A 57,671-nucleotide genomic window follows, 5' to 3' on the forward strand; every position below is an offset into this window, starting at 1 on the left:
CGTAATATTATCAATTAACTTACAAATAAGATTAATGTTTATATTTCGATCAACAGCAGTATATATGCTATCATAGGTAACTTTAATTTGTTTATTAAGCATCAATTCAATCAATTTTTCATTTTCTGTCTCTACAACTGACGTCAGTAAGTCAATATTTTTCATTTTAGGATTTATCAGAATTGAGTCAATATTATTAATAATAAACTTTAAGATATTATTAGGCTGATTATAAATTATTCTTTGTAAAAAAGATTTGTATTTTCCTCCATCAAATATAAATTCATTATCCACAGAATATAATTCTAAAAAACTTTTGTAATCATCATTATTAATAATATTATTTATATGTCTGATTTTTTCAATATCCATTCTTAACTCCCCCATTTATGCGCAATACTACCATATTTATTAAGCACCATTTGTATTTCATTCCTTGAACCACCTTCTAAATAAACTCTCTCCAATTCATCAACAATCTTTTCAAGATTTTCAGCAGTATGCAATCCTTTTACATTCGGTGCCCATACTAAATTTTCTGGTCCTTTTATTGGATCAATTCCATAATGCCTTAATATCTCCTGTCCTCTTTTTGATAACCTTCTTTGTTTTAAACCCAGACCACGTTTGTATATAATATGGTGCGCATGTGGTCTTACCATCCATTCTGGTGGATCTCCGACATAACTACGTAGTAAAGCACCATAATCAAATCTCATCTCCGCATCTGTACAATCATTATGCAACAGCACACTTACATTCCCAACGAAATAAGTATGATAATCCTCTACTTCAAAGTTATATACTGCCGTGGTCTTCTCTTTTGTTTCAATTTTTCTAATTCTTATCAACTGATTTTGACACAACAGTGTATCACCATCAGTTAATACTTCTGCCACGATGAATCCTCTATTCGTTGTATAGTATAAATGTTGCGGTGTAGATTTGATTGTTTCACCACTTACGAGAGTAATTGTCGTGATGACGTCTGTTTGCTTATGGAATATATCTGTGACTTTCTTATATGTAACCCTTCCAGTTTCCATGCATCGAGATAAAACTTCATCTCTGACTTGAATCGTTTCAATTGGTTTTAAACCAAACTTAGTTTGTATCAAAGTCCCCGCCACGAAACAGTTCTTAATAAGATTCAACTCACACAACTTAGCTTTGGCATCTGTCATCTTACTTCTTAGTATAATCTCTAATTCCTCTCGTGTTAAACGAAACACAGGCTTATCAAACATCTTCACATGCAGATGATTACCGACAAGTTTACTATATTCTAAGTTATTAAACGCGCGTTTCGTCCCACTACTCACATTATCAATAAACTGATTGAATGCTGGTTCGTAGTGCTTTCTAAACTGTTCTACAGGCCTTGCGATTGTTTTCTTCACGTGTGAGATATCGTGTATCACGCGATCTTTCACAACACGATATGGAATTACTTTCTGACTTAGCACAGATGGTAGACGTTGTATGTTTGTATTTTTAACGATTTGGTTTAATACATGATCACCAGACAGTTTTGGTTTGATTAAACTATCTAATCCAAAACTTTTCTCAAATGTATTATTAACACCATTTTTGATATACTGTGTACTCCGTGAAACCCACTCACTCGATTTCTCCAGCACTTCTTTTCCATGTAACCGTTCCATTAAACGCTGTGCATTATCCTTGCTCAACTTATCTGCAAACGATGACTTTAACACCTTTAAATGATCAGGCATCTTAATGTGCTTTGAAACCCCCGACTTCAATACTTTCGCAGACGCCTTCACACCCGACTTCTCCAGTACTTTCATCAGTAATTTCTTACCCGCGCCTTTCAAAAATGGCGGTACTGGTATTAACGACGCACCTTCAATCCCACGTTCAATGTTCGATAATTTTCTTCCTGAGATTAAGTTTCTTCCTGTTACCACATTCCCTGCTGAATAAGCTGTATAAGCTCCAGCTGCAATAGCACCGGCAACTGGATTTATTATTGTCAGTCCAATTATCCCTGCTGTAGCAACGACATCAAAAACCATTTCCTTACGTTCTTGCGCTTCTCTTTCGAGCTCCGCCTTTCTTTCGGCCTCGAGTCGCTTCGCTTCTTCATCATAACTTTCATAATCAAAACTATTTCCTTTAAGGTACATATCTACAAATTCTGCTTTCTTTAAATCTTTATTTTCTTTATCTTTTTTTATTTGGTTATAGTTCTGATCAATTATTTTCTGAATATTTTTATCTGATTTTAGCAGTTCTTCAAGTGAGTATACATTACTTTTTTCTGCTTCTTTTGCGTCACCTTTAATTAGTCGAGTTGTTGATTGATATGTTTGATGGTGTCCTGTACTTTCTTTTTTTACTAGAATCTCTTCAATTTTGACGTTTGAAAATTTCTCCATTACAGTATCTAAATTATTTGTAAATGGCGTACCTATTTTATCTTTCAGACGTGCGTCTATTTTTGAAGCATAATCGAGCATTTCGTACTGATAGAAGTCCATGACTTTCTTTCCTTTAGTTCCTATCTCACGCGCATCAATGTGACAGACACCATCCTCATCATAAGCATGAATGGCGTATATAGAAAAAACCAGCAGAAATATCTGCTGGTTTTTTCTATATTTATTATACACTTTAATTCAACTCAAAATGAAAACTCATTGATGACAATGCATAAAGCGGTGCCGTCTCTGCTCTTAATATACGAGGTCCGAGCCCTATTACTTTACTACCAAACTGAGCCACTTCCGCTTCACTCAGTCCACCTTCCGGACCAAAGATTACACAAACTTTCTCACCTTGCTTCACATTTTTCAATGCTTCTGTAAAGCTCTTCATCTCACCAGACTTCGCTGTCTCTTCATACGCAATCAGCACATGATCAAATGCTTCAAGCTTTTGTACGAGTGCTTTTCCACTTTGAGCAAAGTCAATCGTAGGAACAATTTGTCTGTAACTCTGCTCAGCTGCTTCTTTAACGATCTTAGAAAATCTTTCTAATTTCTTCTGAAACTTCTTTTCGTCCACTTTAACGATTGTTCGCTCACTTACAAACGGGATAAACGCACTTGCGCCAAGTTCTGTCGCTTTCTGTATCATCCATTCATACTTATCGTTTTTAAGTAACCCACTCGCAATCGTTACAGATATAGGCATTTCCGTCTGTATATCGATGTGTTCAATCGGTTTTACTGTAATTTCAGATTGTATATCAATAATCTCACAGATCATCGTATCATTCGTAAAGTTAATAATCACTTTATCGCCAATTTGCTGTCGCATGACGTTCTTTATATGATGCACATCATCTTTACTACTGATCTGATATGTTTGATTGAATGCACTCACTTCATCAAGAAAATAACGCTGCATATTACGCCTCTTTTCTTGCTGCAATCGCAACCCATCCACTATCACGCATCACTTCGATAATCGTATACCCGACACGTTTTAAGTGGTCGATAATCATGTCTTCTTTTTCTTCGATAATACCTGATGTGATCAACAGTCCATTATCATTTAATAATGCATAACTATCATCAATCATCATATCCACGATATGCGCTAATATATTCGCAAATATTACGTCGCGTTTTTCTGTCTCACCTTTAAGCAAGTTCCCAGGTTCTGCTTGTATCGCATCAAGGCAGTCGTTTTTCTCGAAGTTATCTTCTGCTACTTTCACTGCAACTGAATCTAAATCAAGTGCTTTAATTGGCTCAGCGCCTAATTTATGTGCTGCAATACTTAATATTCCTGAACCTGTACCGACGTCAATTACTGATTGACCTTGTTTTACATACTTCTCGATTAATTTCAGACACATCGAAGTTGTCGCATGATCTCCCGTTCCAAATGCCATACCAGGATCCAGGTGTATCGCATGTTCATCGTCCTGCAGACCGTCATAGCTTTCCCAGCTCGGTACGATAACGAACTTGTCTGACACTTTAAAGGCATGGAAATGATTTTTCCATTCATTTGCCCAGTCTTCCTCCTGTACCGTATCCGTACTGAATTCAAGACGTGTAACTTCAACATCATTTAATGCGTGTACTTTTTCTTTAATTTGTTCAATGACAGACGCATTATAATCCAGCTCACTAAAGTAAACTTTAACGCGTACATCTTCTTCCGGGAAATCATCCGGATTTAATTCATAAATTTCTCCGAATGTTTCAATACGACCCTTTATAAGTTCCAGACTATCTTCAATCACGACACCATTCGCACCTACTTCATTTAGTATATCTGCAATAAACGGCTCAAGTTCATGATTGATCATCATCGTTATCTCTACGTAGTTCATCTTTATTCTCCTTTAAAGAAGCGTTTCGTTTTGTCGAAGAAGTTTGACGGTTGCTCCGTTATATCATGTCCGTCGATTTCTGCAAATTCTCTTAATAACTCGGCTTGTCTATTCGTCATCTTCACTGGTGTCACGACTTTAACCGTTACATATTCATCACCACGGCCGTAACCGTGCACGTTCTGAATTCCTTTTTCTTTCAGGCGGAATCGCTTACCTGTTTGTGTTCCAGCTGGTATCGTCAGTTTCACTTTTCCTTCAAGTGTTGGTACTTCTATTTCATCACCAAGTGCAGCTTGCGCAATTGAAAGTTCAAGCGTATAGAAGATATCTTCTCCAGAACGGTCAAAGTAGGCATGGTCCTGTACATTAAATACAACATATAAGTCACCAGCCGGTCCACCATTGATACCTGGTTCACCTTGCCCTGATAATCGAATTTGCTGACCTGTATCAACACCTGCCGGTACTTTTACATTGATCTTAACCGTTTTAATCATTCTGCCGGTACCACCACAATCTGAACATTTCTCTTCAAACTGCTTACCTGTACCGCCACAGTCCGGACATGTACGTTCTGTTCTCACGCGGCCGAATGGTGTATTCTGTTCAATATGAACGTTACCTCTTCCGCCACACGTTGAACATGTGTGTACTTTCGTTCCTGGTTTTGCACCATTCCCATCACATGTATCACATTCGACTTCTTTTTTCACTGAAATTTCTTTCTCAGCACCGAAGACCGCTTCTTCAAACGTTACATTCATCTGATACTGCAGATCATTTCCCTGACGTGGTGCATTCGGATCACGGCGTGCACCGCCACCAAAGAATGAGCTGAATATATCTTCAAATCCACCGAAGCCACCAAAGTCCTGTCCACCGAAACCGGCACCTTGACCCATACCTGCATGACCAAACTGATCATATTGCGCTTTTTTCTGATCATCACTTAATACTTCATATGCTTCAGCAATTTCTTTAAATTTATCTTCTGCGTCTGCTTCTTTATTAATATCAGGGTGATACTTCTTTGATAATTTCTTATATGCTCTTTTTATTTCGTCTTTAGAAGCACCTTTAGATAATCCAAGTACTTCATAATAATCCCTTTTCGCCACGTTTCATTCTCCCTTTCTTACTTCTTTATTACTATATCAATGTCTCGTACATTTTAAAAGAAAAAGCCAAAGCCAATAAATTGACTTTGACTTTAAAAGATTGCTTATTTATTATCGTCGTCTTTCACTTCTGTAAACTCAGCATCTACAACATCATCTTGTGCTGCAGCACCTTCTGCACCTTCTGCACCTTGTTGTGCTTGTGCCATTTGCTCATAAAGTTTCATTGATAAACCTTGAACGATTTCATTTAAAGCGTCTTTTTTCGTTTTAATATCTTCAAGATCGTTACCTTCTAGAGCTTTCTTCAGGTCTTCTTTCGCAGCTTCTGCTTTTTCTTTGTCTGCAGCTTCTACTTTATCTTCTAAATCTTTAATCGCTTTATCTGTAGCAAAGATTAACTGATCTGCTTCGTTACGTAAATCTACTTCTTCACGGCGTTTTTTATCAGCTTCAGCATTTGCTTCAGCGTCTTTAACCATACGATCGATTTCTTCGTCGCTTAATGATGAAGAAGATTGAATTGTAATCTTCTGTTCTTTTTGTGTGCCCAGGTCTTTCGCTGTAACGTTAACGATACCGTTCTTATCGATATCAAATGTTACTTCGATTTGAGGCATACCACGTGGTGCTGGTGGAATGTCAGTTAACTGGAAACGACCTAATGTTTTGTTGTCTGCTGCCATTTGACGCTCACCTTGTAATACGTGAATGTCTACTGCCGGTTGATTATCCGCTGCAGTTGAGAATACTTGTGATTTAGATGTTGGAATTGTCGTGTTACGCTCGATTAATACTGTTGACACGCCACCCATTGTTTCGATACCAAGTGATAATGGTGTTACGTCTAATAGTACAACGTCTTTCACATCACCAGTGATAACGCCACCTTGAATTGCAGCACCCATCGCTACAACTTCATCCGGGTTAACACCTTTGTTTGGTTCTTTGCCTAATTCTTTCTTAATTGCTTCCTGTACAGCAGGAATACGTGTAGATCCACCAACAAGGATGACTTCATCGATATCTGCATTAGATAATCCAGCATCTTTCATCGCTTGACGTGTAGGAATCATTGTACGATCTACTAATGAATGAGATAATTCTTCAAATTTCGCACGTGATAACGTTAATTCTAAGTGTAATGGGCCTGCTTCACCTGCAGAGATGAATGGTAATGAAATTTGTGTTGAAGATACACCTGATAAGTCTTTTTTCGCTTTTTCAGCGGCATCTTTTAATCGTTGCATTGCCATTTTATCCTGAGATAAATCTAAGCCGTTTTCTTTTTTGAATTCTTCTACTAAGTAGTCGATGATTACTTGGTCAAAGTCATCTCCACCTAATTTGTTGTCACCTGAAGTTGATAATACTTCAAATACACCATCACCAAGTTCAAGGATAGATACGTCGAACGTACCGCCACCTAAGTCGAATACTAATACTTTTTGTTCTTTATCTGTTTTATCTAAACCATAAGCAAGTGCAGCTGCAGTAGGCTCGTTAATAATACGCTCTACTTCAAGTCCAGCAATTTTACCAGCATCTTTAGTTGCCTGACGTTCTGCGTCGTTGAAATAAGCAGGCACTGTAATTACCGCTTTCGTTACTTTTTCACCTAAGTAGCTTTCAGCTGTTGCCTTTAAGTTTTGAAGGATCATCGCTGAAATTTCTTGTGGTGAGTATGCTTTACCTTCGATGTTTTCTTTGTAGTCTGTACCCATATGACGTTTAATCGAAATGATTGTATTAGGGTTTGTGATTGCCTGACGCTTCGCAACTTCACCAACTTGTGTTTCACCATTTTTGAATGCTACTACTGAAGGTGTTGTACGGTTACCTTCTGGGTTCGCGATTACTTTCGGTTCTCCACCTTCTAATACAGATACACATGAATTTGTAGTTCCTAAGTCAATACCAATTACTTTACTCATTATATAATTCCTCCATTAATTTAAAATTTAATAATGTATAAACGTTAAATATTATTCGTTTACTTTAACCATTGATGGTCTCAGTACACGTTCCTTTAACTTATACCCCTTCTGTAATTCTTCAAGTACGATACCTGAATCTTTACTTGAATCACTATCCTGCATCACAGCCTGATGTAAATTCGGGTCAAATGGCGCGTCTAGTGCTTCAATTACTTCTAAGCCATTTTCTTTAAGTGAATGTAATAGACTCTCATAAATCATCTCCACACCTTTGTGTAACGATTTAAACTCATCTGATTCACCTTGCTGTGCTAATGCACGTTCAATATTATCAATTGCCGGTAATATATCACGTAATACGCTCTGTGCACGGTATGTTCTTTCAGTATCTAATTCCTGACGCGTGCGCTTCTTATAGTTCTCAAACTCTGCATACAGTCTTAAATATTTCTCTTCTGACTGTTCAAGCTTAGCTTCAAGCTCAGCAACAGGATCATTTTCATCTTCTACTGGCGCTTCGCTTACAACTGATTCATCTGTAGACTCAGTCGTAGTTTCAGTTGACTCATCTACATTTGTTTCAGTCGTTTCATTATTTTCTGTTTCTGTGATGTTCTCGTCTTTCATTACATCCTGCTTGTTCTCTTCTGACAAATCTAGTCCTCCTTAAACATTCGATGTAAATTCGATAATTTATTAAATATATCACGGTAACTCATTTGAGTTGGCCCGATGATTGAAATGTTACCATTCATATTATGCATATGAATCGGTGTCGTTACAATTGATATCCCTTGTAAATTCTGATTAATTTCCTGACCTAATATCACTTCAATCTGGTTGGATTGTTTTCTTTCGATTAAATCAGGCAATATATTAGAATCGATAAGTTTCAGCGTCTCCCTTACTGCATCTAAATTATCAGAGTCCATAATTTCATATAAATACTCACGACCTTCAAAAAATACTGCGTTCGTATTCGTCGTTGCTTTCTTAATTATCTCTGACTTTATATGTGATAAAGGAAGTTGCTTTATCGATGGATATCCTTCATGATGTAAATTGGACTTATTAATTGATGCCAAATTTGCATTCAAAAAATTATTCATCTTCTCAATTTCAAGTCTCGTTAAACGTACCTGCCATGAAATTTGCTGATGTTCAACATTTCCGTTTTCATATACAATAATTAACACGAGTTTTGTCGGTGTTAAATACGTTAAATGAATTTGGGAAATAGACTTCATATCGATTTGAGATGTTGTTGCAATAGACAAATGTCTCGTATCTCTTGCGATTTGTTGTGCAAGTCTTCTGAAGTCGAGCGCATCACTATTATTGATATCAAAATTCGGTTCATATGGGAATTCTTCCTGCAGTGCTTCAACATAAAATTTATAACCTGCTTCTGATGGAATTCGTCCTGAAGATGTATGCATCTTCTCTATTAAACCGAAATCTTCTAAACGTTTCATCTCTGCACGAATCGTTGCAGGACTCACATTAAAGTGATGATCGTCAATCAACTTCTTAGATCCTATAGGCGTTCCACTATCAACAAAATCCTCAACAATTACGTTCAACAAATGTAATTGTCTATCTGTTAGCATATTTCACCTCGTTAGCACTCTATCACCTCAAGTGCTAATACTAATTTATCAAATTGGTCAAAGTATGTCAACATTAACACTCACAAATATAAAAAAATAAGTTTCTACTTACTAAACAGTAAGCAGAAACTTCTCAAAAACATCATTCCCACGCATTCTACCGAGAGGTGACAATGAAACATGTTCTTCTGTTTCAATCAAATATCCTTCATTAACGAGCGATGTCGTTACATCCCCAAATACATCATGATATGACTTTCCGTATCGGCACAAAAATTCATGTTTACTTATTCCATCATTCATCCTTAAACCTAAAAACATAAACTCTTCCATCGATGCATCAAGTGACACGGGTATACGCTCTTTAACTGCACTTCCGCTATGCATCGCTTTAATATAATGTGGCACCGGTGCGATATTATAATATCTGACACCATCAATATAACCATGACTCCCTGCACCTGCTCCATAGTATTCTTTGTTCTGCCAGTACACTTTGTTATGAACCGATTCATGCTGTCCTTTTGCAAAGTTCGAAATTTCATACTGATGGAAGCCGTGTTTACTTAATGTCGTCATCGTGATGTTGTACATTTCAGCTGCCAATTGTTCATCCGGCAGCTGCAGCATTCCTTTTTTGTACATATTATAAAACTGCGTCTTCGGTTCTAATATTAAAGAATAGCTTGATATGTGCTGAATATTGAGTGACGTCGCAAGTTCTAAATCCCGTTTACATTGTTCGATCGTTTGTGTTGGTAAATGGTACATCAAGTCAATACTAATCGATTCAATCCCTAGTTCGTTTGCATCATTTACCGCGTTAAATATATCTTGTTGCTTATGCGTTCTACCGAGCGACTTTAAAAGTTCATTATCAAATGTCTGTACACCGAGTGATAGACGATTAACACCGTAGCGTTTCATCAATGCAATCTTTTCGCGTGTTAATTCGTCAGGGTTTGCTTCTACCGTAAATTCATCATGAATCGTAAACGTCTGCTCTATATAGTCCAGCAAGCGTTCTAGCTGCGTTTCATTCAGTGCTGTTGGCGTGCCCCCACCGATAAATACTGTTAACAATTTCTTATCTTTAATAAGTGATAGCTCTTTTATTAAACAATCAATATATTCATCTACAGGCTGATTTTTAATGAGGAACTTATTAAAATCACAATACGTGCATATACGATTACAAAACGGAATATGAATATATAAACTTCTCATTATGCCTCCTAACGAATAAAGACATGGTTGCCCATGTCTTTATTCTTCGTCCATCTTCAGTACCGCTAAAAATGCATCTTGCGGAATCTCTACAGATCCTACTGCTTTCATCTTCGCTTTACCCGCTTTTTGTTTTTCAAGTAATTTACGTTTACGGCTGATATCCCCACCGTAACACTTCGCTAGTACGTTTTTACCAATTGATTTAATGTTTGTACGCGCAATAATCTTCTGACCGATTGCTGCTTGTACCGGCACTTCGAACTGTTGTCTTGGAATTAACGTTTTTAATTTCTCAACGATTACTTTACCACGCTCATATGCAAAGTCTCTATGAACAATAAAGCTTAACGCATCGACTGTTTCGCCATTTAATAATATGTCCATCTTAACAAGTTTACTTTCCTGGTAACCGATAAGTTCATAATCAAATGAAGCATAACCTTTCGTACTCGATTTCAGCTGATCGAAGAAATCAAACACAACTTCTGAAAGCGGCACTTCATAAATAATATTTACACGAATATCATCTAAGTAGTCCATCGTCTGGAAGTTACCACGTTTTTTCTGACAAAGCTCCATTACAGCGCCAACATAATCATTCGGCACCATAATACTCGCTTTAACATATGGTTCATAAATTTTATCAATCTTTTGAGGATCCGGCATTTTAGACGGATTATCCACCACAACTTCGCTACCATCTGTCATTTCACATTTGTATATAACGCTTGGCGCAGTCGCAATTAATTCAATACCGAATTCACGTTCAATACGTTCCTGGATAATTTCCATGTGCAGTAATCCTAAGAAGCCGACACGGAAACCAAATCCTAACGCCTGAGACGTTTCAGGTTCGAATTCAAGCGATGCATCGTTTAACTGAAGTTTTTCAAGTGCTTCACGTAGGTCATTATATTTACCAGTATCTATCGGATAAACACCACAGAATACCATCGGATTCATCTTCTTATAACCTTGAAGTGGTTCTGGTGCAGGATTATTCGCATGCGTTATTGTATCCCCGACACGTGAGTCTCCTACATTTTTAATCGACGCAGTAATATAACCTACGTCACCAACCGTTAACTCTTCAATCGGCATTTGTTTCGGCGTATTAATACCGACTTCAACAACTTCAAATTCTTTCCCAGTAGCCATCATCTTAATTTTATCGCCGGCTTTAACTGTACCGTCAATAATTCTGATAGATGAAATAACACCGCGATAAGCGTCAAATGCACTATCAAAAATTAAAGCTTTAAGCGGTGCTTCAGGATCTCCCATTGGAGGCGGTACGAGTTCTACAATCTGCTCTAGTATATCTTCAATACCAATATTTGCTTTCGCACTTGCAAGAACCGCATCACTCGCATCTAAACCGATAACATCCTCAATCTCCTGACGTACACGCTCAGGTTCAGCTGCTGGTAAATCAATTTTATTGATGACTGGTAATAATTCTAATTCGTTATCTAACGCTAAATAAACGTTTGCAAGCGTTTGAGCTTCGATACCCTGCGCTGCATCAACGACAAGAATCGCACCTTCACAAGCTGCTAAACTACGTGATACTTCATAAGTGAAGTCGACGTGTCCCGGTGTGTCAATTAAATGAAAGATATATGTTTCGCCATCTTTCGCTGTATAATTCAATTGTACTGCATTTAATTTAATCGTAATGCCGCGCTCACGCTCAAGATCCATTGAATCAAGAAGCTGTGCTTTCATCTCACGCGTTGCAACAGATTTTGTATTCTCTAAAATTCTATCCGCCAAAGTCGACTTCCCATGGTCGATGTGGGCAATAATCGAAAAGTTTCTAATTCGTTCCTGACGCTTTAAACGTTGCTCATTATTCATAGTTATTGTCCAACTTTCTTAAATTGTTCGTATATTTGATTATAACAACTAAATGTAAGTGTATCAATTAGTTTTGAAAAAATAAGATTGCATATAACGGCTGTATTTGATAAAATATTTCTTGTTGCAATCAAATTTATAATTTAATGCAAGTGCAAGACATTTTTAGGAGGTGAAATTTATGCCAAACATCAAATCTGCAATTAAACGTGTTACTACAAGTAACAAAGCGCACGATGCTAACATTTCTCAAATGAATGATATGCGTACAGCTGTGAAAAACGCTAAAGCGGCAATTGAAAACAACGCTGACAATAAATCAGAATTAGTACAAGTAGCTGTTAAAAAGATTGATAAAGCTGCGAAAAGCAACTTAATTCATTCTAACAAAGCTGACCGTTTAAAATCACAAATCATGAAAAATAAATAAAAGGTCGTGACTCGAGCGTTTAGGTACGAGTAAAATCACGAAAAAGAATGCAGGAAATGGTTTTTATTTCTTGCATTCTTTTTGATTTTATTTGTAACTACCTCTTTTTATACTTTCAATATAAACAATTCCAGTATTAATACTTTATCCATATAAGATGATTTCAGTTCGTAATCCGCTTCTGCACATGCATCGATGACTTCTAATAAATGTTTCAGCGGAATTTGACGCACTTTACGCATAGAAAGTTTTACGCGATAAGGATGTACTTTTACTTCACGTGCTATCTGCTGTTCTGAATATCCTTTTTCAGCTAATATCTTCACTTGATAGTAAAGTCTGTACTGACTCGTAATCAATGCAAGCAGTTTAATCGGTTCTTCTTTCATATGAATTAAATCTTTCAGTAAATGTATCGCTTCTGTCTTCTTCCCTGTCGTTATATAGTCGGTTAACAAAAATACATTTTGCTCAAGACTCCGACTGACAACTTGAGATACATCACTTTTCGTAATTACTGGTGTATCACCGCTATAGAGTACGAGCTTATCCAGTTCTTTCATAACAGCGCTATAATCAATCCCCGTTAATCCGATCATTTCATTAAGCGCATCTTCTTTAATATCTTTGAAATTTTCATTTAATGTCGTCTTTATAACTTGTTTCATCCCTTGTTCGTCTAACGGTTCTATCTTTCTTACATCATGATTTGCTTTAATTTTTTTGACGATTTTTTTTCGTTCATCAAGTTTATCTGAATAAACAGTAAAAATAACGTAGTTCGGACCTTCAAAACCTTCAATAAACTTTAATATTTCATCGATATTAATATCAAAAGTCGTTTTTACTTTTTCTCCTGTAAACACAAATGCATTATGGATGACAATTGCTTTCGCATCGGAAAGAAACGGAATCGTCATCGCATCTTCTTTCATAGTTTCAAAAGGGATCTCTTTCATGTCATACTGACTGAAATTAAACTCATCCCGATTCCCGATTAATTTCGCTAACAATTTATCTGTTTCTGCTTCAACTAAAGGTTTCGTACTTCCATGTATTAAATAAATATAGCGCATTGTATACTCCTTAATATAAAAATCTCTATTTCATTATAGCTTTTTTTGTCTCGTTATCATATACTTAAATAGATACATTAGGAGGTTGAGAAATTATGAATCAATTCGAAAAAAATGTTCAATCAAAAAACAATGATGTTCAAGATTCTGGTTATGCATTCTTATTTGCATTCGGTGGATTTGCTACAATCTACATCATCGCTCAAATCTTTGACCTGATTGCAAAATAATGTACTTTCGTTATGTAATCATTACATAACTTGAACCCGAATGACAGTTATTCTGTCATTCGGGTTTTACTGTTTAATTAATTCATTGCGCATCGTTGTAATTTCTTCTCTATTTAATTTGACGGTGATTCTTCCAACTGACTGTGTATTATAAATTTGTTTACCGTATTGATGTAATCGTGTAATTGTATCACGATGTGGGTGTCCATATAAATTATTGCGTCCGGCAGAAATTAAGGCGGTTTTAAATTCACGCTTTAATAATGCATCGCTCGTACTCGTGTCAGATCCATGATGCCCTATCTTTACGACATCTATTCTCGATTTAATCTGTGATAAAATATTACTTTCCTGCGCCTTACTCAAGTCCCCTGTCAACAATACATTCAATTGCTTACCTTGCACAAATGTAACGATACTTTCATCGTTAATATCTTGTCCGTCACGTGCCGCAATAAAAGTCATGCCTTTAACCCGTACTTCTGATTCATCATATATATCAACGTTTTTCTTCTTTGCCAGTTGAATGATCGATGCATATTTCGGTAATGACATTTTTGTTTTATTAATAATGATGCGTTTTACAATATTTAATCTTATTAATTGCTCCACTTCTCCAATATGGTCCAGATCAGGATGTGTTAATATAAGTTCATCAATTTGAGTAATACCTCTATTATATAAAAAAGGTAAAATGACTTTCTCACTGATTGTTCGTGTTTCGTGCCGCTTCTCCCAGCCTTTATTAAAATCTACTTTTCCACCTGTATCAATCATCCTCACCTTTCCTTGCTGTTCTATAACGATTGCATCACCTTGACCGACATCCAGTACATGGAGCGCATCTTCATTTACAGTACGGCTTATGAGAAATAGTATAAGTAAAAAACTACAAGTAATAAATCGTATAGAAACTCTGGAATGAAAAATATATAACAGTGCCACCATCATCATTACATAATATATTAACGGCTGTGACTTAATAACGAGGGATAAAGGATTAAACATCATAAATATCGAAATGCAACTATCGTGTAGTTGAAATGCCCACGTCGTTAATATATTCATCAAAGTCGGTATGTGGTTAAAAAGCAAATAGAAAAGTAGCGTTAACGTACAGAGCGGAAATATAATCAATGAAAATAGCGGTATAAATAATAAGTTCGTTATAAGTCCGATAAAGTAGACGATATTGAAATGGTAATAAAGCATCGGTAATGTTGCAATTTGAGAAATAATATTTGTTAGTATAAATAGTTGAATTACTGATAATGTGAGGCGCTGTAAAATAAAAATAAATGAAAAGCAGATGACGTATGAGAGTTGGAATCCGATATCATAGATGGCGAATGGTGTTATCATTAAATTCACTATAAAAGTAATACATAGTGCATCAAGCATTGAAATTGATTTCGGCTTTATTAATAAGAACGCCATAAAAAGCGCTGCTCGAACAACAGCTGGCGCTTCTCCTGTTAATATAACGTATACTGGAAGTAATAGTAGTATGATGGCTTTGCATATATGTATCGGAATATATAAACGTTTCAGCAAATAGTATAACTGCACTGTAATCAGTGCGACATGACTGCCACTTATCGCATATAAATGGTAGATGCCTAATGTTTTTAAATCATTTAGCTTTTCATGTTCAATATATCGCGTGTCTCCAGTCGTAAGTGCTGTTATATAAGCTCCATATTTAAGTTGCTGCATCATTGTTTCACCGATCTGAAAGCGATACAGTCGAATGTATTCAATTAAATTCAGCGTTTTTTCACAACACGAATGAAAATTGATATTGTCGATTGTAAGCGTACCATTATATGCACCGTAATATAAAAATTCATCAAAATGAAAGCCTGATATATTAGTGTTCGGTAATGGCGACTGAAATTCACCATTAATATGACAACGCTGATAAACATGTTGGCCACGTTTAAACTGCCGTTGTTCTGACTCAGATTTAATTTTATAGATGAATTTGTATTGCGCGTTTTGGGCGACAATGTCACCCATCAATAAATTTCCATCAACTGAAAACTTCGGAGTAAAGTAACCTGTCGTATTGAGTTCTCTTATATCGTGATGATTAAAATCCGTTACAATACGTGTAAATGAATGATGTGCATAAAATAAATATACACTTAAAAATATTACACAATATATGTAAATAAAGCGGATTAGCCCTTTCTTATAGAGCACGGCAACTGCAATCAGTATGAGCAGCACACCACTTATTGTGTCGTGCTGACATAATACTGCACAAATAATAACGATAACCGCTATAAAACCCACATTGCCTCCGTTCTACATTTGTTCAAAATAACGAGCGACATGTTCTGGATTGAAGTCAATTTTCTCCGTTTCAATTCCGTTCTTCTGTAACAGTTCTATTGCATAAGGATGATTCTTATAATCTTCTGCATAGAAGATTTTCTTAATTCCTGCTTGAATGATTGACTTCGTACAATGTATACATGGAAAGTGTGTTACATAAATATGCGCACCTTCTGTTGATACACCCATCTTCGCACATTGTAATAATGCGTTCATCTCAGCGTGAATCGTTCGAATACAATGGCCACCTTCTACGTAGCATCCTGCATCGATACAATGTACTTCTCCTGAAACTGAACCGTTATATCCACCAGCGATAATACGGTTATCCTTTACAATCGTTGCACCGACACTTAGTCGCGTACATGTTGAGCGTAATGCTAACAGCTGACTTTGTGCCATAAAATACTCTTTCCATTGTATACGTTCCATAACATCCACTCCAAATCATTTTGATACAATTGTAATATGATATTTATTGTAAATCAATCAAACTTCTATATAATCCTTTAAACTTTCATATGTCTTCTCACCAACACCTCTAATTTCCTTTATTTCTTCGATAGATTTGAATCCTCCGTTATCTGTCCTGTACTTAATAATATCCTGTGCTTTTTTCGGGCCGATACCTGGAATTTCTTCGAGTTGTGATTGTTCTGCCTGATTAATGTTTACTTTCTCATGGGCATTATTTTGAACGCTACTTTGTACAGACGAAGTTGAACTTTGATAGAGCGTAAATTTATCTGTCTTTACTTCACCTTTGAAAGGAATATAGATTACGAGCGCATCTCTTATTTCCTGCGATAAATTAACAGCATCTAAATCCGCATTCGGTAAAACTTCAGCATGCTTTAACACATCCTGAATACGTTCACCTTGTTTCGCATCATACACGCCGCTATATTTAACCGCTCCTTTCACATCGACTTTAATTTGCTTTTGCCTTGCTTCTACTTGTGGCGACACTTCATTTTGTACTGGAAGTTCTTCAGATACTTTAGGCTTTGTGATTGTTTCGTTACTATGCGACATCGTTACAGATCTTATGAGTAAGATGACTACTGCTATGACCGTGACAACTGCTATACCGACTAATTGCTTATGTGCATTAAACTTATCAAGCATTGCACTTATATTTAAAAAATTGTTCAAAAAAACACCTCCTGATATGTTATATCAGGAAGTGTGTATCATCTTTTATTTGTAATAATTAAAAATTTATTTTTCTTCTTTTTGTTTTTTTACGACAAAAAATACGCGCTCACTTGTTTCAGTTGCTGTTGTCTGATGAATATCAAAATCAAAAAAGTGTTGTTCTATTTCAAAACCAGTCTGTTCAAGTGCTGATATATAAAATTCAATCGGGAAAGTACGTTGTTCATGCGATTCGTCAAACCTTTCATACACTGTTCCATCAGATACGAAAAATGTCATCTCGTGATAAACAGTTAACGGTGTATCTCCTTTTATTGCATGCCATATATAGACAATATCAGACAAGTCATCACTGTATGTCTCGTTATTAAAATACAGTTCAAATTTCTGAACGGTATGCACATCAAATATGAATGTACCTCCATCGTTTAAATGATGATATACATTCTGAAATGTTGTGATAACTTCGTCTTCGCTTTGTAAGTAATTTAAACTATCACATAAACACGTAATCGTATCAAATGTTTTATCAAGGTTTAATTGCGTCATATCCTGGACAATAAACTGTGCATTCATAACATTATGCTGTGCAACAGTGAGCATTTCTTCGCTTAAATCAACACCGACTTTATCACGTGCTGAGATGAGCTGCAGTAATTTACCAGTACCTGTTGCAATATCTAATACAGATCCATCTTCAGGAATATACGGCTGAACGATTTGTGCCCAGTTTTCATACGGCTGATCGTACATAAATCGATCATATATGTGCGCAAATTGGCCGTATTCCATTACAACATTTCCGATTCGTACGTAATAATTTCCTGATCTCTGAATAATTTTTCTAAATTATAGTAGTCGCGTTCTTCATGATGGAATACGTGAACAACGACATCTCCTAAATCTACGAGTATCCAGCGTGCTTCATTAAATCCTTCAAGACGGTTTACTTCAATACCGTTCTTTTGGGCTTCATCTTTCACTTCACGCGCAATTGCCTGAACTTGACGATCTGAGTTCCCTTCACAGATTACGAAATAATCTGTTACACCTGTTACATCTGCGACATTAATACCGATAATATCTTCTGCTCGTTTGTTATCACATGCATTAAATGCAAGTTCTAATAATGCTTTACTATTCATTAAATCCATCCTTTATCTTTGTAAATTATAATAATTAAGACATTCAATCGTTTTTGGATAAATCGTCTTATCATTTTCAACTAAATAGAGTGTCGTGCGCTTTGAAATTTCATAAATTGCTTTGTCCAGATTTTTCTCAATATATACGATGTCTCTAATATCATCTACACCAGGCTGCGTTCTTCTCGGTTCAATATAATCGCTGACAAAAATAATTTTTTCATTTAATCCCATTTGTTTACGGCCACATGTATGGTTATAAATTGCATCATAAATCTCTTCATCTTCAATATGATATTCATGCTTCATAATTTCAGCTGCAACTGGTCCGTGTAATATTTCTGAGTTGTATGCAAGCAATTCAGTATCAAGCTTGTAATGCGTCACAGCCTGATAAAGTAAACTTAAATCATCGTACTTTGCGAAGTCGTGTAAAATCCCAGCAATCTCTACAATATCCTTGTCACCGCCGAACATTTCAGCGAGTTTAACACCTGTTTTTGCAACACGTAATGAATGTTCAAAACGCTTCTTCGGTAATTTCTCTTCTACTAATTTAATCGCTTTTTTTCTCTTCATACAAGTGCTCCTCTCTTATATAATGTTCTACATCAGCTAATAGTAAACACTTCACTGACTGACCATTATGTATACGCATTCTAATATCAGTCGCACTTACATCCATTCTCGGCAATGTAAACGGTATAAAAGGCTCTCTTAAAGTCAGTTCATCACGTGACCTATTCACGACGATAAACGATGCAAGTGAAGTAATTGCTTCTAAATTGTACCACTTATCAATCACTTCGTACTGATCATATCCAATTAATATTTTAAGCTTGCAGTTTTTATACTTTTCCTTCAAATATAAAACTGTATGATACGTGTAGCTCTTACCTGCCTGTTCTATTTCAAACGTATCAATCTCACCGAACTGCAAGTAATCAATTGTTTGTTGAATCATATGCAGTCGGTGTTCATCTGATACGTTCGGCTTCGAATTTTTATGTGGACTTTGTCCTGCTGGCATAAAGATAAATTTATCCGGCTTAAACTGCTGGAACACTTCATTTGCAACAAATGCATGGCCAATATGAATCGGATCGAATGAACCGCCGTAAAGGATGATTTCCATTATCTTGGTAGTTCGATTTTTTTATGGTTTACTGAAGGTTTATACAAAATGATTGTTGATCCGATTACTTGTACGAGCTCACCGTATACACGGCGTGCAATCGTTTCTGCAAGTTCTTCTTTATCATCCATATTGTTCTGCAATACACTGACTTTTATAAGTTCGCGTTTTTCCAGTACATCGTTTAATTGCTCAATTAAATTATCGCTGATGCCACCTTTACCAATTTGAAAGATTGGGTCTAAATTGTGTGCTTGTGCACGTAAATATCTTCTTTGTTTTCCTGTTAGCATAATGTGCTCCTTTGTAAATAATTGATTACAGCTTGCTTCATCGCTGTTTTATCCGCTTTTTTTTCTGTCCATATTTCATAACTGAGCGCACCTTGATTCACAAACATATCAAGGCCGTTTATAATTGATAATCCTCGCTGTGCTGCACTTTGCAGTATCGGTGTTCTGTCTGGTGTATATATAATGTCGCATACGACAGCACTCGGTTTCAATTGAGATATATCGATTAAATCATCAGTCATAAATCCATCCATACCAACCGGTGTCGTATTAATAACTATATCCGCCTGCTTAATCGCATCACTCATATCGTACGTGTAAGCTTCGATTTGAAATGGCCAGTCTGCAACGCGATTCGTATTTCTGTTCAGTACTGTTACTTTATTATCTTTAAATAATGTATAACATATCGCTCGACTCGCACCACCAGCACCAAGTACGACAATATTTTTACCGCCGATATAATTTTCAATAGACGCTTTAAATCCTGCTCCGTCTGTATTATAACCATACCAGACACCATCTTTAATGTGCACCGTATTAATTGCACCAATCATCTGTGCTTCTGTATCAACGACATCGACAACTTGTAGCATATCCACTTTATAAGGAATTGTAATATTAAAACCATCTATTGCCTGATCCTGAATAATATCTCTCAGATGATGAAAGTGTTTCGGATCGATATGAAGTGCAGCATATTCATCATCAGTCTGCAGCGCTTTAAAGTTAGCATGGTGCATAAGTGGTGATAAAGAGTGCTTTATTGGATGCCCTATCACTGCAAATTTCATGATATCACCTCTACAATATGCTCGGTCTTAAATAAACATCGACTTGTTTCGGTGCATGAACGACGATTTGTGCACCTTTGTCTACCGTAATAAAACCAAGACCTGATATAATAATATCCTGTTTTTCATCTTTTACGGACAACTGAACTTTCTTCACATTATCGAAGTCAAATTCACCATTTCCCGGTGGTGTTAATAAGTCACCAATTTGACGATGCCATAGTTCCTGCGCATTATCCGTTTTTGTTCTATGAATGTGTAGTAAATTACTGACGAAACAATTTAAACTTCTTCTACCACCTGATACGTAATCAACGCGTACTAAGCCACCTAAAAATAATGTCTGTCCTTCATTCAGCTGGAAGTTACGTGGTTTGATTTCCTGCTTCGGCATAATGATTTTCAGTTCTTTATCTGTAACATAGTGTGTCATCTGATGTGCCTGAATGATACCTGGCGTATCAAACATAAATGAATGATCGTCAAGTGGAATATCAATTAAGTCAAGTGTCGTTCCTGGAAAATGACTTGTAGTAATAACGTCTTTCTCACCGACACTCGTCTCAATTAATTTATTAATTAACGTAGACTTACCTACATTTGTCGTACCGACGATGTAAACGTCCTTACCGTTACGCATCGATTCAATCGATTCCAGCAATGTATCTATTCCGTGATTTTTTTGAGCTGAAATTAATACGACATCATCTGGTTTCATCCCAAGCTCTTTCGCTTGTTTTTCAATCCATAGTTGCACACGACGTTTATTAATCAGCTTCGGAAGTAAATCCATCTTGTTTGCTGCAATGATAACTTTCTTATTACCGACGATACGCTTTAAACCATTGATCCATGAACCTTGAAAATCAAATACATCAATGACATTAACGATAATACCTTCTTTATTACTTAAAGCGTTTAACATCGTTAAAAAGTCATCACTTGTTATATTCACGTCCTGAATCTCATTATAATGTTTCAACCTGAAGCAACGCTTACAAATGACATCTTCTTTATTTAAACTTGAAGCGGGTACATAACCAGGTTTATTCTGATCATCTGACTGAAGTTCTGCACCACAACCGATACATTTCATCTGTTCACTCAAATTATATTCCTCCATTATTTAACTCACTATTATATATTTTATCATAAATGATGTATTTAGTATTGCAGCGCACAATAAAAAAGGACGAGACATACGTCTCATCCAATTTAGAAGCGGGTGATCGGAATCGAACCGACAACATCAGCTTGGAAGGCTGAGGTTTTACCACTAAACTACACCCGCATATATCAACTTTGTAAAATAATAATACAAAAATTATTTTACAAAGTAAAGGGTTAATTTTACATCATCGATATAAAATTAATCTTCCCACGTGATATATCCCTTTTTCTTAAAGTATGCTAAAAACTTACGTTCCATCATTCGATTCACTTTCGTTTTCCATTCATCATTTGATTTAACAGGAACGACCATAATAGAATAAAAACCATTACTATTCGCCGCTAATACATCAGTCATCATCTGATCTCCGATAACGACCGTTTCTTCGGGTAATACACCCATTGCTTTTACAGCTTTCTTAAATGCCTGTCCCATCGGTTTACGTGCATTGAAAATATAATCAACTTCCAGCGGGGTTGCAAATGTCGCAACGCGTGCCTGTTTGTTATTAGATACAATTGTTACTTGAATCCCTGCTTCACGCATACTGTTAAACCATTCAATTACTTCAGGTGTTGCAAGCGGAACATCCCAGCCGACTAACGTATTATCTAAGTCCGTAATGATTGCTTTTACACCTCTGGATGTTAATTCTTCCGGCGTAATTTCAAAAATTGATTTCGCATATTTACTCGGTAACAAATATTTCTTAAAAATTCCCATAATACACCTCTCGCTCAATTTATACTCATAATACCCGAATCTATAATTTCAAAACAAAAGAGCAGACCAATCACTGATCCGCCCGCTTATCACTATTCAATTTCCTGGTTTGGTGCGTAGTCTACTTCAGTATCATTGTAGATTACAAAACCGATAATTGCAGTTGCAATAACTGCTAATGCCATAATAAAAATCATACATAAGCCTCCTAGCTTATTATAATGTCTCTAATAATGATTTTACAATGTTAGAACTTGATACGCAAGCCACTTTTAAAAATTGCTCGAAACTCATCTCAGCTTCACCATTAGCTAAATCACTTACAGCACGTGTAATAATAAATGGTGTATTGAACTGATAACACGTTTGTGCAACAGCAGCAGCTTCCATTTCAACAGCCATAGCTTGTGGAAACGTCTCTAATATTGCTGCTTTCATCTCAGCAGTTCCGATGAAACTGTCACCCGAAACGATTAAGCCTGTATGTGCAGTATAATTATGTTTAACGATTGCTCTCTTCGTTTTATCAACAAGCATGTCGTCTGCTTTATACATTTCAGGCATCATCGGCACCTGACCTTGTGCATAACCGAATGCAGTTGCATCTACATCATGGTGTAAAACATCGGTGCTGACTAATATATCTCCAACTTTAAGACCTGCACCTAAACCACCCGCACTACCAGTGTTAATAATATAGTCCGGTTTAAAATTTGCGATCAGTAACGTCGTACAAATCGATGCATTCACTTTACCGATACCACTTTGCATCAGCACAACATCTTTGCTGTAAAGCGTTCCTTTATAAATTTCTACATGTGCAATTTTTTCAGTCGTTAAATCTTGTATTTCACCTTTTAAAATTGCAACTTCTTCTTCCATTGCACCAATAATACCAATCATAATTATCCTCCATATAAAAGGTTCAGAGGAAATCCTCTCAACCTTTTTCAACATTTATTTAGCTGATTTCAACAATTTTAACGCGCATTTCATTACCGTTTGGAAGTGGTACGTTAACTTCATCGCCAACTTTTTTACCAAGTAACGCTTTAGCGATTGGTGATTCATTTGAAATTTTACCTTCAAATGGATCCGCTTCAGCACTACCGACAATTTTGTATGATTCTTCTTCATTACCTGGAACTTCAGTAAATGTTACTGTACGACCGATTTGAACTTCAGACTTTGAACCATCATCTTCAATAATAACTGCATGACGTAACATCATTTCAATTTTCGTGATTTCCTGTTCAACGAAACCTTGCTCATCTTTCGCTGCATCGTACTCAGAGTTCTCCGATAAATCTCCGAAACTACGCGCTACTTTAATTTTTTCTACGACTTCAGGGCGTCGTACAGTTTTTAAATGTTCTAATTCAACTTCTAATTTGTCAAAACCTTCTTGTGTCATTGGGTATTCTTTTTGCATTTCCATAATTTGTCCTCTTTTCTCATTCTAAACTTGAATTAATGATTGTATTTTTGTAGTCATAATATCGATTGCGACTGAATTACTTCCACCTTCAGGAATAATAATGTCAGCATATTTTTTCGTTGGTTCTATAAACTGATTATGCATCGGTCTTACAACTGATAAGTACTGATCGATTACAGATTCCATCGTGCGCCCGCGCTCTTTAATATCTCTAACGATACGACGCAGAATTCTTAAATCTGCATCAGTATCAACGTAAATCTTAACATCCATAAGATCGCGAAGTTCACTGTTCTCCAGTGCAAAAATGCCTTCTACTATAATAACATCTTTTGGTTCAAATGTAATCGTTTTCTTACTTCTTGTATGATTTGAATAATCATATGTCGGCACTTCAACTGTTTCTCCATTACGCAGATCCTTTAAGTTTTGAATTAGTAATTCGTTATCAAACGCAAATGGATGGTCGTAGTTCGTTTTCAGACGTTCTTCAAACGTTAGATGATCCTGATTTTTATAATAGTAATCCTGCTCGATTAAAGCTACGCTATAACCTTCAAGATTCTTTAGTATCTTTGATGTTACGGAAGTTTTACCTGAACCTGATCCTCCCGCAATTCCGATTATTGTCGTTTTACGCATTAGTTCAGTTCCTTCCTCATCATATTCATCGGATAAACCGGATGATTAACTTTAATTTGTACGATTTGTAATGGATGACGTGCAGCATCAAGCACATTTCCTTCTTCATCTATAATTTCAGTTACCACTTGTCTGAAATTTTCAATTTCAGGACCGAAAAACTCAATTTCCTGCCCTGGTTTAAAGTTATTACGTTGCTGTATCGTCGCAATTTGAGTTGCTTCATCATAATCTAACACTAATCCACAGAAGTCATATGGAGTTTTCTTCGATTGTTCATGTCCGAACATCTGCTCTTCAAACCCTGGTACACCTTCAAAGAAAGCAGATGCTGTGTCACGGTTTGCACACTTATCAAGTTCCACTAACCACTCTGGATCAATTTTAAAGTTTTCCGGGTCATTAACATATGCATCAATTACTTTACGATATACTGAAACGACTGTAGCAATATAATGAATTGATTTCATACGCCCTTCAATTTTAAGCGAATCTACACCGATATCAATCATCTTCGGTATACTTTCGACAAGTTTTAAGTCTTTTGGGCTCATAGCAAATGGTGTTACGTTATCACCTTCATACGCTACATCAAGTTCACCATCATTTACTGTAATGAGGTCATAATCCCAACGACAGCTCTGACAGCAGCCACCACGGTTTGAGTCACGTGCAGTCATATGGTTACTTAATGTGCAGCGACCAGAATATGCGATACACATTGCACCGTGAATAAATGCTTCAATCTCGATGTCAATTTTCTCTTTCATTTCTTTTATTTCTTCTGCGCTCGTTTCACGTGCTAATACAACACGTTCTAAACCTTCAGACTTCCAGTATTCCACCGCTTTAACATTCGATAATGATTGCTGTGTTGATAAGTGGATTTCTAACTTTGGTGCTACGCGCTTACACGTCTCAATTATTAATGGATCTGCGACGATGATTCCTGTTGCACCCGCCCATTCTAACTTTTGTAAATATTCTTCTAAGCCAGGCATATTCTCATCATGTGCAATTATATTTGTTGTAATGTAAATTTTTGCGCCATAACGGTTCGCGAATTCAACGCCTTCTTTAATCTCTTCTATAGTAAAGTTATCAGCATTAGAACGCAGACCATACTCCTGACCACCTAAAAAGACAGCGTCAGCACCGTAATGCACTGCGATTTTTAATTTTTCGAGATTACCAGCAGGCGCCAGCAATTCCGGCTTTTTGATTTTAGGCTGCTGATTCATGATTTCCATTTCAGTTTTCATATTATCATTCCTTAATTTCCATTTTAGTAAACCGTTTGTTTAAATAAGAACCCTTGGTCCAGCGGTCGATGTTCAGGCTGAATCTCTTCAATCATATCAATTAAATCAAACTTTGCATCATCGTATAAATCAGGATTTTCCATATATAAATCGATTGCTTTACGGTACGCTTTCGTTACTGTCGTAATGTAATCTTCGCTATGCAATACGCCGTCAATTTTAAAGCTATCAATATTCGCATCTAGCAGTTCTTCTAACTCTTCTATTACACAAATATCATTCGGACTCATAATATGTGTACCGTTACTATCTTCAAAAATCGGATATTTATTGTTACGTTCTTCATCATATAAGAGCATTGCGTCCGCTTGCGCTCTGTTTTCAATCTTCATAACTTTATCCTGATACATAAAGTAGTTACCGAGTAAATTACGTTTAGACTGGAACATACATGTCATACCATGAACTTGTACTTCAATTTCTACATTTGCATGTGCTTTAATGTTTAAAACTTCTTCCAGCGATAATTCTCGTGCAAGTACCGCGCGATTCGCCCCACGTTCACCCCAGTAATTACACTGGAAATAATTCGTTACGAGCGTCTCCTGATTCCACTGCAATGGAATTGTATTCCCAAGTTCACGTGCATACATCACAATTGCCGGGTCACCGAAAGTAATCGCATCGATATCCAATGTATGCAAATACTTCATATAGTCTTCTACATCATCAAGATGTTCATTATGGAATAAGCCATTTACTGCGACATAAACTTTCTTTCCATGTGCGTGAATTTTCTCTGCAGCAAGTTTTACTTCTTCACGATTAAATTCTCCGGCAAGTCTTAAGCCAAACTTTGACTCACCGATTAAAAATGCATCTGCACCTGCTTCAATTAATGCATCAATATGTGTTAATGATTTCGGTGTAACTAATAATTCTGTCATTGTGTTCTCCTTTATTTCTTAATTGATATACTCATGCCATCGCCGATATCAAGAAAGTTTGTATCATAATCCGGGTGTTCACTTAACCACGCATTATATTTTTCGATTTTACGTACCATTTGTTTAATATTTCTACTGCGGACTATTTCGATATTACCGACAAAATCATGATATAAAATGTTATCCGTAATAATTAAGCCACCTTGCTTTACGAGTGGACTATACAGTTCAAAAAACTTCATTGACTGTGCTTTTGCCGCATCGATAAACAATATATCATACTGTTTATCATTTACATCATGAAATGCTTCCAGTGCATCTTTAAATATTGGTCTGATCTGCTTCGAATTGAACGCCTCAAAATTTCGCAACGCTGTTTCATACATCGTTGCATTGCGTTCAATCGTCGTCACATGAATCGCATCATTTACTGATGCAAAATGTAGTGCACTATAACCAATCGCTGTTCCGATTTCAAGGATTGATTGTGCTTTATGAATTCGTATCAATTGTTTAACAAATTCTACAGAAATCTTATCCATGATCGGCACTTCATTGTCAATTGCATATTGTATTAACGTATCTATATCATTTACTGGATTTAAATTACTGATATATGTTGCTTCTTTAATCATTTAAACAATCCTTTAACGAAAAAATTACCAACCACACGGCTGGTAGTAGAAAATTTATTTTCAAAGTATTGTATCACATTTTAGTAGAAAATGTAATAGGTAATTGTAGAACGAACATTATGTATATAATTAAAATCCGGTCAATGACGTTTCGTCACCATCCGGATTTTAATTATTAATTTTGTACACTATCGATATGTTTATCCTTTTTCTCTAAATGTTCATCTAATGTTTTAGAGAAATAGTTTTTTCCATCTTTATCTGCTAAGAAGTATAAGTAATCCGTTTTCGCCGGGTTTAGTACACTTTCCATAGATGCAATACCGCTCGTTGCAATTGGTCCTGGTGGTAATCCTGGGTGAATGTACGTATTATATGGCGATTCAACTTTCAAGTCAGCTTCATATGTTACTGCTTTATGCTTACCAAGCGCATATAAAACAGTCGGATCGGTTTGCAGCGGCATTTCTGGGTTCTCACCCATACGGTTAATAAATACTGAAGCAATTTTAGCACGATCTGTAAGACCTGTTGCTTCACGTTCAACGAGTGAACTGAATGTTAAAAACTCATGGAACGTAAGCTTTCTCTCTTTACCTGCTTCAGTAATATTGATGCCACCGTACTTATCCCATAAAGGAAATGCATGATGTTCCATTGCAGTAAGCATTTTATCTACTACTTGTTCAATCGTCGGATTTTCTTCTGTAAAATCATACGTTGCTGGGAATAAGTAACCTTCAAGTGGTGTTTTAACATCTTTTTTCAGTACATCATCTGAAATTAGTTTCGGATGTTTTTTCATCATCTTCTTCACGAACGTTTTATCGTTTACAGTTTTCATAAAATCTTCTTTAGAAATATCTGTCTTCTTAGACACGATTTCTGCGATTTGATCCATCGTAATCCCTTCAGGAATATTCATCTTGAATAATACCGGAAGATATACTTCACCTTTTTGCAGACTTTTTGCAATTTGTTCATAAGTCATAGAAGGTGAAAATTCATAATTGCCAGCCTGGAAGTTTGAAATATTATTAAACTTTAAGTAATACTTAAACATCTTGCTGTTTTTAATAATTTTCTTTTTCTCTAGCTTTTCTCCAATCATCGATGCCGACTCACCTGGTAGTACTTGTACTTTCGTTACTGACTTGTTACCAGGATCAAGCGGTCTCTGACTTGCATTAAAATATAGAAACCCTGCAATACCTAATATAACAGCTCCTAATAAAATAATACCTATGATAATAGAAGAAAGCAGTTTAGAGAAAGTTTTCGTATCTCTAATCTCTTTATTCCTGTTTGTCATTACAGTCTCCTTCTATTATTCGCCGTCAAAATTAGTATTAACAACTTCCTCAATCATATCCCATTCTTCATCTGTTTCAACAGGTAATAATTTACCACCTTCACCATCTTCACTTGGCTCGTTGATCATAGGAATTAATTCAATTTCTTCATCCTCATCTGCGCCTTCTTCAGCTAAGATAATGTAAGTTTTCTCAAATTCTGGGTGATAAAATTCTAAAAGCTTGCGGTATAATACTTCGTTACCTGCTTCATCAAATAAAGTTAATAATTCCTCTTCGTTATTAATATCTAAAGTCCCGTTGTTTAATTCGTTATTTTCTGTCATGTTTATCATCCTTTTCTATTTAGAGTTTAAGTATCCTTGCAGTATAAAAACTGCTGCCATCTTATCAATGACTTGTTTACGTTTTTTTCTCGACACATCAGCTTCAAGCAAGCTTCTTTCTGCACCGACAGTTGAAAGGCGCTCATCCCACATTACTATTTCAAGTGCAGGACATGCAGACTTTAATATTTCACTGAAGTGCAGTGAAGCTTCTCCACTAGGTCCAATCGTGTTGTTCATATTCTTCGGCAATCCAATTACCGCTGTCGTTACATTATGTGTTTCAATTATTTCTTTCAGTGCATCTATTCCATAATCTTCATTCGCTTCATCGATACGGAGTGTTGTCAAACCTTGTGCTGTCCATCCCATCGCGTCACTTAAAGCAACGCCGATTGTCTTTGAACCGACATCTAATCCTATAGATTTATTCATTTGTTTTCTCAGCGCTAATATAGCTTGAAACGAGTTGCTCCATAATTTCGTCACGATCTAATCTGCGAATCTGATTACGTGCATCATTATGTCTTGGAATATAAGCTGGATCACCTGATAGTAAATAGCCAACAATTTGGTTGATCGGACTATAACCACGTTCTTCTAACGTGTTGTAGACATTTAATAATACGGTGCGTACTTCTTCTTTCGGTAGTTCTTCGATATTAAACTTCATCGTCTTGTCAAATTCCACTTGAAACACTCCTTTTAGTATGACCTGATACACATTCATCATACTATAGATAACATTTTAATTACAATTGATTAATGTAAGTATTAACGAATTGTAATGCTTTCGTAACGTCTGATGGATTCGGTGCACCACCTTGAGCAGAATCCGGTCGTCCACCACCTTTACCTCCTGTTTCAGCTGCTACTGCTTTAATTAAATCACCGGCTTTTACTTTATCTGTTAAAGCTTTAGGTACGCTTGCCATGTAGCTCAGTTTATCTGTTGCTGCAACTAGGAAAATCACTGCATCCTGAACTTTAGATTTATAGTCATCCATTAGTTCACGTAACATTTTTGCATCCATTACTTCTACTTCTGTACTTAACACTTTAATACCGTTAATTTCTACAACATTATCCGCTATATTCCCCATCTTAAGCGATGAAATTTCTTTATTTAATTGAACGATTTGTTTTTCCTGTTCTTTAATATGTGAAGTCATTTCATCTACTTTTTCAGTTAACTGTTCTTTAGATTTCACTTTTACTACTGGTAACAAGGCGTCAATTGTCTGAACATACTCTGATAAATAATTAAACGCTGCTTTACTTGTTACTGCTTCTATACGGCGTACACCTGCACCTGTGCCTGATTCAGAAACAATTTTGAACAATCCAATTTCTCCGGTGTTACGCACGTGAACACCACCGCATAACTCTATTGAATAATCACTCATTTCAACAACACGCACTACGTCGCCGTACTTTTCGCCGAATAATGCCATCGCACCTTTCGCTTTCGCTTCATTAATCGGCATTTCATTAATTTCAACTTGAATGTTCTGCCATATTTTTTCGTTAACAATCTGTTCAACTTTCGCAATTTCTTCTTTCGTAACTGGTCCGAAATGAGAGAAGTCGAAGCGTAAACGTTCTGGTGTTACTAATGATCCTGCCTGGTTAACGTGGCTACCGAGCACATCCTTTAATGCCTGATGCATTAAATGTGTTGCACTATGGTTTTTTATGACAAATGTTCTAAATGATGCGTTAACTTCTGCTTTCACTTCAGATTTAGTAACTTTTCCGAAACGTACTTTACCAGTATGTAAGTTTTGACCATTCGGTGCTTTCGTAACTTCCGTCACTTCGATTTCAAAACCTTCACCTGTAACAATTCCTGTATCAGCTACTTGACCACCACTCACAGCATAAAATGGTGTTTCTTCTAATACGAACTGAATTTCAGAACGGTCATCAGCTTCTTCTACTTCAACACCATCCTGCAGTAATGCACTCATCACTGTTTGTGCTGTTAACGTGTCATATCCGACGAACTTGCTTTCAACATTAATGTTTGATAATACTTCGTTTTGAACTTGCATACTTTGTGTTTTCTGACGTGCTTCACGAGCACGCGTACGTTGCGCTTCCATTGCAACTTCGAATCCTTCATGATCAACTTTCACACCCGCTTCTAAAGCAAGTTCTTCTGTCAATTCAACAGGGAAACCGAATGTATCATATAATTTGAATACATCTTCACCCTTTAATACATTGTCGGAAGCTTTTGCACTTTCTTTCAATGCATTAAACTGAACTAATCCTTCTTCTAACGTCTCATGGAAACGGTCTTCTTCTGATTTTACAACTTTCTTAATAAAATCTTTATTTGAATCAACATCCGGATAATAAGGTTTCATGATTGATGCAACGATGTCTACAAGTTCATACATAAATGGTTTATTAATATCAATCTTCTGTGCAAAGCGCACTGCACGACGTAACAAGCGACGTAAAACATATCCGCGACCTTCATTTGAAGGCAGTGCCCCGTCTCCTATTGCGAAACTAACAGTACGAATGTGGTCTGCGATAACTTTGAATGCAACATCATCCTCTTTGTTGTCGCGATACTTGCGGCCAGAAATGCGTTCTGTCGCTTCAATGATCGGCATAAATAAATCCGTATCATAGTTTGTCGGAACATCTTGAGAGATTGACGCCATACGCTCTAATCCCATACCAGTATCTATGTTTTGCTTAGGCAGTGGAGAATACGTGTGATCAGGATTGTGGTTAAATTCTGAGAATACTAAATTCCATACTTCTAAATAGCGTTCGTTTTCGCCGCCAGGATACATCTCTTCTGCCGGATCATTTTGTCCGTAACTTTCTCCGCGATCATAGAAAATCTCTGTATTCGGTCCACTTGGTCCTTCACCGATATCCCAGAAGTTACCTTCAATACGTGTGATACGATCATCAGTTAAACCAATTTCATTCACCCATAAATCATATGCTTCTGTATCTTCAGGATGAATCGTTACATATAATTTTTCAGGCTCAATTGCCATCCATCGTTCGCTCGTTAAAAATTCCCATGCGAATAAAATTGCTTCTTTTTTAAAGTAATCTCCAATTGAGAAATTCCCAAGCATCTCAAAGAACGTATGGTGACGTGCTGTAAATCCAACGTTCTCAATATCATTAGTACGAATTGATTTTTGTGCATTCGTAATTCTCGGATTTTTCGGAATTACACGTCCATCAAAATATTTCTTAAGTGTTGCTACACCTGAGTTAATCCATAAAAGTGTATCATCGTCTATCGGCACTAGTGGTGCTGACGGTTCAACCATATGTCCTTTTTCTACAAAGAAATCTAAATACATTTGTCTTATTTCAGCAGCTGTTAATCGTTTCATCTTATCTTCTCCTTTAGTTTAAAAAAAATACACATTCGCCCTATAAAAGGGACGAACGTGTTCGCGGTACCACCCTAGTTATGACAAAGTCATCACTCATTCGTTATTCACTTACGATCATCAAAGTAGCTTCAGCAAATGTACGTCATATCTTTCACCGGCCGATATGTCTCTAAAAAGTACCGTCTGCTTACTCATCTTTAATGTTTACTGAATTACATAAATTATAAAAAATTAAGCATTAATCGTCAACTCATAAAATCATATGGTGAAATTTCCCCCATATTAATCATCGGATCAACAAGGTGCATATTGTTTTCTGTCATCTCACCGACATTAAACGGTAGTGCATTTCCACTGCGTTTATCATGAATATTATCTTCATCTTCAGTTTTGAAATAATCTATCAGAAACTGATAGAAGCTCGTAAATCTAGCGTTTCCGATACGTTTAATCCCTTCATTAAACGCCTGTACATCCCCACAAAATATAAGCGATTGCTTTGCGCGTGTTAAACCAGTATACAGTATGTTTTTCTGTAACATTCTAAAGTACTGATTGACGACCGGCATGATTACAATCGGGAATTCTGATCCTTGTGATTTATGGATAGAACAGCAGTATGCGTGCGTAACTTCCATTAAATCTGCTTTCGTATATGTTACTTCACTCCCGTCATAATCTACAATTACAACATCTTTATTGAGCGCATTCTCTGCTGCCATAAAAATACCTGTCACTTCACCGATATCTCCGTTAAATACATTGTCCTCTGGCCGATTGACAAGTTGCAGTACTTTATCACCAGTTCTGAAATATAAGTCGCCAAACTGCAGTTCACGCTTTTTCTCATCATTTGGATTTAATATTTCCTGCAGCACTTTATTCAATGCTCGTATACCGGCTGGCCCTCTGTATATCGGCGCGAGCACTTGTATATCGCGCATATCATATCCTTTTTTTACTGCACTGCGTACAATTTTCTCTATTACTTCCGGAATTTGATTGCTTGAGCACGGTATAAAACTTCTATCATTATAACGCTTCGTAATATCAAATGGCTCATTACGTTTAATTTGATGCGCAAGCTCAACGATAGATGAGCCTTCCTGCTGTCGGTACACTTCATTCAGTTCAATTTGCGGCATAATTTGTGCATCAATCATATCTTTAAATACTTGTCCTGGTCCGACTGAAGGTAACTGGTCCTGGTCACCGACAAAGATAATCTGTGCATCGTTTGGCACTGCTTTCATAAGCTGAAACATAAGCCACGTATCAACCATCGACATTTCATCGATAATGACGAGCTTCGCTGTTATCTCAGTTTCAAGAACATCATCAGGTTTATTCTCTCTCGTCCAGCCAATTAATCTGTGTATTGTCGTCGCTTCAAGTCCTGTTGATTCCTGAAGACGCTTTGAAGCACGACCTGTAGGTGCTGCAACTACAATTGGGAAATCCTGTCCATCATAATCATCATAATCAAGGCTTAAGCCATGAAGCTCAGCATATAAATTAACGATACCACGTACGACAGTCGTTTTCCCTGTACCAGGTCCTCCTGTTAAGATCATCAGTTTTGAATTCATCGCAGTAACGAGCGCATCTTTCTGACGTTCTGCATAACTTACTTCAAACAGTGATTCCAGTTCCCCGATTGCAAGCAGCACTTCAGACTGTTCAAACTGCTTAACTTGCTCTTTATGATTCATTAATCGATGCAATATCTGGACAGCTTTCGTTTCAGAGTAAAAGAGGCTCGGAATATAAATGTTCTTTTCATGATTAACAAGTTTGTGTTCCTCAGTCAGCTCAGTAAGTGCAATTACGAGTTTGTCGGGATCAACTTGACTACCATTTTTCGTCAGTAAATTAAAGCTCGTTTCAAGTAATACTTGATCTGGAATATAAGTATGTCCATTTTGAATTGAAGCTTGTTCAATCGTAAAAATCAGTGCTGCTTTCAGACGTTCGGGATGATTGTTATCAATACCTAGCTTACCTGCTAGTTCATCTGCCTTATTAAACCCGATTCCGTCAATATCTATGACGAGCTGATACGGGGATTCATTAATGATTTTTAATGTGTCTTCCTTATAAAACTGATAAATCTTCATCGCAAGCTGTGGCCCGAAACCAAATTCATTCAGCTGAATCATAATTTTCTCAATTGCCTGATTATCATATATCGTATTATATATTAAGTCTTTTTTCTCATCAGATAACTTCGGGATTTGGTCAAGACTCTTTTTATCATCAAGTATGATGTTTAATGCATCTTCTCCGAGCACTTCAACAATCGTTCTTGCCGTTTTCTTACCGACACCTTTAAACAAATCACTCGATAAATAATGAATAATACCGTCACGTGACTGAGGCATATCCTTCTCAAACTTATCTGCCTGTAACTGCTTTCCGTACTTCGGATGCGTTACAATCTTACCTGTAAACGTATATGTATCACCTTCAGCAATTTGCGGGAGATAACCTGTAATCGTAGCATCATCATCGAAATCTTCGTTTGATTCAATCACTTCTGCTTTTAGCACAGTATAGAAATTATCATTGTTATAAAATAATATTCTCGTTATTGTCCCTTTAACAAAGGATTGCTCAAACAAAGTCATATTTTCCAATGCTACTCCTCCTTTAGTAATTCAAATTGCTTTACAGCATGACCTGCAAGCATATGGTCCGGACTTACCTTTAAAACACTTTTAAAACCTTCTATCGCATTATCTGCATCTTCGTCAATCATATATTGAGCGAGCGTTAAATTATATAATGCATCCGCATGATTCGCATCCTGATCCATAACACGCTGTAACATATTCACAGCATCACGATACATACTCAGCTGACACATGACTAGTCCATACTGGAATGCAATTTCAGTATCCATATTATTTAGTTCATGCGCACGCATTAAATAAGGCAAAGCGCTATTCATGTCACCTAAATTAACGAATGACATGCCGAGCATATAATATGTATCCGCATCCTGTAGTTCATTTGCAACCGCCTTCTGATACAGTTTCACCGCTTCATCAAAACGCTCTGCATTATAATAAATATTCGCTAAACCGTAATATGCACCACCATGCTCCGGATTAACAGTAATCGCTTTCTGGAAGAAACGCTCTGCTTCTTCAAGTTTACCTGTATCAAACAAAATCGTACCAACATTAATATAGTGTGTTACCTCTTTTGGATCTGACTCAATTGCTTCAAACAGCAACTTTAACGCTTCTTCATAATTTTTATTTTTAATTAATTCCATTAACTGATTATCATTCATTGTATTACCTCCAAATAATAATATTATATCAAATTCCATCACAATAAATGAAATAACTGAATAAAATAATTTAAACAAAAAAAGAAGACAAAATTGTCTTCTAATTCTGAACTACATATTCTAATTGTCCTGACGTCTTATAAACGTCATCAATTGTTGCACCGCCGAGACAGACTTCTCCGTCATAAAACACAACAGCTTGTCCCGGAGTTATAGCACGAACCGGTTCTGCATACGTTACTTTAATTGTATTGTCATCAATTTTTTCAACAGTAACTTTCGTATCTTTCTGACGATATCTAAACTTTGCAGTACATTCTAGTGGTGTCGATAAATCAACAGGGTTTACAAACGATACATCTGATGCGATTAAGTAATCACTGTATAACGCTTCATGATCAAATCCTTGTTCAACATATAAAACGTTATCTTTTAAGTTTTTACCAACGACAAACCAAGGGTCTCCGTCTCCACCGATTCCTAATCCGTGACGCTGTCCAATCGTATAGTACATTAGTCCACTATGCGTCCCCATCAATTTACCATCTAACGTCTGCATTTCACCATTTTGTGCTGGTAAATATCCACTTAAAAATTCTTTAAAGTTGCGCTCTCCGATAAAGCAAATACCTGTCGAATCCTTTTTCTTTGCAGTTGCTAAATCATGTTTCAGTGCAATTTCACGCACTTCAGGCTTTTGAAGATGTCCGAGTGGGAACATGACACGTGATAATTGTTCATGCGTTAATTGGTTTAAGAAGTATGTCTGATCTTTGTTATTATCAACACCGCGCAGCATTTCAACACCGTTTTCTGTACGTCTTACTTGTGCATAGTGTCCTGTTGCAACATAATCTGCACCAAGTTTCACTGCATGCTCAAGAAATGCTTTAAATTTAATTTCTTTATTACACATCACGTCAGGGTTTGGTGTACGACCTTTTTTATATTCATCTAAGAAGTACGTAAATACTTTATCCCAATACTCCTGTTCAAAGTTTACTGCGTAATATGGTATATCAATCTGGTTACAAACACGTATAACATCTTCATAATCTTCAGTCGCCGTACAAACACCAAACTCATCTGTGTCATCCCAGTTCTTCATAAATATACCGATAACGTCATATCCTTGTTCTTTCAGCAGGAGCGCTGTAACCGAGCTATCAACGCCACCACTCATACCAACTACTACTTTTGTTTTACTGTTATCCATATTATCAATCCTTAATTTTTATAAATTTCCTGTATACTTTGTGCAATAAAATCAATTTCTGCTTCCGTCATCGTAAATGAGAAGCTAAAGCGAATTGATTGTTTCGTTCGTTTATCTTCACCAAACATTGCTGTAAGTACATGCGATGGTTCAATACTGCCTGCAGTACATGCTGATCCACTTGATACATATACTCCAGCCATATCTAAACGTGTTAACATAATCTCTACATCACTAAAAGGGAAGTAAAGATTAATAATATGCGGTAGCTGATTGTTGACATCTCCATTAACTTCGAATGGAATTTCGCGTTCAGTTAACGCAGTCATAAAGTAGGCCTTTAAATTTACGAGCTTCACATTGCGTTCTGTCATGCATTCGTGTGCTTCTTTAATCGCTTGTGCCATTCCAAGTATATATGGAATGTTTTCCGTACCTGCACGACGTTTCGTTTCCTGTGATCCTCCAAGCTGTTGATATTCTATATCTACGCCTTGTTTTACAAAGAGAATACCGACACCTTTTGGACCATATAATTTATGCGCTGTTAACGTGAATAAATCAATATTCAGCGCACGAAAATCAAGCGGCATATGGCCGACTGCCTGTACACCATCCGTATGAAATAACGCCTGATGACCCTTTAACAATTCACCAATTTCGTCAATGGGCTGAATTGCGCCAACTTCATTATTCCCGGTCATAATAGAAACGAGTATCGTGTCGTCGCGTAATGCATGCTTTAAATCTTCTATACTAATAACACCATTCTGATTAACGGGTAAGTATGTCACTTCAAACCCATCTTGTTCTAATTTTTCAAAGACGTGCAGTACAGCATGATGTTCAATTTGAGAAGTAATAAGATGCTTACCATTATGCTGGTGACGATATGCCGCCCCTTTAATCGCTGTGTTATTTGATTCTGTAGCGCCACTCGTAAAGATAATCTCTTTCGCGTCGACATTGAATTCACGTGCAATGTTTCGACGTGCATCGTCTAACAACTTACGTGCATCTCGACCAACTGCATGAATACTAGAAGCATTCCCGAACTGTTTAGTAAGTCCATCATATATAACTTGTGCTACAGTTGGAGAAACATGCGTCGTCGCAGCATAATCTGCATAAACTTTCATATTGAACATCCTTTCTATTTTTTCAATAACTTATATTAACACCCTTTGCATAAAAAAACTATAGTAACAACTTAATTGTATAATATATGTCACTTTAAGCAAATTTCTATTCATCGTTGCAAATGGAGTGTTAAACTAGCGATACATGAATAACAGTAGGAGGAATTACATTGGTAAATATTAAATTACCTGTTTCAATATTAAATTTAGCACCTGTCAGAAAAGGTTCGACGAATAAAGAAGCAGTAGAACAAATGACAGCACTCGCTCAACTTGCAGAAGAACTTGGATACAGAAGATACTGGATAGCAGAACATCACAATACCCCAAACTTAGTCAGCTCTGCAACGAGTATATTAATCAGTCACGTATTGCAGCATACAAATACTATTGAAGTCGGTTCTGGTGGCATAATGTTACCGAACCATGCACCACTAGTCGTGGCAGAACAATTCGGAACACTTGCTACAATTTATCCTGACCGAGTAAGTTTAGGACTTGGACGTGCACCTGGAACAGATATGATGACCGCAAGTGCATTGCGACGTGATCGACACGACAGTGTATACACTTTTCCGGATGAAGTAAAAGACCTGCTCCAATATTTTGGACCAGAAGAAAAACAAGGATTTGTTAAGGCATATCCAGGTGCAGATACAAATGTTCCGATTTATATATTAGGTTCATCTACAGACTCAGCACACTTAGCAGCACGATTAGGACTGCCATATGCATTTGCATCGCACTTTGCACCTGAACAGATGAAAGAAGCGATACAAATATACAGAAATTTATTTACACCGTCAGCATTTTTAAAAGAACCGTATGTAATGGTCGGAACAAATGTAATTATCGGAGAAACAGATGAAGAAGCAGAGTACTTAGCAACAACAATGCACCAAATGTTTTTAAGTATCATTCGAAATGCACGCATACCGATGCAACCACCTGTAGAAAATATGGACGCATTATGGAGCCCACAGGAAAAATTAATGGCAATGTCACGCACAGCGACTGGGTTTATCGGTTCAGAAACTACAGTGAAGAGACAGCTCGAAACATTTCAGGAAGAATTTAATGTAGATGAGTTTATTGCCGTAAGTTATATATATGACATTGAAAAACAACATGAAAGTTATCGTAAGTTTAAAGCACTAACTTCATAAATAAAACTCCCGGATCATGGATTCGGGAGTTTTATTTATGTGTTGGGGTTGTGTTTGTGAACTGGGTGGACGTCCTTGAGATTTGTATGTGGACTGACGATTGTAAGTGGCGAATTTGCTCGTTGTTCGGCACCTGGCACTCATAATTAGCTGTCACTACGCTCCTAGGTGGCGAACTTTTACGATGTTCGACACCTGGCACTCCTTTATAGCCGTTACGCCGTTCCTAGGTGACGAACTTTTAAATTGTTCGGCATCTGGCACACCTGAATAGCTGTCACTACGCTCCTAGGTGGCGAACTTTTACGATGTTCGGCACCTAGCACACCTGAATAGCCGTTACGCCGCTCCTAGGTGACGAACTTTTAAATTGTTCGGCACCTAGCACACCTGAATAGCTGTCACTACGCTCCTAGGTGGCGAACTTTTACGATGTTCGGCACCTGGCACTCATAATTAGCTGTCACTACGCTCCTAGGTGACGAACTTTTACGATGTTCGGCACCTGGCACTCATAATTAGCTGTCACTACGCTCCTAGGTGACGAACTTTTACGATGTTCGACACCTAGCACACCTGAATAGCTGTCACTACGCTCCTAGGTGGCGAACTTTTACGATGTTCGACACCTGGCACACCATTAACTCAAACACGCTCACCATTATATATAGAACATATACCCTTCTATCGGATTGCTCTCATTATAATGCATTAAGTCATACAAAGTCGTTTCATCCAGCACTTTCTTCACGGCATCACGAATATTAATCCATAACTGTTTCTGTGCCGGCGGTTCATCTTCAATCCCCTCAACTGGTGTAATCGGTCCTTCTAATAGGCGAATGATTTCGCTCGTCGTCACTTCTTTCGGATGTTTCATTAACTTATAGCCACCTCTTGCACCACGTACACTTTTAATAAGTCCCGCATTTCTAAGTGGTCCTACAAGTTGTTCTAAGTATAAGTCACTTAAATGATTTTCTTCTGCAATCGTTTTTAATGATACAGTTTCACCTTTATCGTATCGTTTCGCAAGCGATATCATTAACGTTAAACCATATCTTCCTTTAGTTGATATTTTCATAATGTAGATGCTCCTTTTCAATAAATCAATTTTATCACATTTTTATTCGAAATAAGGTACACTTTATATGAAAAGGGGCGGATTTTTTTGGAACCACTAGCATATAGAATGAGACCGAATACGATTGATGATATTATCGGACAGACACATCTCGTCGGTCCTCGTGGCATTATTAGACGTATGGTTGAGGCGAAACGTTTATCTTCAATGATATTATATGGACCTCCAGGCATCGGTAAAACGAGTATCGCACAGGCGATAGCAGGTAGTACGAATGTAAAGTTCAGACAACTGAATGCCGTAACGAATAGTAAAAAAGATATGCAGCTTATCGCTGAAGAGGCAAAGATGAGTGGCCAAGTTATTTTGTTACTGGATGAAATTCATCGACTCGATAAAGGAAAACAAGATTTCCTGCTGCCGCATCTTGAGAAAGGTAGCATTATACTCATCGGTGCGACGACGAGTAATCCTTATCATGCGATTAATCCAGCCATTCGCAGTAGAACTCAAATTTTCGAATTATATCCACACGGAGATAACGAAGTAAAGCAAGCATTAACACGTGCATTAAATGATGAAGTGAATGGATATGGTGATAAACATATTCAGATTGATGATGATGCTGTTTCACACTTTGTCCAAAGTGCTGCCGGCGATATCCGAACTGCACTTAATGCTTTGGAACTTGCAATTTTATCTGCACAAGATGATCCTGTTCATATAACGTTACAAGATGCTAAAGACTGTCTGCAGAAGCCAAGTTTTAATTTCGATTCTGATGGTGATATGCATTACGATATAATGAGCGCATTCCAGAAATCTATTCGTGGTAGTGATGTTGATGCAAGCCTTCATTATTTAGCACGCCTTATAGAAGGTGGCGATTTACCTACAATAGCAAGGCGACTGCTCGTCATCAGCTATGAAGATGTCGGACTTGCCTCACCAGGGGCTGGTGCGAGAACACTTGCTGCGATAGAATCTGCAGAGCGGCTAGGATTTCCGGAAGCTCGCATTCCACTTGCGCAAGCTGTAATAGAATTATGTTTAAGTCCGAAATCAAATTCTGGCATTAGTGCGATTGATCATGCACTAAAAGATGTTAAAACCGGTAAAGTCGGTGCGATACCGAAACATTTAAAGGATGCGCATTATCAAGGAGCTAAAGACTTAGGTAATGGTGTCGGCTATAAGTATCCACATAGCTTTGAAAGTGGGTATGTCGTGCAGCAGTACTTACCGGATACGCTTAAACATAAACAATATTATGAACCGAAAACGACAAGTAAAGCAGAACAACAGTTTAAACAAATTTATGACAATATAAAACGACAAAAGCGCTAACCGCTTTTGTCGTTTTGTTTTAGTTTGCTACATCTCTTTTCTTAAATATAACTGCAGTTACGATAATTACGATGAGTAGCGCAACAATGTTGTAAATTAAACTGAAAGTAAACGTCATATCATCAACCGGAAGTGGCGCAATATTATCAATATTATATTGATTCAGTCCCCAGTTCGCCGGCCATAAAAACTTTACGAGTTCAGTTTTACTTTGTAAGAACGTGACAGCAATATCACCGAAGAACAATAACGTAAAAGCGACACCGATACTTAATGAAGTGTTTCTGAACAGTACGGATAGACTAAATGCAATCACTGCAAATATAACAACGTACATATAATCATTTGCAAAATGTCTCATCAGTAATGGCATGAATTCTACCATTTTATATTTCATCTCTTCTCCACTCTTTACAGCAATCTTACTTGTCGGATTCATTTGAGATGTAATAAGACTAATGATGAACTTCACGACATATCCAAATAACAGGAATAAAAATGACGCGATAAATGCAAATATTAATTTTGATGCAAATATTTTAATTCTTGATGCCGGGCGTATTAATAACAGTTTAATCGTGCCTTGCTGATGTTCACGCGACATTAATCCGCCACACATAACTGTGATCATGATTGCGATTAAAGGGATAAAACCATTAATACCGAGCATATCACTATATACATCATTTCCAGCAGGTGGCTGAACATCTTTTTTCAAGTAGAATGACAACTCAGAAATACGACTTTCGTATGTCGCAAGTTTATTATAATCTTCTACTTCCCTATCTTTTTCTTTCTTTTTATTAATTTTTGCAAGTTCCGTCTGCATATCTTTAATATCTTTTTTCACTTCTGTTTTCCAGTTATCACCATACGTTTTATGGTCATACTTCGTTGAACCAAACTGCATCGTCAGTAAAACGGGCAATAACATAAATAAAATAATTAAAGCGAACATCACCCACGTTCCTAGGCGATTGAAATATTTAATCCATTCATTATAAATCAGCTTACCCAATGTGCACACCTCCGTCATTCGTAATATTCATAAAGCGATCTTCAAGTGATACTTTTTCTTTCGTAACACTATATATATCAATATCATCCTTTACGATATTACGGATCAATTCCGGTATATCTTTACTTGCGATATCAATTGTATACGTATCTCCTTCCTGATAATACTGTTTATCAATACGCTTAAAAAATGCCTGTGCACGTTCAGGAGGATATAAGTCTAACGTATGTTTAACAATCGTATCTAATGTTACAGATTGATTGACTTCTTCAATTTGTACCATCTTACCATTTTTAATAATACCGAATCGGTCACACATCAGTTCCATCTCACTCATTAAATGGCTTGAAACGATTACTGACATATTTTCTTCTTTAGCGAGTTTCTTTATGTAGTCACGAATTTCACGAATACCAGCCGGATCTAATCCATTTGTCGGTTCGTCCAAAATTAAAATTTTTGGTTTATGTAATAGCGCCTGTGCCAGACCTAAACGTTGACGCATACCGAGTGAATACTTCTTCACTTTATCCTTTATACGTGACTCGAGCCCGACAAGCTTCACAACACGGTCGATATCAGCTTTCGTTATCCCTTTTTGCATACGTGCAAACTGCTTTAAGTTTTCATAGCCAGATAAAAATGGATAAAGCTCAGGATTTTCTACAATTGCACCGATATCTTTCATTACTTCTGAACGATTTTGCACGACAGACTTTCCAAGTACTTTAATGTCACCTTCTGTTGGTGTTGTTAATCCTACAATCATACGGATTGTCGTCGTTTTACCTGCACCGTTCGGACCGAGGAAGCCAAATACTTCTCCTTTATTTACAGTGAAGTTCAGATCTTTAATAATTTCTTTCTTGCCAATCTTTTTGTGAAGATTAGTGACTTCAAGACTATATTGCTGACTTTCCATAATACACCTCCATCATTTTTCACCACTTAATTGTACTATAGTTATCCATTTAATGCTAAAAATACTAGTAAAATGTCATTAAAAAAACAGCAACCTCAATTGCTGTTTTATTTGTCTTTCACGCGTGTTACAGGAAAATCCTTTAATATATCATTGACGACATAACTTGCACAAATTAAACCTACAGCACTAGGTACAAATGCATTTGATGATGGCGGCATCTGTGCTTTTCGAATATTTGCATCTGGGTTTCCGACATATGATTTCACGTCTTCACGAATAACAATCGGGCTTTCATCTGAGAATACGACTGGAATTCCTTTATAGATTTTTTCTTTACGAAGTTTTGTACGAATAACTTTCGCCATAGGATCCGTATGCGTTTTAGAAATATCCGCAATTTGGAAACGCGTCGGATCCGTTTTGTTGGCAGCACCCATACTTGAAATAATTTTAATGTTGCGTTTCAGACATTCTTTCATGAGGTGAATTTTGTACATAATAGTATCTGATGCATCAACAACATAATCGATATCATATTTGAAGATTTCTTCATACGTTTCATCTGTGTAAAACATATGCAGTGGCGTTACTTTACATTCAGGATTAATCAGTTTAATACGCTCTTCCATCAATGTTACTTTCGACTGTCCTACAGTTGTCGTCAAAGCATGAATTTGACGATTTACATTCGTAATATCTACGTCGTCTTTATCAATCAGTATAATGTGTCCTATATTTGTACGCGCTAACGCTTCTGCAGCGAATGAACCTACACCACCGACACCTAGTATCATAACCGTTTTATTATTTAATGCTTCTAATCCTTCTTTACCATAAGCAAGTTCATTTCTTGAAAATTGATGTTTCATAACTTTCTCCATTCTACATTCATTATATGTATATCCTATCATATTACTCGAATATGTGAACATAAAAAAAGACGAAGAACAAAAGTTCTTCGCCTATACGATAGTATCCAACTGAGCCGTCATTGTATAGTTGATCATTTTGGCCTGATAAATTCAGGTGGGTGCCCTGTTTCTTATTCAGCAAGTCCTCCGTTAGAGGCGTGTGCATCCTATGAAAACCTATTAGGCTCCCTGATCATAGAGTGTTAGGTCAAAATATAAAAACTAATGTCGTACTCTTCAGACACCTATCTTATGTCTTTATAATATCACATAATTATTAAAATGCAAACAAAAACTTTCTAGTTTTCTGAATTTTCAATATTTAATTTAATGTGTAACTCCTCAAGTTGCTTATCATCTACTTTACCAGGTGCATCTGTTAATAAACAAGTTGCACTTGCAGTTTTAGGAAAAGCAATAACATCTCGTAAGTTTGTACGGCCTGATAGTAACATTACCATACGGTCTAAACCTAATGCGATACCGCCATGTGGTGGTGCACCATATTTAAACGCATCCATTAAGAATCCAAACTGCTCCTGCGCCTCTTCGTCACTGAATCCTAACGCTTCAAACATTTTCGCCTGCATTTCCTGATCATGTATACGAATAGATCCTCCACCAAGCTCATAACCATTTAATACAACGTCATACGCATTTGCCTGAACTTTTTCTTTATCCGTTTTAAGCAGGTCAATATGTTCTTTTTTCGGTGCTGTAAACGGATGATGTGCTGCAAAGTAACGATCTAATTCCTCATCATATTCAAATAATGGCCAGTCTGTTACCCATAAGAAGTTGAATTTATTCTCATCGATTAATCCAAGTTCTTTACCGAGTTTGTTACGTAAGTTTGCAAGACTCGCGTTAACGACACTCCATTTATCTGCAACAAATAAAATTAAATCTCCAGTTTCAGCTTTCGTTTCAGCTAATAATTCCGTCACGTGACTTTCTTCAAAGAATTTCGCAATCGGTCCGTTTAAACCTTCTTCGGTCACTTTAACCCACGCTAAACCTTTAGCACCATAAATTTTTGCATATTCCTGTAACGCATCAATATCTTTACGAGAATACTTATCGCTAGCGCCTTTTACTACGATTGCTTTAACTGCACCGCCATTTTCTACTGCACCTTTAAATACTTTAAATTCCATCTTTGAAGCTAATTCATTTAACGTTACAAGTTTCATATCAAAACGTGTATCTGGTTTATCAATTCCATAATCACGCATTGCTTCTTCGTATGTCATACGTGGGAATGGCGTTACAATATCAATACCTTTAACATCTTTCATAATACGTTTTAACATACCTTCATTCATGGCCATAACATCTTCCTGATCGACGAAACTCATCTCAATATCGATTTGAGTGAATTCAGGTTGACGGTCAGCACGTAAATCTTCATCACGGAAACATTTAACGATTTGATAATATTTATCAAAGCCACCAATCATTAATAGCTGTTTAAAGATTTGTGGTGACTGTGGTAATGCATAAAATTCACCTTCCTGTACACGTGAAGGTACTAAATAGTCACGCGCACCTTCAGGAGTAGATTTCGTTAGTACAGGCGTTTCAACCTCATAAAATCCACTTTCATCAAGATAGTTGCGCACTGCACGTGTAATTTGGTGACGCATTTTAAATGTATTTGCTAAAGGTTCACGACGTAAATCTAAATAACGGTATTTCAAGCGTACATCTTCTGAACTATCCGTTTCAGCTTCAATCTGGAACGGAGGTGTTTCAGATTTGTTAATAATTGTTACATCACTCACTTGCACTTCTACTTTACCTGTTTTAATTTTATTATTTATGACCGCTTCATCACGCATCGTCACTTTACCATGAACTTCTATAACATATTCAGAACGGATTGTTTCAGCAATCGCTAAAGCATCTTTTGAGAAGTCAGGATTGAAAACGATCTGAACGACCCCTTCACGGTCACGCAGATCAATAAAAATTAATCCTCCAAGGTCTCGACGTTTTTGTACCCATCCTTTTAGTACGATTTCCTGTCCGATATATGATTCAGTGACTAAGCCACAATAAGTTGTTCTGTTATCCATTTATAACTCTCCTTTAATATAAGATGCAATATCCTGTAGTTGTATCGTTTCACTTTCCCCAGTGTACATCGCTTTAATTTGAATTTCATTCGTTTCAATTTCGTTGCTGCCAAGCACAACTGTATACTTAGCATGTATACGGTCTGCCTGCTTCATCTGACCTTTCATTTTGCGACCGAGATAATCCATATCACAACGTATACCTGCATTGCGAAGTTCAGCGATAATCTTTACTGCTTCCTTCACAGTTTCGGGCATCGTCACAACAAATATATCTACTGATTCTTCAACATCAAGTGCAATGCCTTCTGCTTCTATTGCAAGGAGTAACCGTTCAATACTTAATGCAAAGCCAATTCCTGTTTCTTTAGGACCGTCCAGCATTTCAAGTAAACCGTTATAACGACCGCCACCACATAATGTAGTAATCGCTCCGAAACCTTCCGCTTCACTCATCACTTCAAATGCTGTATGTGTATAGTAATCAAGTCCGCGTACTAAATTCGCATCTTCTACATACGGGATGTTCAGTAAATCTAAATATTGCTTCACTTCTTCATAATAATTTCGTGAATAGTCATTTAAAAAGTCCGTAATTCTAGGTGCTGATTGAACTGCAGGCTGATCACGATCTACTTTACAATCAAGAATACGCATCGGATTCGTATGTAACCTATTTTTACAGTCATCACAGAAATTCTCGATATGTGGTTCGAAATGTTTGATCAGTGCTTGTTTATATTCTTCACGGCTTTCCATGTCTCCGATTGAATTCAGTACAATTTTAATATGCTTTAACCCAAAAGCTTTATAAATGCTGTATACCATATGGATAACTTCCGCATCAATCGCTGGATTTTCACTACCGATAGCTTCAACACCGAACTGAACGAATTGACGGTAACGGCCTTTTTGCTTACGTTCATAACGGAACATCGGACCGTTATAATATAGTTTTACCGGTTGATTTGCATTACCATTCATTTTATTCTCAATATAACTTCTCACTACTGCTGCTGTACCTTCAGGACGCAATGTTAAACTACGATCGCCTTTATCTTTAAATGTATACATTTCTTTTTGAACGATATCTGTTGAATCTCCTACGCCTCGCGCAAATAAATCGGTACTTTCAAACATTGGTGTACGAATTTCTTTATAGTTATAGCTCGCAGCAATTTCGTGTAATTTAGATTCTACAAAACGCCATTTTGCTGTTTCAGCTGGTAATATATCTTGTGTTCCTCTTGGTATATTAATCATCATTATCCTCCTTAAATATAAAAAGTCCCTTATGCATTACGCATAAGGGACGAATTAATCGTGGTGCCACCCAAATTGGTACTCATCAGAATACCCACTTTAGTACATTTAACGCATGTATAACGGCTTTACTTTCATAAAGCAACCTTGTCTATTGTTCAAATATTAATCATTAATCAACTGCTCTCACCAAATGCAGCTGTCTCTATAAATAATAAATTAATACATATAGACTCAAAACGGTTCGTATGAAATTAATATTACGTTTATATTACTAATTTAAATGATTAAAGTCAAGTTAATACGTAAAGTAATTTTTAAGGCCGTCAACGATACTCGTTGTAGTTATTTGACGGTAAATTTCATCATTCATCAGATTTTCATCTGTCGGATTACTAATATAACCGAGTTCCAATAATACAGCAGGTTGTTTCGTCTGACGAATGACCTGGTAGTTTTCCTGTCTGACACCACGGTCTGATAACATCGCTTTTTTCTTTATCGCTAAATGCAGCGTATCCGCAAGAATTTTCTGTGATTCCTTATGATAATAAACAGTAAGACCGTGTGGCACACTACCGTCCAGGGCATCAGCATGTATGCTGATAAAAGCATCTGCTTTTCCTTTTCTGTCACCGAGCTTCACATATTCATCTGTCGTACGCGTCATTACGACCGTTGCACCTTCATCCTTTAACTTATCCCTTAACATTAAACTCGTTTTTAATGTGATTTCTTTTTCTTTCGTACCTTTTTTACTTGAAGCACCCTGGTCTTCTCCTCCATGTCCTGGATCGATAATAATCGTCTTCCCTTTTAAGGGTTGTTCACTCTGAACAAAGTCGCGTTTAATGTCTAGGTTTGTGTGCCATCCGGCGATCCAACCTTTTTTGTCATCGTTGCTTACGAAAAACCACTTTTTTTCTCGTTTTAATATTTTAAAGCTTTCGCCTTTTTCAACTTTGAATATTTCTGGGTACGCAGCGTTCGGTCCAGTTCTCAGTGCATTATCTTCTACCATCGTTAGCGCAGTAGGTTCCGTTTGCTGTTTTGAGTAAATACCAAGACAGATCAGCACGACTAAGATGATCAAAAGCACACCAAGCACCGTGCTCAAACCTTTCATTGTTAACTTTATACGTCTCATATAACTTTACCGTTATGACTTTCAAAAATAATCGTTACAGGGCCTTCATTAATTAAAGCGATATCCATCGTTTCGCCGAAACATCCCTGTACGACATTAATCGATTTTTGTTCTAATAAAACATTAAAGTACTTGTAAAGTTCATTCGCCTCATCCGGTTTCATCGCTTTAGCAAAACTTGGACGATTCCCTTTTTTTACATCTGCATATAATGTGAATTGGGATATTGATAAGATTTCACCACCAACATCCTGAATCGATAAATTCATCTTTTCATTATCATCTTCAAATATTCTCGACTTTACAATTTTTTCAGCAAGTGCCTCGGCATCCGCTTTTGTACTCATTTCATGTACGCCGACGAGCAACATTAATCCACGATTAATTTCGCCAAAATAATCTCCGCTCGTTACAGAAGCATGTTTGACTCTCTGTACAACTATTCTCATAATACACCTCAGTTTAAAGTTCTTGTAACTGTATATATGTCGCCCAGCTGCTTAATTTTTTCCACAACTTTCATGAGTTCAGACACATTACGAACCATTATACTAATATTAATTTTCGCATTCTTATCGATATCTGCTTTACCTGAAACCTGGATTAACGTCACTTTCGTAGCATTTACGGCCTGTAAAACTTCGTTAATCAGACCAAGTCGGTCATAAGCAGTAATTTCCAGATCAACTTGATATGTTTTATTTTCTGATGAAGCGACGACCCATTCAACATCTATCAGGCGTTCTGTTTCGTTTACAACATTCGGGCACTCTGTACGATGTACTTTAACACCGTGGCCCTTCGTAATATATCCAATAATGTCATCACCAGGAATCGGATTACAGCATTTAGAAAGTTTTATCAGCATATTATCCATGCCTTCAACATATACGCCGGATTCTGTCTGAATATTACTTTTCACACTTAGCTGCTTATTAACTTCCTGAACTTGATTCAGTTTTAATTCTTTTTCTTTAACACGCAGTTTCTCTGACAATTTATTAAAGACTGCTGACGCCGTTAAACCACCGAAACCAATCGATGCATATACGTCTTCGACACTTTGGAAGTTGTACTTTTCTACGACAGCACCGATATTTTCTTCCGTTAATATATCTTCTACGCGATAGCCATTTTCTTTAATTTCTGCTTCTATCATAAAGCGACCTTTTTCAACGTTGCTTGAACGGTCCTGCTTTTTGAAGAAACTCTTAATTTTACTTTTTGCGCTTGCACTTTTAACAATCTTCAGCCAGTCACGGCTTGGACCGTACGAATGTTTAGACGTTCTGATTTCGATAATATCGCCAGTAGAAAGCTCGTAATCAATCGGAACAATCTTACCATTAACTTTCGCACCAATCATCTTATTTCCAACTTCACTATGTACAGCATATGCAAAGTCAATCGGAACTGCACCGATCGGTAACTCGACAACATCTGAAGCTGGTGTAAATACATAAACTTTATCGCTTTGTAAATCATACTTCAGTGATTCCATAAATGCTTCTGCATCCGGAGATGTAGAATCTGCTTCTTCGATTTCCTGCATCCAGCTCATCTTTGATAAACTTTTCGCTTCATCCGGATTGACGAGTGTTTTCCCTTCCTTATATGCCCAGTGTGCAGCAACCCCATGTTCAGCAATTTCATGCATTTCATACGTGCGGATTTGAATTTCTAGTGGATCGCCATTTGGACCTACGACAGTCGTATGTAATGATTGGTACATATTCGGTTTAGGCATCGCAATATAATCTTTAAATCGTCCAGGCATCGGTTTCCATAATGTATGTACTAAACCAAGCACTGCATAGCAATCTTTAATGCTATTTACGATGACACGAATTGCTAGTAAATCAAAAATTTGATCGAACTGTTTCTTTTGTTTGATCATTTTTCGATAAATGCTGTAAATATGTTTTGGGCGACCTGTGATTTCACCGTCAATCCCTGTAATCTGCATTTCTTTATGAATATTCTCGATTGCATTCTCAATATATGATTCACGTTCGCTTCTTTTCTTTTTCATCAAGTGAACAATTCTGAAGTATTGAATACTATCTAAATATCTGAGTGAAATATCTTCAAGCTCCCATTTAATTGTATTAATACCGAGGCGGTGTGCAAGAGGGGAATATATTTCAAGTGTTTCTTTCGCGATACGCACTTGTTTTTCATGAGGCATCGCCTTTAAAGTACGCATATTATGTAATCTGTCTGCAAGTTTAACAAGAATAACACGTACATCTTTTGCGATAGCGATAAATAACTTTCTATGATTCTCTGCCTGCTGTTCAGCTTTTGAGCGATACTTAACCTTTTCAAGCTTGGTCACACCATCTACAATGTATGCGACTTCTTTATTGAACATATCCTTTAAATCTTCAAATGTATATGGCGTGTCCTCTACTACATCATGCAAAAATCCTGCAACGATTGTCGGACCGTCTAATTTCATTTCTGCAAGTATACCCGCAACCTGTATAGGATGCATGATATATGGCAGTCCATTTTTACGGAATTGTCCTTCGTGAGCTTTTTCAGCAAGTTCATAACTTTTAACGACAAACTGATAGTCTTTATCTGATAAGTAACTTCTCGTCATTGCAAGCACATCATCTTTAGTATATGGATATTCGTTATTCATCCTATCACCTCCTAAGCTATAATGTATTAATAATACTATAATTTATGTATAAAATAAATCAATTAAAAAAGAATAAGTGTTATACTTATCCTTTTTTAATCCATTATTCTGCTTCATATGCAACTAAAGAAATCACATCGTACCCTTTAAGTTTCTCCATACCGTTTAAATATTTTAAGTCGATAATGAATGCGATACCTGCAACAATACCACCAAGAGACTCAACAAGCTTAATTGTCGCTTCAATTGTACCTCCAGTTGCAAGTAAATCATCTGTTATTAAAACACGCTGACCCGGTTTAATTGCATCTTTATGCATTGTTAAAACATTGCTGCCATATTCAAGGTCATATTCGTAAGTAATAACTTCTCGCGGTAACTTACCCTTTTTTCTTACCGGAGCAAATCCAATATTCATTGCATATGCAACTGGACATCCGATAATAAATCCACGTGCTTCAGGACCTACAACGATATCCACCTGCTTTTCCTTTGCATATTCAACAATTTGATCAGTTGCATATTTATATGCAGCGCCGTTGTCCATAATTGTTGTTATGTCTTTGAAATTTACTCCTGCTTTAGGCCAGTCTTTTACTTCTGTAATATATTGTTTTAAATCCATTATGTGCCTCCTGGGAACTATTCGTTATTCGTTAAGATAAATTGTTTTAATTCATCAAATGATGAAAACAATAGCTTACTTTCTAATTTTAACTGATTTAATCGTGATTGATAAGTACTTGCACTCAATAAATCAACCTTTTTATTAACTTCCTGTTTTTTAATATGATGCCCATCTTTTACGACAAGTCCGAGTTCTGCATAAACATCAAACATAAATAATAGCGTGTCCGGTGAAACTTTAATCGCCTGAAGTAAATAACCACCGTCTTTTTGTAAATCAATATGTGGTTTAATCATGATGCATTTATATAGTTGTTTAAACTTTTCAGATGTTGGCATCCCTTCAAAATACAGCTGCTTTTGTGTATGGAAGATAAAGTATATAAATGTCGCATCGAGACTATTATATGTTGTTAAAAATTCACTTTCATCTTGTGGTAAATCCCTGAAGATTACTTTATCATAACCTATCACAGACTCACCGTAGTAATAATAATGTTCGTTTAACTTACTTTTACCGGGATGAATAATAAAGGCAGCATGTTCATCTTTTAAAAACTTATAAGTATTTGGATGTACATTTCTAAAGTCAATCATCTGCATATCTTCGACTTTAATATGCTGTACAATCATTTGCGGTTGTAAATTTCCATTCCATTCATTCAATTGTAATGTTCCGGCAAGATTGACGTAACTGCCAGCAGGAAGTGCATTCATTCTGGAACCTTCATTCCACATTAATGCATTGAGTGTGTGATGCACGGTCATCTTCAAATGTGCCTGATTTTGACCAATTTGTTTAATATCCGTAATTTCAGCATTCATGAGTGATAATAACGGTGCACTGAAGTCTGTACCGAACGGTCTTAATTTATCAAGGTCATTAATATTCTTCACTGTTATATCAGCCATTTCTATCGCTGCATCAATGTCGATTTCCTGAATAATTTCTCCTTCAAATTGCATATCTAAATAATCATTTAGTTCCTTTTCAAGCTGTTCTATGTTTTCAATTGGTAACGTCATCCCTGCTGCCATATGATGGCCACCAAACTTGGAAATGAGATTTCGTGAATGATCGAGACTATCATACATAGATACTTGAGGGATACTTCTTGCAGATCCTTTCGCATAGTCATTATCATAATCGATGTTCAAAACGATAGCCGGCAGATGGTATTGTTCTGTAATTCTGCTTGCGACAATACCGAGCACACCTTCATTCCATCCTTCTTTCGCAACGACGATAAAACGATTGCCATTCGCAATTTTTTCTTCAACGTCAATAATGGCCTGTTCGGTAATTGCTGATACAATCTCTTTTCGCTCAGTATTAAATTGATTTACTTGTTCACTCATCCATATCGCTTCATCTTCATTATCAATTTGTAAAAGTTCACAAGCTAATCTCGCATCATCAAGCCTGCCGACTGCGTTAAGTCTCGGACCGATAATAAAACCTACCGTTTCCTCATTAATTTCTCCTTTGAACGATGCTTGATCTAATAATGCTTTTAAACCGGGTGGCGTATGCGCATTTAGCGCTTTAAGACCACGTTTCACAAGCACACGGTTTTCACCCGTTAACGATACAAGATCGCTTATCGTTCCAATTGCAACAAATCCAAGTATATGCTCATTTTGTGTACCGGTTAGCGCACAGCCAAGTTTGTAACTGACGCCGACACCTGCTAAATGATGAAAAGGATAATTGCCTTCAGGATGCATCGGATGCAAAATTGCATATGCCTCTGGTAATGTGTGACCAATTTCGTGATGATCCGTTATAATAACATCCATTCCTAGTTCATTTGCAACATTAATTTCATGATGTCCCTGTATTCCGTTATCGACTGTAATAATTAATGAAACACCAGCTTCATGCGCTTCACGGAATGCAGCTTCATTTGGACCGTAACCTTCTGTAAATCGATTCGGAATGTACCATCCGACATTCGCACCGATTGATTTCAGGCAGTCAATGAGTACTGTAACACTCGTCACGCCATCTGCATCGTAATCTCCATATACGAGAATCATTTCATTATTATTAATGGCACTTTTAATGCGTTCCACAGCTTTATCCATCTGGAACATTAAAAATGGATCATGTATGTCATCCGCGATAAAAATATCGTGTAAAGCTTCGTCTGAAAAGATATTGCGTGATTCCAGAATTTTCTTATTAATATCTGTTATATTATATTTCTTAACTAACGCTGCAGGAATTGTATCTACAGGTTGCTTGACTGTCCATACAGTTTTATCCACGACAATCCCCCTATATTAATGCCTTTTCATTTATTTATCTATTTCTTGTAACAGTTCATAAAAAATTTCAATTGCATCAAAGATCACGGTCTTATCCAGATTCATTTCAGGATGATGCAATCCATGCTCCATATTACACCCAATTCCGAGCATTGTCGACTTGATATTCGGCATAGCATACGTATAGTTATGAAAGTCTTCTGCACCTGGAGTATAAATTGTATCTACACATTCAAATCCTTGTTTCACAATCGCACTTTTCAATTTTTCTTTCGCATCCATATCGATTTCTGCAGCAACGGTATAACCATCAATTTCTGTCTGAATCGTTACATCTTCGTCAATATACTGAACTCTGCTATCCTCTATCATCTTATTAAATGCCGCGATAAGCTCATCCATCGTATCATTAAAGTTAGCACGAATATCAAACGTCACGCGAACATGTCCTGGAATTGAATTATCCTGGCCGTTCATCGTGTTAATTTTCGTCATTTTTATAGAATAATTACGGTTGCTTCCCATATTAATGCGCTTAATTTGTTCGTATATATCCATTACAACATCGATGCTGTTAATCGATTCCCACGGGCGACCTGCATGTCCTGCTTTCGTAATTACATCCATATAAATCGTCCCACTTGCTCCGTGCTGAATACTTGCAGAAAACTGACCTTTTTTCAGTTCATTTGATGGTCTGACATGCATTCCAAATAAGTAATCGACATTATTAAATACATACTGCTCTTCTTCTACGATATATTTCGCACCTTCTCCTAACTCTTCTGCAGGCTGAAAAATAAATTTCAATGTATGTTTCGGTTTATAGTTTAAAGCGTTTAACTTTAATATTAAACCTGTCAGAATTGTCATATGTACATCATGCCCACATGCATGCAGCACTTTAAGCTGATCGTTAAGACGATATGGTAATGCATCTATATCTGTCCGAAAGGCGATCGCTGACTCTGATTCGCCGTTAATTTGCAACATAAAGCCTGTTTTATTGAATCTCTTAATTGGAAAATCTTTTAAATAAGTACTTAAATATTCAGTCGTATTCTGTTCTTTCCAGCTAACTTCTGCGATTGTGTTTAATTCTGTGTTAATGTCATTAATTTCATTTTTAAATGCAATACTATTCATTTTGTCCACTCACTTTAAATTGTCGTATCGTTATATCCTTTAAATTCTGCTCATTAATTTCTATGCCAAGTCCTGGTAATTCACTTAAATATACGTAAGGTACTTCATACGTTAAATTTCCAATATCTTTCTTAAATAATAATGGTCCTGTCAGTTCTGTCGTTTGTACGTTACGCTGACTCATTGCAACATGATACCCTGCAGCACTGCCGATTGATGACTCGACCATCGAACCAATCTGACATGGTATATGATGTGCTTCCGCATATTTAATAATATCAAGTGCACCTTTAATTCCCCCGCATTTCATCAGCTTTACATTGATGAGGTCAGTACGGATGTTTAATTGTGCAAGTTGCTTTACGTTTAATATACTTTCATCGAACATAAGCGGTACATTCATATTGTCATACAAATAATCCATACCCTTTAAATCATCATACTTTAATGGCTGTTCAATCCACATTAAGTTTGGATACTTTAGCGAATTTACCATTTGTGCGATTCGTTTCGGTGATGTCCAGGCCTGATTACAATCAACACGAATTTCTATCGATGAATCAACATAATCCAGTATTTGTTTTAACTTTGTACAGTCGCTCGTAACCTCTCCACCAAGTTTCACTTTAATTACTTTATAACCTTCAGATAACAGTAAATCAATATCTGCTTTTAACTGTTCGAACGGTTTTACACTTAATACTTTCGCATAAGATAACTTGTCTTTAGTTTTCCCACCGAGCAATTCATAGAGTGGCAAGTTTGCTTTTTTCCCTAAAATATCGTGTAACGCGATATCTACTGCCGCTTTTAAAGACGGATTATTAATAATCAGCTGATCGATTTCTTCTAATATTACATTAATATTAAGCGGATTTTTAGTTATTAACGCTGGCGCAATTAAATGTTCCATCGTTTCGTACAATCCATTTACATGTTCCCCATTCACATGTTCATCAGGTACTGCTTCCCCAAAACCTGTTATTCCTTCATCCGTTTCAATCTTTAAGATAAATGCCGGCATATTCGGATAAGTTGCATAATTAATTACGAATGGTTCTTTCAATGGTAATTCGATTTGATACCCCGTCACCTTAGTTATTTTCACGTTTATCCCCCTTTGCATATTATATTTATTCTATCATTTTTTACACAAAAATTGAAAACTGAATATAATGGTAATTAAATTTTCATACAAAAAAAGACACAGAACAAAGTCTGTGTCTTTTTTAGAGATGATTATACGTATATCTTCTCTTCATTCGGTTTCTTCTCTTCATATACTACAAGTTTACCATTTGCTTTTTTCAGCTGGCGTTTCTTTAAAATACCCCAAAGTGGTACAGCAATAAAGATTGAGCTGAATACACCAGAAATTAAGCCGACAAGAAGTGCTACAGAGAAGTTGAAGATGCTTGATGCACCAAGTAACATTAACGCAATAACGACGATAATTACTGTTAATACTGTATTAATTGAACGCGTCATCGTTTGTCGAATCGAGCTGTTAACAATATGATCGATCTGTTCAGGTGTTGTAATAACTTTTATTTTATGCAAGTTCTCACGCACACGGTCAAACGTAACGATTGTATCGTTAATTGAGTAACCGATAATTGTAAGTACAGCAGCGATAAACGTTACATCGACTTCAAGCCTGAATATACTGAAGAACGCGATAATTAAAAATGCATCATGAAGTAATGATAATACAGATGTTAATCCCATACGCCATTCAAATCGGAATGTAACATAAATAATGATACCAATCGATGCGATAATGACAGATTTAATTGCATTTTTCGCAAGTTCTTTTCCGATTTCACTTGATACTGTATTGACGTTCGGCTCATGTCCATACTTTTTCGTAAATGATG

55 protein-coding genes, 1 tRNA gene and 1 other RNA gene (2 of these 57 cut by a window edge) are annotated in these 57,671 nt (G+C 36.7%); 4 read left to right on the plus strand and 53 right to left on the minus strand.

The window, feature by feature from the left end; all coding sequences use genetic code 11:
• The 10 genes from LAU42_RS06585 to lepA all read right to left on the minus strand — a co-directional run.
• Nucleotides 1-372, minus strand: the 5' portion of a protein-coding gene (locus LAU42_RS06585; protein ID WP_224182843.1) for a right-handed parallel beta-helix repeat-containing protein. It extends 1,230 nt beyond the left edge of the window; 372 of the gene's 1,602 nt are visible here — the first part of the coding sequence; the start codon lies at nt 370-372; its stop codon lies off the left edge, out of view.
• Between the two features lie 2 nt (nt 373-374).
• Complete coding sequence (locus tag LAU42_RS06590; protein WP_224182844.1) at nt 375-2,636, minus strand: polymorphic toxin-type HINT domain-containing protein; 2,262 nt, start codon at nt 2,634-2,636, stop codon at nt 375-377.
• A gap of 1 nt (nt 2,637) precedes the next feature.
• A complete protein-coding gene (locus tag LAU42_RS06595; RefSeq protein WP_224182845.1) occupies nt 2,638-3,375 on the minus strand; it encodes a 16S rRNA (uracil(1498)-N(3))-methyltransferase in 738 nt (245 codons plus the stop codon).
• 1 nt (nt 3,376) lies between these two features.
• Nucleotides 3,377-4,312, minus strand: coding sequence for a 50S ribosomal protein L11 methyltransferase (prmA, locus tag LAU42_RS06600; protein WP_224182846.1), 936 nt, complete (start codon nt 4,310-4,312; stop codon nt 3,377-3,379).
• A 2-nt stretch (nt 4,313-4,314) separates the two neighbouring features.
• Nucleotides 4,315-5,433 carry a molecular chaperone DnaJ gene (dnaJ, locus tag LAU42_RS06605; RefSeq protein ID WP_224182847.1) on the minus strand — a complete coding sequence of 373 codons (1,119 nt, stop codon included), beginning with the start codon at nt 5,431-5,433 and terminating at the stop codon, nt 4,315-4,317.
• 104 nt (nt 5,434-5,537) lie between these two features.
• The gene (gene dnaK / locus LAU42_RS06610) at nt 5,538-7,367 is read right to left on the minus strand and encodes a molecular chaperone DnaK (protein ID WP_224182848.1); all 1,830 of its coding nucleotides are present in this window, start codon (nt 7,365-7,367) and stop codon (nt 5,538-5,540) included.
• Between the two features lie 51 nt (nt 7,368-7,418).
• Nucleotides 7,419-8,024, minus strand: a complete 606-nt coding sequence (grpE, locus tag LAU42_RS06615; protein WP_338147627.1) for a nucleotide exchange factor GrpE — start codon at nt 8,022-8,024, stop codon at nt 7,419-7,421.
• Between the two features lie 2 nt (nt 8,025-8,026).
• A complete protein-coding gene (gene hrcA / locus LAU42_RS06620; RefSeq protein ID WP_224182849.1) occupies nt 8,027-8,980 on the minus strand; it encodes a heat-inducible transcriptional repressor HrcA in 954 nt (317 codons plus the stop codon).
• Between the two features lie 111 nt (nt 8,981-9,091).
• Complete coding sequence (gene hemW, locus LAU42_RS06625) at nt 9,092-10,207, minus strand: radical SAM family heme chaperone HemW (RefSeq protein WP_224182850.1); 1,116 nt, start codon at nt 10,205-10,207, stop codon at nt 9,092-9,094.
• 39 nt (nt 10,208-10,246) lie between these two features.
• A complete protein-coding gene (gene lepA / locus LAU42_RS06630) occupies nt 10,247-12,070 on the minus strand; it encodes a translation elongation factor 4 (protein ID WP_224182851.1) in 1,824 nt (607 codons plus the stop codon).
• A gap of 181 nt (nt 12,071-12,251) precedes the next feature.
• Here lepA and rpsT point away from each other — a divergent pair, with 181 nt between their 5' ends.
• A complete protein-coding gene (gene rpsT, locus LAU42_RS06635) occupies nt 12,252-12,500 on the plus strand; it encodes a 30S ribosomal protein S20 (RefSeq protein ID WP_224182852.1) in 249 nt (82 codons plus the stop codon).
• A 107-nt stretch (nt 12,501-12,607) separates the two neighbouring features.
• On the opposite strand, the gene holA is transcribed toward rpsT, so the two are convergent.
• Nucleotides 12,608-13,576, minus strand: coding sequence for a DNA polymerase III subunit delta (gene holA, locus LAU42_RS06640; protein ID WP_224182853.1), 969 nt, complete (start codon nt 13,574-13,576; stop codon nt 12,608-12,610).
• A gap of 95 nt (nt 13,577-13,671) precedes the next feature.
• On the opposite strand from holA, the gene LAU42_RS06645 reads away from it, so the two are divergent.
• Nucleotides 13,672-13,806 (plus strand): YqzM family protein, encoded by a 135-nt coding sequence (locus LAU42_RS06645; protein WP_086042784.1) that lies wholly within the window; start codon nt 13,672-13,674, stop codon nt 13,804-13,806.
• 66 nt (nt 13,807-13,872) lie between these two features.
• Here the strand turns inward: LAU42_RS06645 and LAU42_RS06650 are convergent, their stop codons facing one another.
• The 27 genes from LAU42_RS06650 to LAU42_RS06780 form a co-directional block, all read right to left on the minus strand.
• The gene (locus LAU42_RS06650) at nt 13,873-16,104 is read right to left on the minus strand and encodes a DNA internalization-related competence protein ComEC/Rec2 (RefSeq protein ID WP_224182854.1); all 2,232 of its coding nucleotides are present in this window, start codon (nt 16,102-16,104) and stop codon (nt 13,873-13,875) included.
• 12 nt (nt 16,105-16,116) lie between these two features.
• The gene (locus LAU42_RS06655) at nt 16,117-16,578 is read right to left on the minus strand and encodes a ComE operon protein 2 (protein ID WP_224182855.1); all 462 of its coding nucleotides are present in this window, start codon (nt 16,576-16,578) and stop codon (nt 16,117-16,119) included.
• A 57-nt stretch (nt 16,579-16,635) separates the two neighbouring features.
• Entirely contained in the window at nt 16,636-17,301 is a 666-nt protein-coding gene (locus LAU42_RS06660) for a helix-hairpin-helix domain-containing protein (RefSeq protein ID WP_224182856.1), read from the minus strand.
• A 66-nt stretch (nt 17,302-17,367) separates the two neighbouring features.
• A complete protein-coding gene (locus LAU42_RS06665) occupies nt 17,368-18,096 on the minus strand; it encodes a class I SAM-dependent DNA methyltransferase (RefSeq protein ID WP_224182857.1) in 729 nt (242 codons plus the stop codon).
• On the minus strand, nt 18,096-18,449 hold the full coding sequence (gene rsfS, locus LAU42_RS06670; protein ID WP_224182858.1) for a ribosome silencing factor: 354 nt from the start codon (nt 18,447-18,449) through the stop codon (nt 18,096-18,098). Before rsfS ends, LAU42_RS06665 begins: the two co-directional genes overlap by 1 nt.
• 12 nt (nt 18,450-18,461) lie before the next feature.
• Entirely contained in the window at nt 18,462-19,028 is a 567-nt protein-coding gene (gene yqeK, locus LAU42_RS06675; RefSeq protein ID WP_224182859.1) for a bis(5'-nucleosyl)-tetraphosphatase (symmetrical) YqeK, read from the minus strand.
• Entirely contained in the window at nt 19,006-19,584 is a 579-nt protein-coding gene (gene nadD / locus LAU42_RS06680) for a nicotinate (nicotinamide) nucleotide adenylyltransferase (protein ID WP_224182860.1), read from the minus strand. The genes yqeK and nadD overlap by 23 nt, the downstream gene beginning before the upstream one ends.
• Nucleotides 19,584-19,877 carry a ribosome assembly RNA-binding protein YhbY gene (gene yhbY, locus LAU42_RS06685; RefSeq protein ID WP_041636036.1) on the minus strand — a complete coding sequence of 98 codons (294 nt, stop codon included), beginning with the start codon at nt 19,875-19,877 and terminating at the stop codon, nt 19,584-19,586. The genes nadD and yhbY overlap by 1 nt, the downstream gene beginning before the upstream one ends.
• Complete coding sequence (gene aroE / locus LAU42_RS06690; protein ID WP_224182861.1) at nt 19,871-20,671, minus strand: shikimate dehydrogenase; 801 nt, start codon at nt 20,669-20,671, stop codon at nt 19,871-19,873. Before aroE ends, yhbY begins: the two co-directional genes overlap by 7 nt.
• Nucleotides 20,672-20,681: 10 nt before the next feature.
• Nucleotides 20,682-21,779, minus strand: coding sequence for a ribosome biogenesis GTPase YqeH (gene yqeH / locus LAU42_RS06695; protein ID WP_224182862.1), 1,098 nt, complete (start codon nt 21,777-21,779; stop codon nt 20,682-20,684).
• Nucleotides 21,780-21,891: 112 nt separating this feature from the next.
• Nucleotides 21,892-21,962: transfer RNA gene (locus LAU42_RS06700), tRNA-Gly, on the minus strand.
• A 78-nt stretch (nt 21,963-22,040) separates the two neighbouring features.
• On the minus strand, nt 22,041-22,565 hold the full coding sequence (locus tag LAU42_RS06705) for a YqeG family HAD IIIA-type phosphatase (RefSeq protein ID WP_224182863.1): 525 nt from the start codon (nt 22,563-22,565) through the stop codon (nt 22,041-22,043).
• A gap of 216 nt (nt 22,566-22,781) precedes the next feature.
• Entirely contained in the window at nt 22,782-23,468 is a 687-nt protein-coding gene (locus LAU42_RS06710) for a 5'-methylthioadenosine/adenosylhomocysteine nucleosidase (protein ID WP_224182864.1), read from the minus strand.
• A 58-nt stretch (nt 23,469-23,526) separates the two neighbouring features.
• Nucleotides 23,527-24,003 carry a transcription elongation factor GreA gene (gene greA / locus LAU42_RS06715; protein ID WP_086042796.1) on the minus strand — a complete coding sequence of 159 codons (477 nt, stop codon included), beginning with the start codon at nt 24,001-24,003 and terminating at the stop codon, nt 23,527-23,529.
• A gap of 21 nt (nt 24,004-24,024) precedes the next feature.
• The gene (gene udk / locus LAU42_RS06720) at nt 24,025-24,645 is read right to left on the minus strand and encodes a uridine kinase (protein WP_224182865.1); all 621 of its coding nucleotides are present in this window, start codon (nt 24,643-24,645) and stop codon (nt 24,025-24,027) included.
• Complete coding sequence (locus tag LAU42_RS06725) at nt 24,645-25,907, minus strand: peptidase U32 family protein (RefSeq protein ID WP_224182866.1); 1,263 nt, start codon at nt 25,905-25,907, stop codon at nt 24,645-24,647. The genes udk and LAU42_RS06725 overlap by 1 nt, the downstream gene beginning before the upstream one ends.
• A 23-nt stretch (nt 25,908-25,930) precedes the next feature.
• Complete coding sequence (locus LAU42_RS06730; protein ID WP_224182867.1) at nt 25,931-26,854, minus strand: peptidase U32 family protein; 924 nt, start codon at nt 26,852-26,854, stop codon at nt 25,931-25,933.
• A gap of 11 nt (nt 26,855-26,865) precedes the next feature.
• Complete coding sequence (locus tag LAU42_RS06735) at nt 26,866-27,489, minus strand: O-methyltransferase (RefSeq protein ID WP_224182868.1); 624 nt, start codon at nt 27,487-27,489, stop codon at nt 26,866-26,868.
• A gap of 175 nt (nt 27,490-27,664) precedes the next feature.
• Nucleotides 27,665-28,801 carry an endolytic transglycosylase MltG gene (gene mltG, locus LAU42_RS06740; protein WP_224182869.1) on the minus strand — a complete coding sequence of 379 codons (1,137 nt, stop codon included), beginning with the start codon at nt 28,799-28,801 and terminating at the stop codon, nt 27,665-27,667.
• Between the two features lie 15 nt (nt 28,802-28,816).
• Nucleotides 28,817-29,128 (minus strand): DUF1292 domain-containing protein, encoded by a 312-nt coding sequence (locus LAU42_RS06745; RefSeq protein ID WP_224182870.1) that lies wholly within the window; start codon nt 29,126-29,128, stop codon nt 28,817-28,819.
• 15 nt (nt 29,129-29,143) lie between these two features.
• Entirely contained in the window at nt 29,144-29,563 is a 420-nt protein-coding gene (gene ruvX / locus LAU42_RS06750) for a Holliday junction resolvase RuvX (protein ID WP_224182871.1), read from the minus strand.
• Complete coding sequence (locus LAU42_RS06755) at nt 29,556-29,801, minus strand: IreB family regulatory phosphoprotein (protein ID WP_224184767.1); 246 nt, start codon at nt 29,799-29,801, stop codon at nt 29,556-29,558. Before LAU42_RS06755 ends, ruvX begins: the two co-directional genes overlap by 8 nt.
• A gap of 79 nt (nt 29,802-29,880) precedes the next feature.
• Nucleotides 29,881-32,505 (minus strand): alanine--tRNA ligase, encoded by a 2,625-nt coding sequence (alaS, locus tag LAU42_RS06760; protein WP_224182872.1) that lies wholly within the window; start codon nt 32,503-32,505, stop codon nt 29,881-29,883.
• 248 nt (nt 32,506-32,753) lie between these two features.
• A complete protein-coding gene (recD2, locus tag LAU42_RS06765) occupies nt 32,754-35,144 on the minus strand; it encodes an SF1B family DNA helicase RecD2 (RefSeq protein ID WP_224182873.1) in 2,391 nt (796 codons plus the stop codon).
• A 2-nt stretch (nt 35,145-35,146) separates the two neighbouring features.
• Complete coding sequence (locus LAU42_RS06770) at nt 35,147-35,806, minus strand: tetratricopeptide repeat protein (RefSeq protein WP_224182874.1); 660 nt, start codon at nt 35,804-35,806, stop codon at nt 35,147-35,149.
• Nucleotides 35,807-35,906: 100 nt separating this feature from the next.
• Nucleotides 35,907-37,022 (minus strand): tRNA 2-thiouridine(34) synthase MnmA, encoded by a 1,116-nt coding sequence (mnmA, locus tag LAU42_RS06775; RefSeq protein ID WP_224182875.1) that lies wholly within the window; start codon nt 37,020-37,022, stop codon nt 35,907-35,909.
• Between the two features lie 11 nt (nt 37,023-37,033).
• Nucleotides 37,034-38,161 carry a cysteine desulfurase family protein gene (locus LAU42_RS06780; protein ID WP_224182876.1) on the minus strand — a complete coding sequence of 376 codons (1,128 nt, stop codon included), beginning with the start codon at nt 38,159-38,161 and terminating at the stop codon, nt 37,034-37,036.
• A 170-nt stretch (nt 38,162-38,331) separates the two neighbouring features.
• Between LAU42_RS06780 and LAU42_RS06785 the strand changes: the two genes are divergently transcribed.
• Nucleotides 38,332-39,327 carry an LLM class flavin-dependent oxidoreductase gene (locus tag LAU42_RS06785; RefSeq protein ID WP_224182877.1) on the plus strand — a complete coding sequence of 332 codons (996 nt, stop codon included), beginning with the start codon at nt 38,332-38,334 and terminating at the stop codon, nt 39,325-39,327.
• Nucleotides 39,328-39,988: 661 nt separating this feature from the next.
• Here the strand turns inward: LAU42_RS06785 and cymR are convergent.
• Nucleotides 39,989-40,411 carry a cysteine metabolism transcriptional regulator CymR gene (gene cymR, locus LAU42_RS06790; RefSeq protein ID WP_224182878.1) on the minus strand — a complete coding sequence of 141 codons (423 nt, stop codon included), beginning with the start codon at nt 40,409-40,411 and terminating at the stop codon, nt 39,989-39,991.
• Nucleotides 40,412-40,492: 81 nt separating this feature from the next.
• Here cymR and LAU42_RS06795 point away from each other — a divergent pair, with 81 nt between their 5' ends.
• Nucleotides 40,493-41,758, plus strand: a complete 1,266-nt coding sequence (locus LAU42_RS06795) for a replication-associated recombination protein A (RefSeq protein ID WP_224184768.1) — start codon at nt 40,493-40,495, stop codon at nt 41,756-41,758.
• Between the two features lie 19 nt (nt 41,759-41,777).
• Here LAU42_RS06795 and LAU42_RS06800 read toward each other — a convergent pair whose 3' ends face one another.
• The 14 genes from LAU42_RS06800 to secDF all read right to left on the minus strand — a co-directional run.
• Nucleotides 41,778-42,776: an ABC transporter permease gene (locus tag LAU42_RS06800; RefSeq protein WP_224182879.1), complete on the minus strand. Its 999-nt coding sequence runs from the start codon at nt 42,774-42,776 to the stop codon at nt 41,778-41,780.
• Nucleotides 42,769-43,698 (minus strand): ABC transporter ATP-binding protein, encoded by a 930-nt coding sequence (locus LAU42_RS06805; RefSeq protein ID WP_224182880.1) that lies wholly within the window; start codon nt 43,696-43,698, stop codon nt 42,769-42,771. The genes LAU42_RS06800 and LAU42_RS06805 overlap by 8 nt, the downstream gene beginning before the upstream one ends.
• A 107-nt stretch (nt 43,699-43,805) precedes the next feature.
• Nucleotides 43,806-44,570 (minus strand): tRNA threonylcarbamoyladenosine dehydratase, encoded by a 765-nt coding sequence (locus LAU42_RS06810; RefSeq protein WP_224182881.1) that lies wholly within the window; start codon nt 44,568-44,570, stop codon nt 43,806-43,808.
• Between the two features lie 100 nt (nt 44,571-44,670).
• Nucleotides 44,671-44,859, minus strand: a non-coding RNA gene (ssrS, locus tag LAU42_RS06815) — 6S RNA.
• Nucleotides 44,860-44,911: 52 nt separating this feature from the next.
• Nucleotides 44,912-46,690: an aspartate--tRNA ligase gene (gene aspS, locus LAU42_RS06820; protein WP_224182882.1), complete on the minus strand. Its 1,779-nt coding sequence runs from the start codon at nt 46,688-46,690 to the stop codon at nt 44,912-44,914.
• Complete coding sequence (hisS, locus tag LAU42_RS06825) at nt 46,691-47,953, minus strand: histidine--tRNA ligase (protein ID WP_224184769.1); 1,263 nt, start codon at nt 47,951-47,953, stop codon at nt 46,691-46,693.
• Between the two features lie 298 nt (nt 47,954-48,251).
• Nucleotides 48,252-49,100 carry an N-acetylmuramoyl-L-alanine amidase gene (locus LAU42_RS06830; RefSeq protein ID WP_224182883.1) on the minus strand — a complete coding sequence of 283 codons (849 nt, stop codon included), beginning with the start codon at nt 49,098-49,100 and terminating at the stop codon, nt 48,252-48,254.
• Nucleotides 49,097-49,549 carry a D-aminoacyl-tRNA deacylase gene (gene dtd, locus LAU42_RS06835; protein ID WP_224182884.1) on the minus strand — a complete coding sequence of 151 codons (453 nt, stop codon included), beginning with the start codon at nt 49,547-49,549 and terminating at the stop codon, nt 49,097-49,099. Before dtd ends, LAU42_RS06830 begins: the two co-directional genes overlap by 4 nt.
• Nucleotides 49,550-49,557: 8 nt before the next feature.
• Nucleotides 49,558-51,750, minus strand: coding sequence for a RelA/SpoT family protein (locus LAU42_RS06840; RefSeq protein WP_224182885.1), 2,193 nt, complete (start codon nt 51,748-51,750; stop codon nt 49,558-49,560).
• A gap of 103 nt (nt 51,751-51,853) precedes the next feature.
• A complete protein-coding gene (locus LAU42_RS06845; RefSeq protein ID WP_224182886.1) occupies nt 51,854-52,375 on the minus strand; it encodes an adenine phosphoribosyltransferase in 522 nt (173 codons plus the stop codon).
• 17 nt (nt 52,376-52,392) lie between these two features.
• Nucleotides 52,393-54,648, minus strand: a complete 2,256-nt coding sequence (recJ, locus tag LAU42_RS06850; RefSeq protein WP_224182887.1) for a single-stranded-DNA-specific exonuclease RecJ — start codon at nt 54,646-54,648, stop codon at nt 52,393-52,395.
• Between the two features lie 30 nt (nt 54,649-54,678).
• Entirely contained in the window at nt 54,679-55,794 is a 1,116-nt protein-coding gene (locus LAU42_RS06855) for an amidohydrolase (RefSeq protein ID WP_224182888.1), read from the minus strand.
• Nucleotides 55,787-56,902, minus strand: a complete 1,116-nt coding sequence (locus LAU42_RS06860; protein ID WP_224182889.1) for a mandelate racemase/muconate lactonizing enzyme family protein — start codon at nt 56,900-56,902, stop codon at nt 55,787-55,789. The genes LAU42_RS06855 and LAU42_RS06860 overlap by 8 nt, the downstream gene beginning before the upstream one ends.
• A 131-nt stretch (nt 56,903-57,033) precedes the next feature.
• Nucleotides 57,034-57,671: the end of a protein translocase subunit SecDF gene (gene secDF / locus LAU42_RS06865; RefSeq protein WP_224182890.1), read on the minus strand. It continues 1,654 nt past the right edge of the window; the window shows 638 of its 2,292 coding nt (coding positions 1,655-2,292); its start codon lies beyond the right edge, outside the window — the gene reads right to left on this strand; its stop codon occupies nt 57,034-57,036.

Origin of the sequence: Macrococcus armenti (genome assembly GCF_020097135.1) — a bacterium.
Classification (GTDB): domain Bacteria; phylum Bacillota; class Bacilli; order Staphylococcales; family Staphylococcaceae; genus Macrococcoides; species Macrococcoides armenti.

Bases quoted from the DNA above. Each gene is read 5' to 3' on its own strand.
- LAU42_RS06595 (WP_224182845.1), bottom strand. From the start codon at position 3,375: ATGCAGCGTTATTTTCTTGATGAAGTGAGTGCATTCAATCAAACATAT.
- LAU42_RS06855 (WP_224182888.1), bottom strand. From the start codon at position 55,794: ATGAATAGTATTGCATTTAAAAATGAAATTAATGACATTAACACAGAA.
- LAU42_RS06735 (WP_224182868.1), bottom strand. From the start codon at position 27,489: ATGATTAAAGAAGCAACATATATCAGTAATTTAAATCCAGTAAATGAT.
- holA (WP_224182853.1), bottom strand. From the start codon at position 13,576: ATGCGCTATATTTATTTAATACATGGAAGTACGAAACCTTTAGTTGAA.
- dnaK (WP_224182848.1), bottom strand. From the start codon at position 7,367: ATGAGTAAAGTAATTGGTATTGACTTAGGAACTACAAATTCATGTGTA.
- LAU42_RS06845 (WP_224182886.1), bottom strand. From the start codon at position 52,375: ATGGATTTAAAACAATATATTACAGAAGTAAAAGACTGGCCTAAAGCA.
- LAU42_RS06810 (WP_224182881.1), bottom strand. From the start codon at position 44,570: ATGAAACATCAATTTTCAAGAAATGAACTTGCTTATGGTAAAGAAGGA.
- mnmA (WP_224182875.1), bottom strand. From the start codon at position 37,022: ATGGATAACAGTAAAACAAAAGTAGTAGTTGGTATGAGTGGTGGCGTT.
- LAU42_RS06665 (WP_224182857.1), bottom strand. From the start codon at position 18,096: ATGGAATACGGCCAATTTGCGCACATATATGATCGATTTATGTACGAT.
- hemW (WP_224182850.1), bottom strand. From the start codon at position 10,207: ATGAGAAGTTTATATATTCATATTCCGTTTTGTAATCGTATATGCACG.
- rpsT (WP_224182852.1), top strand. From the start codon at position 12,252: ATGCCAAACATCAAATCTGCAATTAAACGTGTTACTACAAGTAACAAA.
- hrcA (WP_224182849.1), bottom strand. From the start codon at position 8,980: ATGCTAACAGATAGACAATTACATTTGTTGAACGTAATTGTTGAGGAT.
- rsfS (WP_224182858.1), bottom strand. From the start codon at position 18,449: ATGAATAGTAAAGCATTATTAGAACTTGCATTTAATGCATGTGATAAC.
- yhbY (WP_041636036.1), bottom strand. From the start codon at position 19,877: ATGCTAACAGGAAAACAAAGAAGATATTTACGTGCACAAGCACACAAT.
- LAU42_RS06710 (WP_224182864.1), bottom strand. From the start codon at position 23,468: ATGATTGGTATTATTGGTGCAATGGAAGAAGAAGTTGCAATTTTAAAA.
- LAU42_RS06730 (WP_224182867.1), bottom strand. From the start codon at position 26,854: ATGACAGAATTATTAGTTACACCGAAATCATTAACACATATTGATGCA.
- hisS (WP_224184769.1), bottom strand. From the start codon at position 47,953: ATGATTAATATACCAAGAGGAACACAAGATATATTACCAGCTGAAACA.
- greA (WP_086042796.1), bottom strand. From the start codon at position 24,003: ATGGAAATGCAAAAAGAATACCCAATGACACAAGAAGGTTTTGACAAA.
- nadD (WP_224182860.1), bottom strand. From the start codon at position 19,584: ATGGAAATCATCCTTTACGGCGGTTCATTCGATCCGATTCATATTGGC.
- LAU42_RS06755 (WP_224184767.1), bottom strand. From the start codon at position 29,801: ATGAAGTTTAATATCGAAGAACTACCGAAAGAAGAAGTACGCACCGTA.
- LAU42_RS06770 (WP_224182874.1), bottom strand. From the start codon at position 35,806: ATGAATGATAATCAGTTAATGGAATTAATTAAAAATAAAAATTATGAA.
- LAU42_RS06780 (WP_224182876.1), bottom strand. From the start codon at position 38,161: ATGAAAGTTTATGCAGATTATGCTGCGACGACGCATGTTTCTCCAACT.
- LAU42_RS06840 (WP_224182885.1), bottom strand. From the start codon at position 51,750: ATGAATAACGAATATCCATATACTAAAGATGATGTGCTTGCAATGACG.
- LAU42_RS06830 (WP_224182883.1), bottom strand. From the start codon at position 49,100: ATGAGACGTATAAAGTTAACAATGAAAGGTTTGAGCACGGTGCTTGGT.
- cymR (WP_224182878.1), bottom strand. From the start codon at position 40,411: ATGAAAATATCAACTAAAGGAAGATATGGTTTAACGTTAATGATATCG.
- prmA (WP_224182846.1), bottom strand. From the start codon at position 4,312: ATGAACTACGTAGAGATAACGATGATGATCAATCATGAACTTGAGCCG.
- yqeK (WP_224182859.1), bottom strand. From the start codon at position 19,028: ATGAAGAGAAAAAAAGCGATTAAATTAGTAGAAGAGAAATTACCGAAG.
- LAU42_RS06805 (WP_224182880.1), bottom strand. From the start codon at position 43,698: ATGGAAAGTCAGCAATATAGTCTTGAAGTCACTAATCTTCACAAAAAG.
- mltG (WP_224182869.1), bottom strand. From the start codon at position 28,801: ATGACAAACAGGAATAAAGAGATTAGAGATACGAAAACTTTCTCTAAA.
- ruvX (WP_224182871.1), bottom strand. From the start codon at position 29,563: ATGAATAAATCTATAGGATTAGATGTCGGTTCAAAGACAATCGGCGTT.
- udk (WP_224182865.1), bottom strand. From the start codon at position 24,645: ATGCGTAAAACGACAATAATCGGAATTGCGGGAGGATCAGGTTCAGGT.
- LAU42_RS06645 (WP_086042784.1), top strand. From the start codon at position 13,672: ATGAATCAATTCGAAAAAAATGTTCAATCAAAAAACAATGATGTTCAA.
- LAU42_RS06705 (WP_224182863.1), bottom strand. From the start codon at position 22,565: ATGGGAATTTTTAAGAAATATTTGTTACCGAGTAAATATGCGAAATCA.
- aroE (WP_224182861.1), bottom strand. From the start codon at position 20,671: ATGAAATTTGCAGTGATAGGGCATCCAATAAAGCACTCTTTATCACCA.
- LAU42_RS06725 (WP_224182866.1), bottom strand. From the start codon at position 25,907: ATGAAAACTGAAATGGAAATCATGAATCAGCAGCCTAAAATCAAAAAG.
- aspS (WP_224182882.1), bottom strand. From the start codon at position 46,690: ATGGATAACAGAACAACTTATTGTGGCTTAGTCACTGAATCATATATC.
- dtd (WP_224182884.1), bottom strand. From the start codon at position 49,549: ATGAGAATAGTTGTACAGAGAGTCAAACATGCTTCTGTAACGAGCGGA.
- lepA (WP_224182851.1), bottom strand. From the start codon at position 12,070: ATGAATAATGAGCAACGTTTAAAGCGTCAGGAACGAATTAGAAACTTT.
- LAU42_RS06745 (WP_224182870.1), bottom strand. From the start codon at position 29,128: ATGACAGAAAATAACGAATTAAACAACGGGACTTTAGATATTAATAAC.
- alaS (WP_224182872.1), bottom strand. From the start codon at position 32,505: ATGAAACGATTAACAGCTGCTGAAATAAGACAAATGTATTTAGATTTC.
- LAU42_RS06655 (WP_224182855.1), bottom strand. From the start codon at position 16,578: ATGGAACGTATACAATGGAAAGAGTATTTTATGGCACAAAGTCAGCTG.